Annotated in this window: 54 protein-coding genes and 1 pseudogene (2 of these 55 cut by a window edge); 25 read left to right on the plus strand and 30 right to left on the minus strand. The window is 65.6% G+C overall.

Going from position 1 to position 57435, the window contains the following annotated elements:
* The 4 genes from AB0L63_RS01520 to AB0L63_RS01535 form a co-directional block, all read left to right on the plus strand.
* Positions 1-321 carry the 3' portion of a hypothetical protein gene (locus tag AB0L63_RS01520; protein WP_364493086.1) on the plus strand. 303 nt of this gene lie to the left of the window's left edge, so 321 of the gene's 624 nt are visible here — the last part of the coding sequence; the start codon falls outside the window, past its left edge; the stop codon is at positions 319-321.
* Positions 322-714: 393 nt separating this feature from the next.
* A complete protein-coding gene (locus tag AB0L63_RS01525) occupies positions 715-2067 on the plus strand; it encodes a wax ester/triacylglycerol synthase domain-containing protein (protein ID WP_364493088.1) in 1353 nt (450 codons plus the stop codon).
* 121 nt (positions 2068-2188) lie between these two features.
* Entirely contained in the window at positions 2189-4141 is a 1953-nt protein-coding gene (locus tag AB0L63_RS01530; RefSeq protein ID WP_364493090.1) for a protein kinase, read from the plus strand.
* Positions 4142-4954: 813 nt separating this feature from the next.
* Positions 4955-5281, plus strand: coding sequence for a hypothetical protein (locus AB0L63_RS01535; RefSeq protein WP_364493092.1), 327 nt, complete (start codon positions 4955-4957; stop codon positions 5279-5281).
* A gap of 211 nt (positions 5282-5492) precedes the next feature.
* Here the strand turns inward: AB0L63_RS01535 and AB0L63_RS01540 are convergent, their stop codons facing one another.
* Positions 5493-6785: an alpha/beta hydrolase gene (locus AB0L63_RS01540; protein WP_364493095.1), complete on the minus strand. Its 1293-nt coding sequence runs from the start codon at positions 6783-6785 to the stop codon at positions 5493-5495.
* Positions 6786-7041: 256 nt separating this feature from the next.
* Between AB0L63_RS01540 and AB0L63_RS01545 the strand changes: the two genes are divergently transcribed.
* Positions 7042-7293, plus strand: a complete 252-nt coding sequence (locus tag AB0L63_RS01545) for a DUF4168 domain-containing protein (protein WP_364493098.1) — start codon at positions 7042-7044, stop codon at positions 7291-7293.
* Positions 7294-7515: 222 nt separating this feature from the next.
* On the opposite strand, the gene AB0L63_RS01550 is transcribed toward AB0L63_RS01545, so the two are convergent.
* A complete protein-coding gene (locus tag AB0L63_RS01550; RefSeq protein ID WP_364493100.1) occupies positions 7516-8712 on the minus strand; it encodes a glycosyltransferase in 1197 nt (398 codons plus the stop codon).
* A gap of 304 nt (positions 8713-9016) precedes the next feature.
* Complete coding sequence (locus tag AB0L63_RS01555; RefSeq protein WP_364493102.1) at positions 9017-9571, minus strand: TetR/AcrR family transcriptional regulator; 555 nt, start codon at positions 9569-9571, stop codon at positions 9017-9019.
* A gap of 144 nt (positions 9572-9715) precedes the next feature.
* Between AB0L63_RS01555 and AB0L63_RS01560 the strand changes: the two genes are divergently transcribed.
* Positions 9716-10582 carry a sterol desaturase family protein gene (locus AB0L63_RS01560; RefSeq protein ID WP_364493105.1) on the plus strand — a complete coding sequence of 289 codons (867 nt, stop codon included), beginning with the start codon at positions 9716-9718 and terminating at the stop codon, positions 10580-10582.
* Between the two features lie 600 nt (positions 10583-11182).
* On the opposite strand, the gene AB0L63_RS01565 is transcribed toward AB0L63_RS01560, so the two are convergent.
* From AB0L63_RS01565 to AB0L63_RS01585, 5 genes are all read right to left on the minus strand, one after another.
* Positions 11183-11872, minus strand: a complete 690-nt coding sequence (locus AB0L63_RS01565) for an alpha/beta hydrolase (RefSeq protein WP_364493107.1) — start codon at positions 11870-11872, stop codon at positions 11183-11185.
* A complete protein-coding gene (locus tag AB0L63_RS01570) occupies positions 11872-12393 on the minus strand; it encodes a pyridoxamine 5'-phosphate oxidase family protein (RefSeq protein ID WP_364493110.1) in 522 nt (173 codons plus the stop codon). The genes AB0L63_RS01565 and AB0L63_RS01570 overlap by 1 nt, the downstream gene beginning before the upstream one ends.
* Positions 12394-12481: 88 nt before the next feature.
* Complete coding sequence (locus AB0L63_RS01575; RefSeq protein ID WP_364493112.1) at positions 12482-13465, minus strand: RNA polymerase subunit sigma-70; 984 nt, start codon at positions 13463-13465, stop codon at positions 12482-12484.
* Between the two features lie 745 nt (positions 13466-14210).
* The gene (locus AB0L63_RS01580) at positions 14211-14918 is read right to left on the minus strand and encodes an alpha/beta hydrolase (RefSeq protein ID WP_364493969.1); all 708 of its coding nucleotides are present in this window, start codon (positions 14916-14918) and stop codon (positions 14211-14213) included.
* 61 nt (positions 14919-14979) lie between these two features.
* Positions 14980-15420 (minus strand): nuclear transport factor 2 family protein, encoded by a 441-nt coding sequence (locus AB0L63_RS01585; RefSeq protein WP_364493114.1) that lies wholly within the window; start codon positions 15418-15420, stop codon positions 14980-14982.
* A 118-nt stretch (positions 15421-15538) separates the two neighbouring features.
* On the opposite strand from AB0L63_RS01585, the gene AB0L63_RS01590 reads away from it, so the two are divergent.
* Positions 15539-16192 carry a GntR family transcriptional regulator gene (locus AB0L63_RS01590; RefSeq protein WP_364493116.1) on the plus strand — a complete coding sequence of 218 codons (654 nt, stop codon included), beginning with the start codon at positions 15539-15541 and terminating at the stop codon, positions 16190-16192.
* A gap of 125 nt (positions 16193-16317) precedes the next feature.
* Here the strand turns inward: AB0L63_RS01590 and ychF are convergent, their stop codons facing one another.
* Positions 16318-17397, minus strand: a complete 1080-nt coding sequence (gene ychF / locus AB0L63_RS01595; protein WP_364493118.1) for a redox-regulated ATPase YchF — start codon at positions 17395-17397, stop codon at positions 16318-16320.
* Between the two features lie 226 nt (positions 17398-17623).
* Here ychF and AB0L63_RS01600 point away from each other — a divergent pair, with 226 nt between their 5' ends.
* Together AB0L63_RS01600 and AB0L63_RS01605 are read left to right on the plus strand one after the other, a co-directional pair.
* On the plus strand, positions 17624-17926 hold the full coding sequence (locus tag AB0L63_RS01600) for a type II toxin-antitoxin system prevent-host-death family antitoxin (RefSeq protein ID WP_364493120.1): 303 nt from the start codon (positions 17624-17626) through the stop codon (positions 17924-17926).
* Positions 17923-18345: a type II toxin-antitoxin system VapC family toxin gene (locus AB0L63_RS01605; RefSeq protein WP_364493122.1), complete on the plus strand. Its 423-nt coding sequence runs from the start codon at positions 17923-17925 to the stop codon at positions 18343-18345. Before AB0L63_RS01600 ends, AB0L63_RS01605 begins: the two co-directional genes overlap by 4 nt.
* A 5-nt stretch (positions 18346-18350) precedes the next feature.
* Here AB0L63_RS01605 and AB0L63_RS01610 read toward each other — a convergent pair whose 3' ends face one another.
* On the minus strand, positions 18351-19274 hold the full coding sequence (locus AB0L63_RS01610; protein ID WP_364493124.1) for a zinc-binding dehydrogenase: 924 nt from the start codon (positions 19272-19274) through the stop codon (positions 18351-18353).
* A 225-nt stretch (positions 19275-19499) separates the two neighbouring features.
* Here AB0L63_RS01610 and AB0L63_RS01615 point away from each other — a divergent pair.
* Positions 19500-19769, plus strand: a pseudogene (locus AB0L63_RS01615) (VOC family protein); the annotation flags it as partial.
* A 37-nt stretch (positions 19770-19806) separates the two neighbouring features.
* Here AB0L63_RS01615 and AB0L63_RS01620 read toward each other — a convergent pair.
* The 3 genes from AB0L63_RS01620 to AB0L63_RS01630 are packed head-to-tail and all read right to left on the minus strand — an operon-like array spanning position 19807 to position 22933.
* A complete protein-coding gene (locus AB0L63_RS01620) occupies positions 19807-20652 on the minus strand; it encodes a carbohydrate ABC transporter permease (protein ID WP_364493972.1) in 846 nt (281 codons plus the stop codon).
* A 59-nt stretch (positions 20653-20711) separates the two neighbouring features.
* Positions 20712-21644 carry a sugar ABC transporter permease gene (locus AB0L63_RS01625; RefSeq protein WP_364493126.1) on the minus strand — a complete coding sequence of 311 codons (933 nt, stop codon included), beginning with the start codon at positions 21642-21644 and terminating at the stop codon, positions 20712-20714.
* Positions 21641-22933: a sugar ABC transporter substrate-binding protein gene (locus tag AB0L63_RS01630; RefSeq protein WP_364493128.1), complete on the minus strand. Its 1293-nt coding sequence runs from the start codon at positions 22931-22933 to the stop codon at positions 21641-21643. Before AB0L63_RS01630 ends, AB0L63_RS01625 begins: the two co-directional genes overlap by 4 nt.
* Positions 22934-23129: 196 nt before the next feature.
* Here AB0L63_RS01630 and AB0L63_RS01635 point away from each other — a divergent pair, with 196 nt between their 5' ends.
* Both AB0L63_RS01635 and AB0L63_RS01640 read left to right on the plus strand, forming a co-directional pair.
* On the plus strand, positions 23130-25439 hold the full coding sequence (locus AB0L63_RS01635) for a carbon starvation CstA family protein (RefSeq protein WP_364493130.1): 2310 nt from the start codon (positions 23130-23132) through the stop codon (positions 25437-25439).
* 62 nt (positions 25440-25501) lie between these two features.
* Complete coding sequence (locus AB0L63_RS01640; RefSeq protein ID WP_364493132.1) at positions 25502-25699, plus strand: YbdD/YjiX family protein; 198 nt, start codon at positions 25502-25504, stop codon at positions 25697-25699.
* 22 nt (positions 25700-25721) lie between these two features.
* Here AB0L63_RS01640 and AB0L63_RS01645 read toward each other — a convergent pair whose 3' ends face one another.
* The 4 genes from AB0L63_RS01645 to AB0L63_RS01660 all read right to left on the minus strand — a co-directional run bounded on the left by AB0L63_RS01645 (position 25722) and on the right by AB0L63_RS01660 (position 33067).
* Entirely contained in the window at positions 25722-26240 is a 519-nt protein-coding gene (locus AB0L63_RS01645) for a methylated-DNA--[protein]-cysteine S-methyltransferase (protein WP_364493134.1), read from the minus strand.
* Positions 26237-27865, minus strand: a complete 1629-nt coding sequence (locus tag AB0L63_RS01650) for an Ada metal-binding domain-containing protein (protein ID WP_364493136.1) — start codon at positions 27863-27865, stop codon at positions 26237-26239. The genes AB0L63_RS01645 and AB0L63_RS01650 overlap by 4 nt, the downstream gene beginning before the upstream one ends.
* 533 nt (positions 27866-28398) lie before the next feature.
* Complete coding sequence (locus AB0L63_RS01655) at positions 28399-31647, minus strand: AAA family ATPase (RefSeq protein ID WP_364493138.1); 3249 nt, start codon at positions 31645-31647, stop codon at positions 28399-28401.
* A gap of 238 nt (positions 31648-31885) precedes the next feature.
* Complete coding sequence (locus AB0L63_RS01660; protein WP_364493140.1) at positions 31886-33067, minus strand: exonuclease SbcCD subunit D; 1182 nt, start codon at positions 33065-33067, stop codon at positions 31886-31888.
* Positions 33068-33627: 560 nt separating this feature from the next.
* On the opposite strand from AB0L63_RS01660, the gene AB0L63_RS01665 reads away from it, so the two are divergent.
* On the plus strand, positions 33628-34785 hold the full coding sequence (locus AB0L63_RS01665) for a DNA recombination protein RmuC (RefSeq protein WP_364493142.1): 1158 nt from the start codon (positions 33628-33630) through the stop codon (positions 34783-34785).
* A gap of 57 nt (positions 34786-34842) precedes the next feature.
* Positions 34843-35775 carry a DUF6542 domain-containing protein gene (locus tag AB0L63_RS01670; RefSeq protein ID WP_364493144.1) on the plus strand — a complete coding sequence of 311 codons (933 nt, stop codon included), beginning with the start codon at positions 34843-34845 and terminating at the stop codon, positions 35773-35775.
* Positions 35776-35886: 111 nt separating this feature from the next.
* Here AB0L63_RS01670 and AB0L63_RS01675 read toward each other — a convergent pair whose 3' ends face one another.
* On the minus strand, positions 35887-36897 hold the full coding sequence (locus AB0L63_RS01675) for a 4-hydroxy-3-methylbut-2-enyl diphosphate reductase (RefSeq protein WP_364493146.1): 1011 nt from the start codon (positions 36895-36897) through the stop codon (positions 35887-35889).
* A 241-nt stretch (positions 36898-37138) separates the two neighbouring features.
* On the opposite strand from AB0L63_RS01675, the gene AB0L63_RS01680 reads away from it, so the two are divergent.
* The 4 genes from AB0L63_RS01680 (at position 37139) to AB0L63_RS01695 (ending at position 39661) form a co-directional block, all read left to right on the plus strand.
* The gene (locus AB0L63_RS01680) at positions 37139-37765 is read left to right on the plus strand and encodes a lipid droplet-associated protein (protein ID WP_364493148.1); all 627 of its coding nucleotides are present in this window, start codon (positions 37139-37141) and stop codon (positions 37763-37765) included.
* Between the two features lie 92 nt (positions 37766-37857).
* The gene (gene xseA, locus AB0L63_RS01685; RefSeq protein ID WP_364493150.1) at positions 37858-39075 is read left to right on the plus strand and encodes an exodeoxyribonuclease VII large subunit; all 1218 of its coding nucleotides are present in this window, start codon (positions 37858-37860) and stop codon (positions 39073-39075) included.
* Positions 39076-39077: 2 nt separating this feature from the next.
* Positions 39078-39320, plus strand: coding sequence for an exodeoxyribonuclease VII small subunit (locus tag AB0L63_RS01690; RefSeq protein ID WP_364493152.1), 243 nt, complete (start codon positions 39078-39080; stop codon positions 39318-39320).
* Positions 39317-39661, plus strand: coding sequence for a VOC family protein (locus AB0L63_RS01695; RefSeq protein WP_364493154.1), 345 nt, complete (start codon positions 39317-39319; stop codon positions 39659-39661). Before AB0L63_RS01690 ends, AB0L63_RS01695 begins: the two co-directional genes overlap by 4 nt.
* A gap of 33 nt (positions 39662-39694) precedes the next feature.
* Here the strand turns inward: AB0L63_RS01695 and AB0L63_RS01700 are convergent, their stop codons facing one another.
* Complete coding sequence (locus tag AB0L63_RS01700) at positions 39695-40261, minus strand: DUF4245 domain-containing protein (RefSeq protein ID WP_364493156.1); 567 nt, start codon at positions 40259-40261, stop codon at positions 39695-39697.
* 168 nt (positions 40262-40429) lie between these two features.
* Between AB0L63_RS01700 and glpX the strand changes: the two genes are divergently transcribed.
* Positions 40430-41473, plus strand: a complete 1044-nt coding sequence (gene glpX, locus AB0L63_RS01705; protein WP_364493158.1) for a class II fructose-bisphosphatase — start codon at positions 40430-40432, stop codon at positions 41471-41473.
* 145 nt (positions 41474-41618) lie between these two features.
* On the opposite strand, the gene AB0L63_RS01710 is transcribed toward glpX, so the two are convergent.
* From AB0L63_RS01710 to AB0L63_RS01720, 3 genes are all read right to left on the minus strand, one after another.
* Positions 41619-42038 (minus strand): DoxX family protein, encoded by a 420-nt coding sequence (locus AB0L63_RS01710; RefSeq protein ID WP_364493160.1) that lies wholly within the window; start codon positions 42036-42038, stop codon positions 41619-41621.
* 237 nt (positions 42039-42275) lie between these two features.
* A complete protein-coding gene (locus AB0L63_RS01715; protein ID WP_364493162.1) occupies positions 42276-42668 on the minus strand; it encodes a type II toxin-antitoxin system VapC family toxin in 393 nt (130 codons plus the stop codon).
* Positions 42668-42967: a hypothetical protein gene (locus tag AB0L63_RS01720; protein WP_364493164.1), complete on the minus strand. Its 300-nt coding sequence runs from the start codon at positions 42965-42967 to the stop codon at positions 42668-42670. Before AB0L63_RS01720 ends, AB0L63_RS01715 begins: the two co-directional genes overlap by 1 nt.
* A 147-nt stretch (positions 42968-43114) precedes the next feature.
* Here AB0L63_RS01720 and AB0L63_RS01725 point away from each other — a divergent pair, with 147 nt between their 5' ends.
* Positions 43115-44521, plus strand: a complete 1407-nt coding sequence (locus AB0L63_RS01725) for a class II fumarate hydratase (RefSeq protein ID WP_364493166.1) — start codon at positions 43115-43117, stop codon at positions 44519-44521.
* Between the two features lie 69 nt (positions 44522-44590).
* Here the strand turns inward: AB0L63_RS01725 and AB0L63_RS01730 are convergent, their stop codons facing one another.
* The 3 genes from AB0L63_RS01730 to AB0L63_RS01740 form a co-directional block, all read right to left on the minus strand.
* On the minus strand, positions 44591-45460 hold the full coding sequence (locus AB0L63_RS01730; protein WP_364493168.1) for an acyl-ACP desaturase: 870 nt from the start codon (positions 45458-45460) through the stop codon (positions 44591-44593).
* 149 nt (positions 45461-45609) lie between these two features.
* Entirely contained in the window at positions 45610-46146 is a 537-nt protein-coding gene (locus AB0L63_RS01735; protein WP_364493170.1) for an esterase, read from the minus strand.
* 215 nt (positions 46147-46361) lie between these two features.
* Positions 46362-47756, minus strand: a complete 1395-nt coding sequence (locus AB0L63_RS01740) for a PhoH family protein (protein ID WP_364493172.1) — start codon at positions 47754-47756, stop codon at positions 46362-46364.
* 313 nt (positions 47757-48069) lie between these two features.
* Here AB0L63_RS01740 and AB0L63_RS01745 point away from each other — a divergent pair, with 313 nt between their 5' ends.
* Positions 48070-48342 carry a hypothetical protein gene (locus AB0L63_RS01745; protein ID WP_364493174.1) on the plus strand — a complete coding sequence of 91 codons (273 nt, stop codon included), beginning with the start codon at positions 48070-48072 and terminating at the stop codon, positions 48340-48342.
* Positions 48343-48344: 2 nt separating this feature from the next.
* Here AB0L63_RS01745 and AB0L63_RS01750 read toward each other — a convergent pair whose 3' ends face one another.
* The gene (locus tag AB0L63_RS01750; protein ID WP_364493176.1) at positions 48345-48764 is read right to left on the minus strand and encodes a limonene-1,2-epoxide hydrolase family protein; all 420 of its coding nucleotides are present in this window, start codon (positions 48762-48764) and stop codon (positions 48345-48347) included.
* 97 nt (positions 48765-48861) lie between these two features.
* Complete coding sequence (locus AB0L63_RS01755; RefSeq protein WP_364493178.1) at positions 48862-49608, minus strand: TetR/AcrR family transcriptional regulator; 747 nt, start codon at positions 49606-49608, stop codon at positions 48862-48864.
* A 113-nt stretch (positions 49609-49721) separates the two neighbouring features.
* On the opposite strand from AB0L63_RS01755, the gene AB0L63_RS01760 reads away from it, so the two are divergent.
* The 3 genes from AB0L63_RS01760 (at position 49722) to AB0L63_RS01770 (ending at position 52991) form a co-directional block, all read left to right on the plus strand.
* Positions 49722-50915 (plus strand): FAD-dependent monooxygenase, encoded by a 1194-nt coding sequence (locus AB0L63_RS01760; RefSeq protein ID WP_364493180.1) that lies wholly within the window; start codon positions 49722-49724, stop codon positions 50913-50915.
* 121 nt (positions 50916-51036) lie between these two features.
* Entirely contained in the window at positions 51037-52254 is a 1218-nt protein-coding gene (locus AB0L63_RS01765) for a hypothetical protein (protein ID WP_364493182.1), read from the plus strand.
* On the plus strand, positions 52254-52991 hold the full coding sequence (locus tag AB0L63_RS01770; RefSeq protein ID WP_364493184.1) for an ESX secretion-associated protein EspG: 738 nt from the start codon (positions 52254-52256) through the stop codon (positions 52989-52991). Before AB0L63_RS01765 ends, AB0L63_RS01770 begins: the two co-directional genes overlap by 1 nt.
* Before the next feature lie 194 nt (positions 52992-53185).
* Here AB0L63_RS01770 and glyA read toward each other — a convergent pair whose 3' ends face one another.
* Positions 53186-54481 carry a serine hydroxymethyltransferase gene (gene glyA, locus AB0L63_RS01775; protein WP_364493186.1) on the minus strand — a complete coding sequence of 432 codons (1296 nt, stop codon included), beginning with the start codon at positions 54479-54481 and terminating at the stop codon, positions 53186-53188.
* A 475-nt stretch (positions 54482-54956) separates the two neighbouring features.
* On the minus strand, positions 54957-56153 hold the full coding sequence (locus AB0L63_RS01780; RefSeq protein WP_364493188.1) for a DUF885 domain-containing protein: 1197 nt from the start codon (positions 56151-56153) through the stop codon (positions 54957-54959).
* Positions 56154-56329: 176 nt separating this feature from the next.
* Here AB0L63_RS01780 and coaA point away from each other — a divergent pair, with 176 nt between their 5' ends.
* On the plus strand, positions 56330-57262 hold the full coding sequence (coaA, locus tag AB0L63_RS01785) for a type I pantothenate kinase (protein ID WP_364493189.1): 933 nt from the start codon (positions 56330-56332) through the stop codon (positions 57260-57262).
* A gap of 3 nt (positions 57263-57265) precedes the next feature.
* Here the strand turns inward: coaA and AB0L63_RS01790 are convergent, their stop codons facing one another.
* Positions 57266-57435, minus strand: partial view of a hypothetical protein gene (locus tag AB0L63_RS01790; protein WP_364493975.1) — the end only. It continues 382 nt past the right edge of the window; only the last 170 of its 552 coding nucleotides appear in the window; its start codon lies beyond the right edge, outside the window; it ends in the stop codon at positions 57266-57268.

The raw sequence follows: 57435 nt of genomic DNA on the forward strand, positions 1-57435 counted from the left end.
TACGATGTCGGCTTCTGGCTGGACACCGAACCGCGTGACACCCGGGGCGAGGCGTTGCATCCGTTCGAGAGTGCCGCGGCGTATGACATCGAACCGGGAACTCGATTGCGGCTCACCGGTTGTGGGAGTGCGGGGCGCGAATCCGACAACGCATGTGACAGATTCAGTACGGCAATCTGGACAATCGGCGACGAGTTCACGCCGGGACTCGGCGGCCCACGCCATCTGGACCTCTACATCGGCGAGGAAACCTCCGAAAGTTTCACCGAGGGACCGTATTTCGTGACTTTCACCGATGCGACGCTCGAACCTGTCGACTGACCCGCTTCTGAATACACCCCCGGCGTAATGCCATAGCAGTGCCGGAACCCAGCAGGTCAGATGGGCTTGATCGGCGAATCCGGCTTCGATCGCCGCCTCGCTGATCGATCGGCCGGCGGCGATCAATCCTCCAGCCGTGCGCAGTCGAGCAGCCGTTGGTAATCGCTCGGCGCCAGACCGCACGCAGGCGCTCGGCGCCGCACTGATGTTTGCCGGCGCCTGGCCGAATACCCACAGCGAAGCCCGACAACCCGTTGACGTGAGTTCCTGACACCCGGTGAAGCTCAATGCCCGAATCAGGCGCCCGATGACCCCCACCGCAGGGACTTTCGCCTCTGCTGCGTCCGCGCCGCATGGTGTCCCATGGACGACATGGGTTCGCGCGAATCCCACATGACCCAGACGGATCTGTTCACGTGGAGCATGGAGCAGGATCCCGCGCTCCGCTCGACGATCATCACGGTCCTGGTCTTGGACCGCGAGCCGGAGTGGAATCGCTTCTGGCATTCGATCGATCGAGGAACTCGGATGGTGCCGAAGTTCCGGCACCGACTGGCCGCCGTCCCCCTCGGTCTCGCGCCGCCGCGATGGATACCAGATGACGATTTCGACTTGCCCTGGCATGTGCGGCATGTCATTGCACCGGCACCGGCGGATCTGTCCACGGTCCTCGAGTTCGCGCGCACCGAAGCGATGACCGCCTTTGATCCGGCACGACCGCTGTGGCGCATAACCGCGATGGGTGGGCTCGATGGTGCCGAGTGCGCCTTGGTCCTCAAGGTGCACCACAGCCTGACCGACGGCATAGGCGGCATCCAAATCGCTGGTGAGATCCTCGATTTCACGCGGGCCGGCACACCGCGCGAACACGAACCATCCGGCGATACCCCGCCGAACGTCCGGAGTGGGCTGGGCGATATCGCGGCATGGAATTGGTCCGTTGGCGCCGAACTCGTGCGGACCGGACTATCGACGGTTTTGCCCGCCGCCTGGCGAACCGTCACCAATCCCATCCGCACCGTTCGCGAAGGCGTCGCTGTGGCGAACTCGGTGGTCCGGTTCGCGCGGCCGATCACCAGCACGCTGTCTCCGGTAATGACCGATCGCAGTCTCGGCCGCCAATTATCGGTGCTCGATGTGTCCGCGGAAGCACTACACCGCGCCGCGCACGCCGCAGGCTGCACGATGAACGACGCCTTTCTGGCGGCGATGCTGATCGGATTCCGCGGCTATCACGACAAGCACGGCGCGCCGGTGCAGCACTTGCGGGTGACCATGCCCATCAGCCTCCGCACCGACCGCGACGCGATCGGCGGCAACCGCATCACCCTGGCCCGGTTCACGTTACCGCTCGATATCGCCGGGACCGCCGACCTCATGCGTACGCTCGACGCACTGGTCGCGGATTGGCGGCGGGAGCCGGCGATACCACTGTCCAATGCCATCGCCGCCGCCTTCAACCGCCTACCGGTCGGTCTGCTCACCCCCATGTTCAAGCACGTCGACTTCATCGCCTCCGACGTACCCGGCTCCCCGGTCGCGCTCTACGCCGCTGGTGCGGAAGTCGAACGGATATACGCCTTCGGCCCCACCACCGGAACCGCCCTCAATGCCACCCTGATATCCCATGTCGGCACCTGCTACCTCGGCATCAACGCAGACACCGCCGCCATCCCCGATCTCCCGCTGCTGACAGACTGCCTCCGATCAGGTTTCGATACCGTGCTGACCCTTCCAGACAATTAGTTCCGTAAATAATGTCGGCGCGGATCTGCCCAAGCCGCGCCGCTCCGACCCCTGTGGCCGAGCCTGCGCCCGTCTGAAACGCGCATGTCGCGTGGGTGCGGCAATGCCATAGGCTTGCGCCGTGGTTTCGGAGCCGGCAGTGGTCGACGGGCGTTTCGAGTTGCTCGAGCCGCTCGGTAGCGGCGGAATGGGGACGGTGTGGCGTGCGTATGACCTCGCGCTGCATCGTGAGGTCGCGCTCAAGGAGGTGCGGGCGGAGGCGGATGGGAAAAGGTCACTCGAGGTGCACCGAGAGCGGGTACTACGGGAGGCCAGGGCGCTGGCGCGGATCGGTCATCCGAATGTCGTTGCCATCCACCACATCGTGGATTCACCCGAAGTAGCGCATCCGTGGATCGTCATGGAACTGGTTCGCGGGCAGAGTCTCGCCGATCACCTGGCGGGTGGACCGATGCCGCCTACCCAGGTGGCACACCTCGGCCGCGGCATTCTCGCCGCCCTCCGCGCCGCACATCAGGTGGGTGTGCTGCACCGCGACATCAAACCGGCGAATGTGCTGCTGCGCCAAGATGGTTCACCGGTTCTGACCGATTTCGGTATCGCGGCGATCGACGGTATGAACGGGTTGACCTCCACCGGCAGTGTGGTCGGCTCGCTGGATTATGTTGCGCCGGAACGGCTCAGCGGTCGCGAGGGGCAAACGGCCTCTGATCTGTGGTCGCTCGGACTGCTGCTGTATGTCGCGGTGGAGGGGTTTCACCCGATGCGGCGGGAGTCGACCGTTGCCACGCTGGCGGCCGTCATCGCCGGTGCGGTTCCGCGGCCGCAGCGGGCTGGGGTGTTGACTGCGGTTCTGACGGCACTGTTGGTACCTGATCCGAACCGTCGGCCGACTGCTGAGCAGGTGGATCTGATGCTCGCACAGGCAGTTGGGTTTGCCGGTGCGCCGACGGTGTTCGATGCGGCTCGTCCGTGGCCTCTTGGTGGGCAGGGTGGGCTTGGTACGCCGAGTGCGGTCGATGCGCCGGTCGGATTCGGTGCCCCAGGCACGGCTCATGGACCCGGCTTCGGCACACCAGGCGAAGTCTATGAACCCGGCCGATTCAGCATGCCCGGCGGATTCGATACGCCCGGCGCAGCCAGCACACTCGGCGCATTCGAAACGCCGGGCACAGGCAACACACCAGGCAGATTCAGCACGCCCGGCGTAGCGGGCGCACCCGACATATACGGCACACCGGGCGCTGTCGACACCCCCGGCGGATTCCGTACCCCGGGCGCGGGCAGTGCACCCGGTGCGTTCACAACACCCGGCGCCGCGATCACGCTGGACTCAGGCGGCGTACCCCCTGGATCCAGCGGCACCGCACCCAGCAGGACGCCCGCGCCGTACCCGTATAGCTACACGAATCCCCCTGCACGCAAGCCACTCTCGCGCGGGATCGTCATCGGCCTGGCGGCCGCCGCAGTCATCACCGCCATCGTCGCCACGATCACGATCGTGGCCCTGCGCCCCGATTCGACCGGCAACCAGGCCACCTCGAGCAATCAACCCGCGACCAATGAACTCCCCGCCACGAGCCGATCCGCAAGCCCGACATCCAGAGCACCCGTGAGCGGCAAACCTGTCGACCTGCTGACCCCGACGGGCATCCGACAGGCCATCACCGCGCTCGAAAAGGTCTCCGGCGGTAAAGAATTCAACGAAGCAACGTTCTACCCGACCTACGCCAACGTCGGCGCCCCGGTCAAGAACAAACCCGACCTATACGATCTCTTCGTCTTCCGCGACGGCACAGCCACCCGAAAGAGCGCGGGCGGCCCACTCTCGGACAAAACCACCGTGAAGCTGAGCTCGATCAACTGGGATATCCTCCCCGACCTATTCCGCACCGCCGACGAAACCCTCGGCATCCCCACGCCGACCCTGCGCTACGTAATCGTCGACCCCTCCTGGACCTTCAACAACAACCAACCAACAGTCATGGTCTATCTGACCGATGACTACGGCAGCGCTTACCTAGCCGCCAACCCCGACGGCACCGTAGTAACCAAATACCCCCGAGGCCGTTGAACCCCTCCGGCCCGGGCCCCTACGGCTCGGGTCGGTTCACTCCCGCCACGTCAAATCACTTGCACCCAACCCAAATCAGGTGCTGTAGCGGAATTCGATGAGATCAAATGTTCGTACCAGGAATAACACATCGCCCATCGAGCCCAATAGTCCCGATCACCATTCCGTCCGACAATGTGCAAACACTCCCGACGGCAACACACTCGCCATGAGTATTCACAACCATATTGTCCTCACAGGCCGTACCAGGATCACCCGGACCAGCCAACGAACTCACTGGAGACACCACCGCACCGATCACAGCGGCAGCAGTTACAACAAAAATCGAAATACGAAACATTATCGGCCCTCCGAACCCATCACGGACTCCGAGCACTTCTCTTTTCACACCATCCGATCGACGCTGGCCGGCGCCGAGAAAAATTGATCATGGCCAATATGATCTTACTCGCAGCCAGCCCCGTTGCACACCCGCGAACACCAGCGTACAAATTCAACTTTCCCAGAAATTCGCCAGTCCTATCGCCCGCGGTCACACGGACCGAGTTCGCTCGCCGCGGCGCCGCACAGTCGTGCTCATCAGCAGTGACGGCATCAACGAATCACCCCGTCAGTGGTTGATCGCCGCAGTGGTGCTCGATCAGGACCATCCTCGCGGTGTCAGTGCAGCGGCACGGCTTGGGTGCACGCGGGCAATATCGGGCGCGTCCATCGCGGCTGGCGTGCCGCCATGGACCTGTCAGTCGGATGCGGCTGGCCACCAACAGGTGTCGTGCGGCATGATCCTTGCGACTGCTCCAGAGAGGACAACGGGTGCGGATCTCCCTGCTCGCCGCTGCGCTCATCGCGCTGCCGGTACTCGCCGCCTGCGGCGGCATCAAGGAAACGGCGGCGCCGGTAACCCAGGCCGATATCGCCAAATCCCTTCAGGACAAGGGTCTGAAGGATCAAAGGCTGGCCGACTGTGCGGCGAAAGTGTTCGTGGAACAAGGTATTTCGCAGGATGGTCTGCGAACCATGATCGGCGACAACTCCGGCAAGCCGATCGACCCGGAGACTCTCGGACTGGACAAGGCCGACGGCGACAAGGCCCGCGCCGCCCAGACCAAGATCGCCACGGAGTGCGTGTTGGCGCACTGATCGGTGTCGGTGCGCTGTCGCCTACCGAACGTCGTCGATGGCGTGGGTCGTGTTGATCGACACCACCCACGCGATCGCCGAGCCCACGACCCACCGCATGCGCGCGCTGCCGAGGTCACTTCGCCCTGGCAGTTGAGCACGTGCTCCCCGACGGTTGGGCGGAATACCTGTCGATCCGGCCGGGTGAGACGGGACGGCGCGGTTGCTGTCGTCAGGTGGCCGGACAGCTGACGGGTGCTGGAATCGTGCCGTCGATGAGGTAGCGGTCGGTCGCGTTGGTGGTGCACGGGGTGCGGTCGTAGATGCCGTGGCCCCAGCCCGCATAGGTCAGCAGGGTTGCTCGATGAGTCTGCGCGGCGACCTGGCGGGCCCATTCGTTCGGCGTCGCCGGGTCGTGTCGGGAGGTGAGGATCAGGATCGGTGGTCCCGATTGGTTCGCCGGCGGATGCGGCGGGTTGGCCGGTTCCGACGGCCATCCTGAGCAGATACTGCCTGCGCCCCAAGCGAAGTGGGCACGCAGCGTGGGCGCGTTGTCGTTCTGTTCGCGCCACAGCCGCAGCCAGTCACGCTGATCGTGGATGTCGAAATTCCAATCGAAGCACACGATGAGCTCGGCCATGGGCGTCGGTTCGCCACGCAATGTCGGCGGCGGCGGTTGGATCGGCGTACCGGTCGGCTGGTCCAGGAGAGCGTGCAGTTCGGTTGCCAGCCTTGACCATTCGGGTCGATACAGTCGGTGCGTGACCTTCATGCTCAACTCCAGCGGTCCCAACGGCTTGTCCGGCGCGATCGGATCGCGCAGTTCGCCGCGCGCCGCCCTGTCGTAGAGCTCGCCGTAGGTTCCGCGCACGTCCGCGTCGTGCAGGACGCACTGTTCGTCGCGCGCACACCAGGAAGCGAATTCGGTGAAGGTGTCCTCACCCGCACGAGCTTCGCTCGCCATGAAGGCCGCGCCGTCGAGGCTGTGATCGTCGACGCTGTCCAAGACCGAGGCGCGCAACCGCTGGGGAAACGACTCCGCGTACGCCTGCGCCGCCAGCGTCCCATACGACCTGCTGTACACGCTGATCTGATCGACGCCCAGCGCGGCGCGTATCGCTTCGATATCCCGGGCAACGCTCATACTGTCGAGATGATCGATCAGCGGTCCGGTGTACCGGCGGCAGGTGTCGGCGAGTTTCCTTGTGTAGGAACGCACTTCATCGAGTTTCGCCCCGGTATCGGGCACCATGCCGGGCCGTGTCATGGCGAGTCCGGCATCGCACTGTAGTGGATGACTGCGCCGCACACCGCGCGGATCGAAGCCGACGATGTCGAATCGAGCCCGCAGCTCCGCCGAAAACTTGTCGCCACGCATTATTTCGTCGACGCCCGAGGTGCCCGGTCCGCCCGCGAGTGAGATCAACGTCCCGACCTTGTGCGCCGGTTCGTCGGCCTGATCTCGCACAACGGCCACGTCGATCGACGCTCCCTCCGGCCGCGACCAGTCGATCGGCACACTCACGCTGGCACAGTCATATTCCGCGTTCTCCGAACATGGTTGCCAGTCAATCGATTTCACCGACCGGTCCGAGCATCCAGCGACCGCACCCGATAACAGCGCGGCAGCCAAGACCACTCGGACGACATTGCGACGTAGCAGCATGCCACCGATCGTCGCCACCGTCACCACACCACCGCATCACCCTGCCGAGCGACCCTCCTCACCCCGCAGTACTACCGCTGCGCGCAGGCCGCTAACCACGCTAGTGTCTGCTCGCATGACAGACGCGTTTTCCGAAGACCAACTGCAACAGTTCGCCAAGGCCACCCGCGACATCCAAGCCCTGAGCGAACACTACGACCCCGCCCGCCCCGAGGCCCCCGCCGAATTCGCTGACCAGTCCAGGGCGATCATCGAGAGCGTCGGCCTCGACCTCGAAACCTACGACGCCATCGGCGTCGAAACCCAACGCAGCGGCGCGCTGTGGGAGCGAGTGCAGAACATGATCGACCAGCCCGCCGGAGCGTAGTGGCAGCGTGGCGCGGCGGAAGTAGTGACGCCTGATCGTGGCGCTATTGGCGTGCCCGCGCTGGGCGGCTGCCTTGTCGATGTCCTGTTGTCCGATCGTGGTCCGACGGTCCCGTGGTAGGTGTGCGGGTTCGCGCGCAGCTCTATCAGGCCCACGCGCTTGCGCGTATCGCCGATCTGGGTCCGCACGTTGTTGGGCGGATAGTGCATTCCGGCAGCATCTCTACCTGATCGCGTCGATCAGCAGCTTCGCCGCCACCGTTGCACCGTCAGCGCGGATCGTGTCGGCCACTACGCTCGCACGTGCTCGGGTGGTGGACGTCAATGCCGTGTCGAGAGCGGCGGACAATGACGCTAGATCGGGATCAGCGTCCTCGCACGCCGTGCCGATGCCGAGATCGGCCACTCGGCGCGCCCAGTACGGCTGGTCGGTTATCTGGGGTACCACCACTTGAGGCGCGCCAGCTCGGGCGGCGGTCGTTGTCGTGCCCGCGCCGCCGTGGTGGATGACGGCAGCGACCCGGGTGAAAAGCGCCTGATGATTGACCTCGCCAACGGCCATGCAGTCGGAGAGGTCGTCGATCAAGGCCAACTCGGCCCAGCCACGAGAGAGGAGCACACGGCGGTTGTGCGCGCGGACTGCTTCGATGGCGACCCGGGCGATGCGGTTGCGCACCCGCATGCTGCCGAAGCCGATATACACCGGGGGTGTACCCGCGTCCAAGAACGCCTCCAACTCGGCGGGGAGGGGGCGTTCGTCGGGAACGATCCAGGCACCGGTCTGTACGACATTCAGACCGGGTGATTCTGGCCATGGCCCCAGAACCGGGTCCGCTGCCAACCACGGGCGGTCGGTGACGACATGATCGCGCACATTGCCCACTGGTGGCAGCCCGAGCGCCGCCCGGCGGGTATTCAGCGCCTCGCCGAACTGCGCGTTCCAACCGTCGGCGTCGATCTCCCACAGCAGTTGGTTGCCGATCGCCTCCGGCGCGGGCCGCTCGCCTGGCATCATCGGCATCGGCGGATGATGCGGCGAGGGCAGGCTGGTCGGCTGGTAGCTCGCGTACTGGTAGTGGATTCCCAGCTTCTCAGCGGCTGACCGGGCGGCGATCTCCGAAATGCCGGTTGCTATTACCGCATCGCATCCTGCGGCTGCTGCGGGGATCGTGTCGAACTGAACTGCGGGCCACTGGTCTACGTAGTCCACCATGTCCGCCATTGAGGCTTTTGCACCATGCGAACCTGGTATCGGCGGCCCCAACGGCACCAGCGGCACGCCCAGCTCGGTGAAGCGCGTCTCGAAGTTCGGTGGCGCGCATACGCGCACCTCGGCTCCGAGCTCCTGCAGCCGCAGCGCTAGCCCCAAAGCTGGCTCGACATCGCCGCGTGTCCCGCTCGCCGACAAAAGCACCCGCACGCCGTCACTCCTTATTCGTTTGTTCCGGCGTGAACCGTAGCCAGCCATAGGAAGTCCAGCGATCAAAGTGTCCCCACCGGTGACGATGGCTTCGATGTGCTGACTCATCCAGGCTTGCTGCGGTTGTGACGAGCGGCTTCGCTCGGCCTGAATGTGCCTGGAACCGCGAGCAGATGCTGCAAACTGCGCACCTCGTCCACCACCCGAGTGCGGTTGCAGTATGTGGACCGGTGAATATCCCGAAGGGCGGGATGCGGTGGCATTCTTGCCGGGTAGGGCTCGGTACGCCGGTGACAAGTGAGCGTCATCGGATCGGCCCGACGGTGAAGACGGCGTTCATGAGGCGGGTGAAGCGTTCGGTGAGGTCATTGGCGGACTCTGCGGGGTGGTCGCGGGCGTAGGTCATGATCGAGTCCACGGCCGAGGTCCAGATCCCGATGAGCGCGTCGATGTCACCGTGGTCGGTGTCGCCGAGGTTCGCGAGGAAGCGAGTGACGCCGTCGGTGGCAAAGCGGTCGATCTGCGCGCGGTAGCGGTGCACGATCGGGCCGGCGGCTCCGGCGTCGGGCGCGGTGGGGTCATGCAGGATGCGCCATGCCGTGCGGTCGGGGCCGAGGGTTTCGAAGATGCCGCGCAGTGCGTGGATCGGCATGCTGGAAGGGTTCGCGCCGCTGGCCATTTCGGCTTCCAGACGGGTGAGCAGCGGCTCGCCGACCTCGATCGCGCATGCGGCGTACAGCTGATCCTTCGACGAGAAGTGCTGGAACACCAGCGCTTTGGAGATCCCCGCCCGCGCCGCGACCGAGGCGACCGAGGCCGCGCTGAAGCCGCGGTCGGCGAACTCACGCAGCGCGGCCATCAGGATCCTTTGCCGACGATCGTCCGACGGCATGCCCTTGGTTCCCAGACCCGCGGCCGTTGACATGAAACGCGAACTTACCTTACGGTCACTTCCATTCGATATGACCATTCGGTCATATCACTAAGTGGAGGCGATGACGCCGTGACCCTGTGGGATCAGATCAATCAACCGGTGACCTACGCAGTCCCGTTTTTTCTGCTCGCGATCGCGATCGAAGCCTGGTCGCTGCGCACCGATCGGCAGGAACGCGTGGGGTACGACCGCACCGACGCCCGCAACAGCCTGATCATGGGCTCGGTGTCGGTGCTGATCAACGGCGCGGCGAAATGCGTGGCGATCCTCGGCTACGCCGTGCTGTACGTGCACGCGCCCTGGCACCTGAACCCGCACAACCCCCTCTCGTGGATCGCGGTCATGGTCGCTGTGGATCTCCTCTGGTACATCTACCACCGCATGTCACATCGAATCCGGCTGATCTGGGCCGCGCATCAGGTGCATCACAACAGCCGCTATTTCAACTACGCCACCGCTCTGCGGCAGAAATGGAACCCCTGGTTCGAACTGCTCATCTGGACACCGCTACCGGCGCTCGGCGTGCCGCCATGGATGCTGTTCACCGCGTGGTCGGCCAACCTGATCTACCAGTTCTGGGTGCACACCGAAACCATCGCCCGACTACCCGGCTGGTTCGAATTCGTCTTCAACACGCCCTCCCACCACCGGGTCCACCACGCGAGCGACGAGGAGTACCTGGACAAGAACTACGGCGGCATCTTCATCCTCTGGGACCGCATATTCGGCACCTTTCGCGCCGAAACCTTCCGCCCCACCTACGGCCTGACCAAGGACATCGACAGCACGAACGTCTTCACATTGCAGTACTACGAATTCGGCGCACTCTGGCGAGACCTGCGCTCCACCAAGCGAATCCGCGACTGGCTCGGCTACACTTTCGGCCCACCCGGATGGGAACCGCAATGCTTCCGCGAACCGACCGAAGCGCGATAATCGAAGACTCTGCGCTATCGCCCGTTGCCCGCCCCAGCCGACCCCGAAAGGCAGAACTGATCGACGGCCAGCTGTTCGCCGAGATCAAGGTGGAGGCCGAAGCCAACATCGCAAATTGGAAGCTGAACGAATCGGCCTCACCGCGGATACTGCGGCATCCGCCATCTTGCCGGCTCCTTCGCCTACGGATGCCTTCAATGACGCTGCTCGAGCCGCAGATCTCTTGTGCGAGGTTCACGTGTATTCAGTCCCGCGCGGTAAGAAGACACTCGACCCGACGACGATTCCGGGTCACTCCGAAAATAGGCCACACGTCGACTGCGCCTGACCATCAGCCCTGGCTGCCGATAGGTGACCTGAACCGCTTCCTCGTCACCGGATCAAGTGTCGTCATCACAGCACCTTTTCGCTGAACTTCGTTCAGCGAATCGGGCCGGAACCACCGTTAGATCCCCAGTCCCCAAACAACATCCTGTCATGCCGATGTGGGTATCAATCGCTGGTCGATAGCGGTGTTGCTGGCCGGACAGCAAAGCGTCCGACCGGCAACAGACAGGGGTTGATTGGAACGTCGAGGATCTCGATCGCACCCCGTGATCGTCACAATGGTGTGGAGTTCGTGGGGGTATATGCCTCCAGTTGATCCGCGAGTTGTCGGGGACGGGCGAGGGCGATCATGTGGCCGCCGTCGATCTCGTCGGGAACCGCGCCGAGGCGTTCGGCGACGATCCGGCGCATGAACGCGGCGGGTAGGAGGCGGTCATGACGGCAGAGCAGGAAAGTCGTCGGTGTCGCTGGCCACGCGGGCAGGGGCCAGGGTTCGGTGAATGGGGTGGTGGATTGGCGGCGGCTGTGTTCCCTGGCCTGGGCGGCCAACTCGGGCGGGACATCGTGGAAGAACAGCGCGTCCTCGTCGTCGGGGTGTCGGCCGTCGCGTTCGTCCTGCTGGCGGCGGGCGTGCTCATAACCGGTGTTGAGCCACCAGTCGGCGGGGGCTTCACCTGGCAGCGGGATCATCGCGGACAGCAGCACCAGCCGCTGGACCGCGACACGCTGGCAGACCAGCGGCGCGGTGAACCCGCCGAAAGAGTGTGCGACCAGCACGGTACGGGTGGGATCGCTGATGGTTGCGGCCACGGCGTCGGCGTATTCGGGCAGCCCGGCGGCGTCGTCGTCGCAGGGTAGGTCGGGGGTGGCCACGCGGTGGCCTCTTGCGCGTAGTTCTCCCGCAAGCGGGTGCAGATACCAGGAATCGGACCCGGCCCCTGGGACGAATACGTACTCGGTCATCACGCCCGCCCCCGCCGCGCGAACTCCGCTGCCGTGGCGCCACCAGGGAATCGGGTCTGGAAGTCGAGGACCCCCACCCAGGCCGGGTTCACCGCGATCCGGGCCATCCGTACCCCGGGGCCGTTGACGGACGCAACGATGGCTGCGCCTTGCTCCGCACCGGCGTAGCGGCGCATGGCCAGCGCGTACTCCGGCACGATCCCGTCGATCTCGGTGACCTGGGCGCGACCGCGCAGCAGCAACGCCCGAGGTGGGGTTTCGGCGGCGTCGATCGTGATCGCCACTTCGGGTCTGGTTCGCAGTGCCTCGATCTTGCGGGCGGGGACGAATGTGGACAGGACCACCTCATGCCCGGTCCAGTGGAACAGCATCGGGAATACGCGCGGTGTGCCGTCCGCAGCCACATACGCCATGCGCGCCAGTTCGGTCGAGGTCAGCAGGCCCTGCGCGAGATCGCTGTTCAGCAGGCGGACATCGCCCTGCGGCAGCTCCGCCAGTTCCGCACGTGTCAGTGTGTGCACACACAGCTCCTTGGGGTCATCGAACGCGTCGGTCGCGGTCGTGCCCCTGTGAGACCGGCGGAGTGCGGCAAAGGAATCGGAGAGCCGATCAGGACAGGGTCGCAGGCAGGCCGAACGCCTCGAACACCTCAGGCCGGAACGCGGTGATCTCGCTGATCCGACCGTGCTCGACACGCACCACGTTGAGCACCTGCGCTTGATAGGAAGGGTCTCCCGGTCGCCGGATGTAGCCGGCCATGGCCGGCTGCCGATTCGCCGAGACCGGCACGCCTCGCCACTGCCCCCGATGCAGCGCCGACCCCGGCCCCAGTGCCTGCTCGGCGAACGCGGCGACCTCCGCCCGGCCGACGAAGGAGTACGGCAACGGCGGCATGGACAGCCGCACATCCGCGCTCAACAGCTCCGCGAACGTCGCGATATCGGCGCGCTCGTGGGCGGTCATGAAACGCCGCAGCAGCTCCCGCTCTTGCGTAGTCGGGACCATAGCCTGCCCGGAGCCGCGTTGCGGCAGATGCGCCCGCAGCACAGGCCGGGCCCGCTGCAACGCGCTCTTCACTGCGGCCACGCTCATCCCCAACAACTCACCAGTCTCCGCCGCTGACCAGCCCAGTACGTCGCGCAGGATCAACACCGCGCGCTGCCGAGCCGGCAAGTGCTGGATCGCCACCAGGAACGCCAGCTCGATGGTCTCCCGGGCGACCACCGCGGTCTCCGGCTCCGCCTCCCGGTCGGCCACCGGCTCCAGCAACCGATCCGGAAACGGCTGCAACCATTCCACCTCCGCGGGTCCGCCGGCCGCACCCGCCGCCGGCTGCCGTGGGTGCCGGTCAAGGAAGTCCAGGCACACATTCGTCGCGATCCGATACAGCCACGCCCGAAACGTGGAACGGCCCTGGAAACTCCCTCGATAGCGCCACGCCCGCAGCAACGTCTCCTGCACCAAGTCCTCGGCCTCGTCGAACGAGCCCAACATCCGATAGCAGTGCACCCGCAACTCCCAGCGGTACCGCTCAGCCAACCCCGCGAACGCCGCCTCGTCCCCGTGCGCAGCCGCGACGCTCTCAGTCTCCACAACCCCGACCGTACCCATAGAGAGCTCAACAACCGCCCCCAGCCACACGCTCATGCCGCTGACCGCGCTGTCCGGAACGCCCGAGGCGAGCTTGATGTGCGGAGGAAACGACTGAGCCCCACCCGGATTCGGATAGGGCTCAGCGGAGTCTCTACCAGCCGACACCGATGACCGAACCGCGGAAACGAAACGCTATACGTTGAAACGGAATTCGACCCCATCGACACCGAACCTCGACTATGTCCCGCATACCTCCCTACGCAAAGCGAAGTCATCAAATGCGCTGTCGCACAACACAATTTAGATCACAAGCAACCACACAACACCCACCGCTCGGGAGCCGAACAACCTCTGACGAGGGGCGCCACGCCTCCGAACATGCCGTTGTGCCAGCGGGTCGACGTCCCGACAGGAAGGGGGCACACTTCATTGCAGGGACGTCGACTGTCCGAGATGGTCGTCCAGGATCGTTGCAGGCGTCCCTCGACGACCGGGAGCCATCCATGACGGGGTGGGCGCTGGCTGTACTCGTCGAAGGCTGAGTAGCCGACGCCCCACAGCTCGGGCATAACCAGCAGATCGGCCCTCAAGAGCTCTGATTCGCGATCGATCGCTTCACCGACCCGCCGTAGCCGAGTCGCCACGGGCTCGCGACCTGAAACAGCGCTGCACGCAAGGCGATCCACCCTTTCTCGATGACGACTCCGACGGCACACGAGTCGCTTGCGTGCCGCGGTCGCGTCGGTCAGGTCGACTGAGATGTTTCCGCGTTCTGCAGGTGCGCGACGAGTTCGTCGTTGAACTTCTGCCCGATACGCTGGACTGCGTGCGGACTGCCCTCGAACAGAACGCGTTTCGCCGACAACCCCTCTGCCAGAGCGTCGGCGACATCTTCGAATCCCGGAGTGCCACCACCGGTGACCACCAGCTTGGGGAATGCGGTCCGCGCCAGCGCCTCCAGCGGAACGCCTGTCTCCCAGGGCTTTTCGGTAGTCAGATTGCGGATGGCCTCCGCGAGCGGGGGCGGCAGCGGTGACGGTAGTCGCATGTCGATGCTGAGGACCTCGAGGAAGCCGGTCGCGAAGGACTCGAGATCGGCGGGGTCGGTCGCTGCCCAGTAGTCGCGCAGCGCCGCCGCGAGCCGGTCCGCGGCAGGCCGGCCGGCGCCGTTGGGCAGCGCGGGCGGCTCGATCACCGTGAGTGACCAGACCTTCTCGGGGGCCAGCGCCGCGGCACGCATTGCGATGACGCCACCCATCGACGTTCCGACGAGATGGGCACCATCGCCCAGCAGTTCGGCGATCTCGGCCGCATCCCGATCCGGATCGATGCGCGGTGTGCTCGGACTCGGGCTGTAGCCGCGACGGTACGGCGCAGTGATCTGGTACCGGTCTGCCAATATCCGCTGCTCACCGAAGGCTGCTGCGGCCGAGCTCAAGCTGCCGTGCACCATGACCACGCGAGGACCTGCTGTTCCCCATCTTTCTGCGGCAATTTCGGTCATCGGACCCGCCCTACTGCTGCGGGGCCGCGGCGGCCGCGGCCTCGGCCCGCGCGAATACGCCGGGATCGATGTCCAACCGGCGCGACTGGAACTTCCAGCCGTCCTCGGTACGCACCAGCGCATCGGTGTAGATGCCCGTGGCGATGATGAAAGGCGGCTCCACGACCTGGAGTTTGGTGACCGTACACGTCGCGGTCGCCGTATCGCCGTCGCCGGCGATGATGTAGTTCGTCATCAGATGACGCGCACCGTCCTCCTTGCCGGCCGCGATGTGGCCGTTGATGAACTCCCTGATGGCGTCGTGTCCGACGAACGTGCCGTAAGTCGCGACGAACCTTCCGTCGGGAACCCATGCCCCGAGCCAGGAATCGACATCGTGGTTGTCGAGTGACCGCATCTGCAGGTTCGACAGCTCGATGATCGCCAATTTGTCTGAAGCGGACAAAGACATCCGCGTGCTCCTTTGCCAACCGAATGCGTTATGACACAGCACACACTACGACACTAGTATTCGGTATACAAGTGTGTAGTGCACCGAATCTCGCATACAATTCTGGTAACCTCGAGGCATGGCGAAGCTGAGTGGGATCACGGCAGTTGAACGACCCCCGACGCTGGGTCGGCGCGCTTATCTGCAGATTCAGCAGGCGATCAGAGATGGCTCGCTCACCCACGGTGAGCAGTACTCGGAGAACGAACTGGCCGAGTCTCTCGGCATGTCCCGAACGCCTGTCCGTGAAGCCCTTCTCACGCTCAGCCGCGAGGGAATCATCGTCGTCGAATCCCAACGCGGGTTCCGTCTGCGGGAGCTGTCGACAGCGGAGCGGCAGGAGATCTTCGATCTGCGTTCGCTGCTCGAAGGCTTTGTGGCAAGCCGTCTGGCGCTCAATGCCACGGCCGAGGACATCGCACGGCTACGTGCGATTGTTGACGCGCAGGAAAGCCTCAGCAGCGGCCAAGAGTCGGAATTCCTGGCGCTGGACGAGCAGTTCCACCTGCTTCAGTCCGAAATCCTCGGCCTCGAGCGTACCCACGCAACCATGGTCAGCCTGCGCGGGGCGATGTGGCTCATCGGTTTCGAGGCACTCAAACTCCCCCACCGCCTCGAAGCGGTCGTCGCCGAACACCGCGCCATCATCGACGCCATCGAACAGGGCGACCCCGAGGTCGCAGCCAGCGCAGCACGCAAACACCTCGCGAACACCGACGCCGTCGCACTCTGAGTAGCCCGCTACGGATTCGCACTACGTCTCGCCGCTGAAACGACCTGAGCCCCACCCGGATTCAGATGGGGCTCAGCGGAGTCTCTACCAGCCGACCCCGATGACCGAACCGCAGAAACGAAACGCTATACGTTGAAACGGAATTCGACTACGTCGCCATCTGCCATGACGTAGTCCTTGCCTTCCATGCGGACCTTGCCTGCGGCCTTGGCCGCGGCCATCGAGCCTGCTGCGACGAGGTCATTGTAGGCGACTACTTCGGCCTTGATGAATCCGCGTTCGAAGTCGGTGTGAATTACGCCGGCTGCCTTGGGGGCGGTGTCGCCCTGGTGGATTGTCCAGGCGCGGGCCTCTTTTGGACCGGCGGTGAGGTAGGTCTGCAGGCCCAGGGTATGGAAGCCGGTGCGGGCCAAGGCATGCAGGCCCGGCTCGGATTGGCCGATGGATTCGAGCAGCTCCAGGGCGGATTCGTCGTCGAGTTCGAGGAGTTCGGCTTCGACCTTGGCGTCGAGGAAGACCGAATCGGCCGGCGCGACAGCGGCTTTCAGTTCGGCGATCTTGGCCTCGTCGGTGAGCACCGACTCGTCGGCATTGAAGACGTAGAGGAACGGCTTGGTGGTGAGCAGCGAAAGTTCCTTCAGCAGTTCGCCATCCAATTGGCCGCGCGCGGAGAAGAGGGTCTTGCCGCTGTCGAGAACTTCCTGGGCGGCCTTGGCCGCGTCGAGCAGCGGCTTGCGGTCCTTTTTGACCTTGGCTTCCTTCTCCAGCCGCGGGATCGCCTTTTCCAACGTCTGCATATCGGCGATGATCAGCTCGGTTTCGATCACCTCGATATCGGCAAGCGGGTCGACGCGCCCGTCGACGTGCACCACATCATCGTCGGCGAAGACTCGCACCACCTGGCAGATGGCATCCGCTTCGCGGATATTGGCGAGGAATTTATTGCCGAGTCCGGCGCCCTCGGACGCGCCCTTCACAATGCCCGCGATGTCGACGAACGATACGACGGCGGGCAGGGTGCGCTGAGAGCCGAAGATCTCGGCCAGCTTGTCCAGTCGCGGGTCGGGCAGCGGAACCACCCCGACGTTCGGCTCGATGGTCGCGAACGGATAGTTCGCGGCCAGCACGTCGTTCTTGGTCAGCGCATTGAACAGTGTCGACTTTCCGACATTGGGCAGGCCGACAATTCCGAGGGTGAGACTCACGCGGCTACCTCGCTTCGCTCGGCAGCCTCGTACGTCTCAGACGCTGTGTTGGATGGTTCGCTCGCACGCTCGCTCACGAGGTAGGGAGTCTACGCGGCCTGACGTCGGCCTTCCGCACCGGCCGAGGGAGCAGGACGACAGCTCGGTAATCACACTCCATGCGGTCGTCGAGATTGCCGTAGCGCAGCCGTAGCGCAACCGTAGCCACTGCCGGTACAATGTGAAAATGGGCATTCCCGCCGAGTTGCCGGAGATCCCGCAGCGCGAACTCCGTAACGACGCCAGCCGAATCCTGCGCGAGGTCCGAGCCGGACAGTCGTACACCGTTACAGTCGATGGCACCGCAGTTGCCGATCTGATACCTCACCGTCCCATGCGGCGGCGTACGGCGGTGCCTCGCGAAGAAGCGATCGCCGCTTTCGCCGGGCTGTCAGGCAGCGACGACTACGACTTCGTCGATGACTCGTTGTACGACCCCTATGACCGCGCCTACCGCCGTGGGGAATTCGCGCCCGGAAGCGACTCGTGACTACCGTCCCGGAGCGAGGCTTGGTCGATACCAATGTCGTGATCCTCATCGATACTCTCGACCCGGGTGAACTGCCTGCCGAGATTGTCATCAGCTCGATGACGATGGCCGAGCTCGCCGCCGGGCCGCACTTCACGACCGATCCGGCCGAGCGCGCCCGCCGAATTGAACGAGTTCAAAACGCAGAGGCATTGTTCGAGCCGCTGCCGTTCGATACTCGCGCAGCACGCCGCTATGGCCATGTCGTCGCGGCGGTGCTCGCCGCCGGGCGAAATCCGAAGCCGCGCAGGATCGATCTGATGATCGCGGCGATAGCGTCTGCGCATGGGCTGCCGCTGTTCACCGTCAACTCGTCGGACTTCGTGGGACTCGATGATCTGCTGACCCTCTCGCCCGTTACGCATCCCGACGCACGCTGACTGCTTCAGGGAATCAGGATGACCTTGCCGAGGTTCGACCGGGCTTCGATGACAGCGTGGGCCGCGGCGGCGTCTGCCAACGGGAATTCCGCGTGGACGACCGGGCGGAGTAGGCCGGAGGCGAAGTACTGCCAGAGTTCTTGGCGCCAGTGTTCGTACAGGTCCGGAGCGTGGCGGGCGATGCGGGCCATCTGGAAGCCGATGACCGATTTCGCGCCGACGAGCAGGTCGTAGGCCTGGATGGTGCCGCCGCCGGAGCTGTAGGCGACGAGTCGGCCGCCAGGGGCCACGGCCGCGATGGCCGGGGTGAGGAGGTCGCCGCCGACGGCGTCGAGAACGTAGTCGACGGGCTCGCCCCAGGATGCCTGGTCGTAGGCGAGGACCTCGTCGGCGCCGAGATCGCGGAGGAAGTCGGCCTTGGCGAGGTCCGAGACGGCCGCCACCACGCGCGCAGCGCCGCGCACCCGCGCCAATTGCAGAGCGAGGTGGCCGACACCGCTGGCAGCGGCCGTGATCAGGGCGGACTCATCCGGCTTGGGATTCGCGGCATCGAGGGCACCGAGTGCGACCAAACCGCTGCGGACCAGCGCGACCGCGTCGACCGCCGAAGCGCCGTCGGGAATCGGCGAGGCCATCGCGGCGGAGAGCAGCGCGTAGTCGGCATAGCCGTGACCGAAGACCAGACCGGTGACGCGGTAGCCGGGCATACAGCTGGTGACGCCCTCCCCGACCGCGACCACCTCGCCCGCGACCTCGCCACCCAGTGCGATCGGCTCCCGCGGCTCGCGCACCTTGCGAACCACCGGCAGGGTCACACCAATCGCCTCGACCCGCACCAACAGTTCCCCGGGGCCCGGCGCCGGCACCTCGGCCGACACCACCTCGAGTACCTCCGGACCACCGCTGCGCTGGTATTGCACCCGCCGCATCACACCTCCAAAAATCCTTAGGAGCGGTAACGGTAGCCGACGCCGCGACAACCCCGACCGATTTACGGCGCCGAGTGCGAAATCTCACCGCCGCGGCCGTCGGGATGAGATGCGCTCGATCCAAGGCCACGCAAAGCGTCCTGGCCAGGCTGTCGGCGAGTTCGTCCGGGGCGGCAGTCGCCTCCGGGCCGTCCTCGTTACGCGAGGGCGGACGACCCGTCGTTCATCGAGCACGGTGAGCTGCGCTGGCCGCTCGGCGGCGGAATCATGTTCAGTTCCATCGGTAAGGGCGATAACCCGTTCTGCGAGCGCGGGCCGGGCACCGATTCGATCTACCTCGTCTGCGAGGAGCCCGATGCCCTGCACGACCGTGCGGTCGCCGCCGGCGCGGAGGTGGTGCGCGGGCTGCGCGATGAGGACTACGGTTCGCGCGGCTTCACCGTCCGCGATCCGAACGGCAATCTCTGGAGCTTCGGCACCTACTGGGGCGAGTAATTCGCGGGGCAGACGACAGCCGCCAGCAGCGCGGCCGTCACCGACCACCGAGCCCCGATGCCGCGATACCACGGACGAACGCCCGCTGCGCGAGCGCGTAGACCACCACCAGCGGCAGCAGAACGACCATCGCCGCGGCCATGAGAATCGGCCATTGCGTGTAGTACTGGCCCTGCAACCGCACCAAACCCAAGGTGGCGGTAGCAATATCGTTGCGCTGGATGATGATCAGCGGCCACAGGAAGTCGTTCCAGACGGTGATCCAGGTGAGCACCCCGAGCACCATGAGCGCGGGACGGGTGTGCGGCAACAGTACTCGCCAGAACACCTGCCAGGTGGTACACCCGTCGACGATCGCCGCCTCCTCGAGTTCGGCGGGCAACGTCCGGAAGAACTGGCGCATCAGATAGGTGCCGAAGGCGCTGCCGAACAGGCCAGGGACGATCATCGCCCATGGTGTGTCCACCCAACCGAAGGCCCGCATGATCAGGAATTGCGGGATCACGGTAACCGTCAAGGGCACCATCAGCGTGCCGAGGTAGCCGACGAAGAGTACGTCGCGTCCGCGAAATCGCAAGCGCGCGAAGGCATATCCGGCCAATGAGCAGAAGAACACCTGACCGGCGGTGACAAATAACGCGTAGCACGCGGTGTTGACCAGCATCCGCCCCAGCGGGATCAGGTCGAAGACCTTCCCGTAGTTGGACCACTGCGGATGCGCGGGAACCAGCGTCGGCTCGGTGATCTCGCCATCGCGCTTCAACGAACCCGACAATGCCCACAGAATCGGGAACAACGCGCACCAGGCGATACCGATGAGTGCCACATAGATCAGCACGCCACGCAGCGTCCGGCGCAGAATGGCCCGCTCCACCCGGCCGATACCGCATGCCCACACACCGATCCGCACCGGCAGCGACCGCCGAACCATCTCGTAGGTATTCACAACTCCACCTCCGCCCGGCGCGCGAACCGCAGTTGCAAGAGCGTCAACACCAGCAGCATTGCGAAGATGACCCAGGCCAGCGCCGCCGCATAGCCGACCTCGTAGAACCCGAAGGCGTTCTGGAACAACATGATTCCGAGCAGATAGGTCCCGGTCTCCGGCCCGCCGTTGCCGCCGGTCAACGCATAGGCCTGGTCGAAGGCCTGCACCGAGTTGATGATGGTGATGACGAAAACAAAAGACAGCGGCCCACGGATCAACGGCAGCGTCACCGACCGGAACCGCCGCAGCGCCCCTGCCCCATCGATGCGCGCCGCCTCGTACAGCGTCTCGGGTACTCCTTGCATCGCGGCCAGCAGGATGGCCGTCGCGAAAGGCACGTTCTTCCATACGGTCACGATGCTCAGCGAGACCAGCGCCCAATCCGGGTCGGTCAGCCACGGAACCGGATCGATGCCGACCCAGCCGAGCATGATGTTGAGCAGCCCGTCATCGGTGGTGAAGATGAAGCGCCACACCACGGCCATGGCCACGGTCGAGGCGACCAGCGGCAGGAAGGCAATGGTCCGAAAGATGCCGATACCGGCCAGCTTCCGATTGAGCACGGCGGCGACGGCCAATCCGATCACCACCGTCGGCACCAGCGTCAACACCGTGAACACCGCGGTATTGCGTAAGGCGATGAGAAATAACGGATCCGACGCGAACAGCCGCCGATAGTTCGCCATCCCCACGAACCGCGGCGGACTGAACAAGTCCCACGAGTGCAGACTCAGATACAACGAAAGGCCCAGTGGAAACAGTAAGAACACCAGCACGGCGGCCAGATTCGGCGTCACGAAAACCCAGCCCGCACGCGCACGCCGCCGCGCCAGTCGCCCCTGCTCGTGTGGCGTACCACTCGCGGTTTGCCGATACCAGATCGTCATGAGGATTCCAGAACTGTATTGATATCGGCAGTCAGGGACGCGCTTATCGACTCAGCGGTCGCGGCACCGCGCAGTACCCGGTTGCCACCCCGCTCCAGCAACGCGGAAACCTTGCCCCACACCGGAGTAACCGGCAGCGCTCGCGAATTCTGCGGCCCCTCCGTGAACACTTTGAGGTTGTTTATCTCGCGATGCGCGTCCGCGAAGCCCGGCGAGCCCATCGCCGATTCCAGCACGGGCACGAACAATCCGGAGGACGCGATAATGGCCTGCCCCACGGGTCCGGTCGCGAATTTGACGAATTCCCAAGCCTTTTCGATGCGCGGACTATCCGCGGCAATCGATAACCCGGTGCTGCCGACACCGGTAATCGCCCCCGGGCCACCGTGCGGCCCGACCGGCAACACAGTGACATCAATGGGCAGATCATCGTGTCCGGCGAACTCGGAATACAACCAATGCCCACCCATCGCCATCGCCGCCCGCCCGCTACGGAACAGATCGGGTGCCGAAACCGATTGCTGTTCGGCAACTTTCGGCGCAACCCGATGTCGAACCGCGAGATCGGCGTAGAACTGGAACCCCTCGGCGAACCGAAAATCACCGAGATCGGTCCTGGTCGGATTCACCGGCGGCGAGAACCACTGCGCCCCATTGTTCATACCGAAACACGCGGCCGAGAGATACGGCACCCAGGCGTCGGCGAACCCCCACTGCCGGGTCCGCCCAGATGACTCGCGCCGCGTGAGTGCCTGTGCGGCATCGAGGAATTCGGCGAAGGACCAGGCAGCATGCCACCGGGTCGGCGCGGTCACTCCGGCTTCGGCGAACAATTTCCGGTTGTAGTAGATAAACACCCCCGACCACTGTTCCGGCAGCGCGTACTGCCCACCGCGGTAGGTGAAGGTGTCATACAGCGCCGGATAGCTGTCGGCACGCAGTGCGGCAGCGTATTCGGGCTCCCGATCGAGCAGCGTGCGCAGATCCAGCAGCACCCCACGCTCGGCTAGTCCGGCATAAAGCAACTCCCACGCCATCATGACGTCGGGACATTTGCCACCCGCGCAGTAGGTAAGCATCTGCTGTAGCGGATCCGGCCCGGACATGATCGTGCGAATACGGATCTCCGGATGCCGCCGCTGGAACTCGTCGATGATCTTCAGCCGGACCCGCGCCTCCTCCGGCCTGGCCTGAAAGAAGAAAGTCAGCGCGTCGTCAGCGGACCCGCAGCCGGTGCCGGCGAGCAGCGGCGCGGCCAGCACCGAGCCGAGCAGCGTGCGCCTGCGCAACGAGGCCCTCCTCCAGGCGGGTGTGGAGTTTGGCGGAATCGCATGGCAGCATACGTTCGGCAACACCGAGGTGATGGCCGACACACGAACAAAACTTAACGTTGTCCAAAGCCGACGGGAAACGAGCCCGATCGACATCACCAATCGGATACGTTGTCACGTGTTAAGCCTGCGCGTTTTACAGGAGAGTAATCGGATGGCGACAATCGAATATTTGCGGACGGATCCCGATCTGCCGCCCGTCGGGGTGGTCGATCACTCCCCGATCACGCCACGGAAGAAGGCGATATTCGGGGCCATCGCGGTCGTCGGGGCCATCGCCTGGGCCATCCTCGCCATCTCGCGCGGTGAGAACGTCAACGCCGTCTGGATCGTGATCGCGGCGATCTGTACCTATGTGACCGCGTACCAGTTCTACGCCAGGCTGATCGAATACCGGATCACCAAGCCGCGCGACGATGTGGCCACGCCCGCCGAGGAATTGGAGAACGGCAAGGACTACATGCCGATGGACCGGCGGGTGCTCTTCGGACACCACTTCGCCGCCATCGCGGGTGCCGGTCCGCTGGTCGGACCGGTGCTGGCCGCGCAGATGGGTTATCTGCCCGGCACCATCTGGATCATTGTCGGCGTTGTCCTCGCGGGCGCGGTGCAGGACTACCTGGTGCTGTGGGCCTCGTCGAAGCGCCGTGGGCGCAGCCTCGGGCAGATGGCCCGCGACGAGCTCGGGCCGATCGGCGGCGTGGCCGCGATCATCGCGGTGCTGGTGATCATGATGATCCTGCTGGCGGTGCTCGGCATCGTGGTGGTGCAGGCATTGGCCGCGGTCAAGGGCCCGGATGGCGCGCTGCACGGCGGCAGCCCGTGGGGTGTGTTCTCCATCGGCATGACCATTCCGATCGCCCTGTTCATGGGCCTGTACCTGCGTTATGTCCGGCCGGGCCGGGTCGGCGAGGTATCGGTTATCGGCTTCGCGCTGCTGCTGTTCGTCATCATCTCCGGCCGGTGGGTTTCCGAATCCGGTTGGGGCCGTGACCTGTTCACCCTGTCCGGCACCACCATCGCCTGGCTGCTGATCATCTACGGTTTCATCGCCTCGGTACTGCCGGTGTGGCTGCTGCTCGCACCGCGCGATTACCTGTCGACGTTCATGAAGATCGGCACCATCGGCCTGCTCGCGCTCGGCATCGTGTTCACCATGCCGGTGCTGAAGGCGCCCGCGGTGTCGCAGTTCGCGCACAACAGCAACGGTCCCTCCTTCGCGGGCAGCCTGTTCCCGTTCCTGTTCATCACCATCGCGTGTGGTGCGCTGTCGGGATTCCACGCCCTGGTGTCCTCCGGTACCACGCCCAAACTGCTGGAGAAGCAGTCGCACGCGCGGATGATCGGCTACGGCGGCATGCTGATGGAGTCGTTCGTCGCGATCATGGCGATGATCACCGCCAGCATTATCGACCAGCACCTGTACTTCGCCATGAACGCGGGCGCCGGACTCACCGGCGGCACCGCCGAGAAGGCCGCCGCCTACACCAATTCCCTTGGTCTGAGCGGCGATCCGATCACCGCGGGTGAGTTGACCCAGACCGCAAAGGATGTCGGCGAGACCAGCATCATCTCGCGCACCGGTGGTGCGCCGACGCTGGCGGTCGGCATGTCCCAGGTGATGTCCGGATTCCTCGGCGGCTCCGGGCTCAAGGCGTTTTGGTACCACTTCGCGATCATGTTCGAGGCGCTGTTCATCCTCACCACCATCGACGCCGGTACCCGGGTCGCGCGCTTCATGCTTTCGGATTCGCTCGGCAATCTGGGTGGTCCGGCGAAGAAGTTCAAGGATCCGTCGTGGCGGCCCGGCGCGTGGCTGTGCTCGGCCATTGTGGTCGCGGCCTGGGGTTCGGTGCTGCTGATGGGTGTCACCGATCCACTCGGCGGCATCTACACGCTCTACCCGCTGTTCGGCATCTCCAACCAGTTGCTTGCCGCGATCGCGCTCACCGTGGTACTGACCATTCTGATCAAGAAGGGCCTGGTGAAGTGGGCGTGGATTCCCGCGCTGCCGCTGATCTGGGATCTGACGGTGACCATGACCGCGTCCTGGCAGAAGATCTTCTCCGCCGATCCGAAGCTCGGCTACTGGAAGCAGCACAGTAACTACAGTGCTGCCCGCGATGCCGGAAAGTTGTTGGCACCGGCCAAGAATGTCGACGATATGGACAAGATCGTGCGTAACACGTTCATCCAGGGCACCTTGTCGATCATCTTCGCGGTGCTGGTGTTGGTCGTCGCGGTGGTCGGCGCCGTGGTCTGCTACCGCACCTGGCGCGCGGGCGGCGGACCGAGCAGCGAAACGCCGGACATACCGTCGAAGATCTTCGCACCGCGCGGCTTCATCGCCACCGCGGAAGAGAAGGCGGTGCGCAAGGAATGGGATGCCCTCATCTCATCCGGACAGGTCCGAGCACCGGGTGCAGCACATGCCAAGGACATGACGGTGGAAACAACAGGATGACCGCAGCAGCACAGCCGAATGACGACCGATCGCCTCGACCGGCCGTCATTCGGCGTCTGCGAGTGGCGGGAAGTGTCTGTGCCGCAAGGGTTCGCGCCGTGGGTTCATGGTTCAATGCGGTGCTGGGCGGGCAGGATTACCAACGCTATGTGGACCATCTGCACCGCAATCATCCCGGTTGCGAGATTCCGTCGGAGCGCGAGTATTGGCGGCGGCGCCATGCGGACGCGGATACCAATCCACAGAATCGCTGCTGCTGAACGGTCCCGTTCCGGCGCGCGACTATGCGATGGTCAACTGCGCTTCACCGCGCTCGTGATCCAACAGCCAACGCTTCACCGGCAACCCCCACCGGAACCCGCCGAGCCCGCCCCCGATGCGCAGGACCCGGTGGCACGGCACGAATAGCGCCGCGGCATTGCGGGCGCAGGCATTGGCGGCGGCGCGGGTGGCATCGGGACGCCCGGAAATGGCGGCGTATTCGGTGTAGGTGACCGGATCGCCGGCGGGAATCTTGCGCAGCACTTCCCATGCGTGCATGAGGAATTCGCCGGATTGCTGACGCACCTCGATCGCATCGATCGCGGTCAGCTCGCCGCGATGGTAGGCGGTGATCGCGCGGGTCACCGCCCCGAGATCATCGCGTTTGCATAGCTCGCTCGGCCGCAGACTCGGGTGGATCAACTGCCGCAGGTTCTCGGCGTCGACAGTCCAACCGGAGGCCAGTACGGCGCCATCGGCATCGACAAGTGCGGTGAACGGGCCGATCGGAGTGTCGGATGTCGCGAAATCGGTGGTCACAATCGGGTCTTCGCTTTCGGTGCGGCGACAGACTTCGTCGCGGATGCTTTCGGTGGTGCGGCCTTGCGTCCGGCGAGCGCGGCCTTCCATAGATGCATGGATAGATACGAACGCCACGGCGCCCAGCGCGCGGTGTCGGTGAGATCGACGCCGAGCAGGGTGGTGCCTTGGCGGACAACGAGATCGGTGTCGAGCAGAACATCCGGATCGGCCAGCAGCCGCATGGTCACATAATCGGCGGTCCACGGTCCGACACCATCCAGAGCCAGCAGGTCGCGGCGCAGATCGGTGGCGGTGCGTCCCTGGTGCAGCAGCAGATCGCCGGAGGCGAGCGCCGAGGCGGCACCGATAATCGAGCGGATCCGCCGCGCCGGGCCGGTCAATACCTCGGCTCCGCGTTCCGCGATCGCGGCCGGTGTCGGGAACAGACGCGCGACCGGCCCGTCGATCGACTCGCCGAGCGCCTCGACCAGCCGCGCGGTGTGGGTGGCGGCGGCGGATACCGAAATCTGCTGACCGATCATCGTGCGCAACAACAACTCCGGGCCATCGATGGAGCCGGGCACCCGGATACCGGGAGTGAACGGCGGGTGAGCTCTGGCACGGCGCCCGATGGCCGCACCGACATTGGCGGGGTGCTCGGCCGGCGCCGCACCGACATCGGGAAGATCGCGTCCGGACGTCTCGACGACATCGGTATCAGCGGGCCCCACGCCGAGCGCCTCATCGATACCGACCGGGTCCGCGTCCAGGTCCAGCAGATGCCGCAGCCGTGCGACGGTCGGCGCGAGATCGCGCATATCGTGCAGCGACAGTTCGGCGCGCACATGGTCGCGCTGGAAACTCAGCCGCGTCGTCGCATGTCCGTGTGGGGTGCGCAGGCTGCGGACGTAGGCGCGGTCCTCCCACAGTTCCATGCCAGCCACGACATGCGAGGAGAGGAACCACTCGAGCCAGCCCCGGTCCAGCGGCTCCCGGAACGGCAGCCGCAGCGTCAACGAGCCGTTGGTGGCGGGCACGAGACGGCTTCCCGAGCGGGTCATTCGCTGCGCCTCGGTGCGCATGGTAGTCGGACTAACCGCGAATACCTCGCGGACCGTATCGTTGAACTGGCGGATGCTGGCGAATCCGGCCGCGAAGGCGATATCCGACATCGGCATATTCGTGGTCTGGATCAGCAGCCGCGCGGTGTGCGCACGATGCGCCCTGGCCAGCGCCAGCGGACCGGCCCCCAATTCGGTGGTGAGCACCCGGGTCAGCTGACGCTGCGAATAGCCAAGTGTGGCGGCCAGCGCGGGCACGCCGCCGCGTTCGATGACGCCGTCGCCGATCAGTCGCATGGCCCGCGCGGCCAGATCGGCGCGGGTATTCCACAGCGGTGAGCCGGGTGCGGCATCGGGCAGACAGCGGCGGCAGGCCCGGTATCCGGCCTGCTGCGCCGCGGCGGCCGTCGGCACGAAGGTCACATTGGACGGTTTCGGCGTGATCGCCGGGCAGGAAGGGCGGCAATAGATTCCGGTAGTTCGCACCGCGGTGAAGAACTGGCCGTCGAATCGGGAGTCCCGAGTCGACACCGCTCGATAGCAGCGTTCGAAATCCAAAGCCGTGATCGTCACCCAATCCACAATGGCAGCAACCCACACCGGATGCTAGCGGAAATCAGCCACAAACCCCCTATAACAGGTGTGGAGAACCGAAAAGGTGAGCAGCCGTGACTATCCGAATTATCGAGCAGCACAACGGAATGTGACCACGAGCACAATGCTGCGTTCGCGAGGTTTGGGCCGGAATGTCGGGATAAGGAACGAGGGCGCGCATGGTTGGCGTCGGCGATCGCATCGCGGACCGATACACACTGTGGGAGCGGTTCACGCTGCGCTGCGAGGGTATGGCCTGGCGAGCGACGGATATGGACCTCGCCGCGACATCGACTTCGGCAGCTCACTCGACCTGCACAATGCGGGCACCGACGACACCCCGGATATCGACTCCGCGGTAAATGGCGGTATCTGGTGCCCGAGTCGCGGCGGGCGGTCCCGCGAGCCCAAGAGTTCGGCCGCTAGGGCAATCGGACCATAGCGGTGAGCTGGACCTCCACCGGTCCGACCAGCGCACTGGTCACGCTTGCCACGCAATGACCGGCGCGTACTCAGTCGGCTCAGGCGACGGTGGTGCGGAGTTGGGAGCCCGCTCGCCCGCGGATGACGTGCAGGCGGCTCGGAATACGCTGGCGCATCTCGTCGACGTGGCTGACCACACCGACCACGCGCCCGCCCGCACGGAGTTCGTCGAGCACCCCCATGACCGCGTCGAGAGTATCGGCATCGAGTCCGCCGAAACCCTCATCGATGAAGATGGTGTCGAGTACAACGCCGCCGGATTCGGCCGCCACGGTGTCGGCGAGGCCGAGGGCCAATGACAGTGCGGCCATGAAGGATTCGCCGCCAGAGAGGGTTTTGGCGGGGCGGACGGTGCCGGTGTAGTCGTCGCGGATATCGAGGCCGAGGCCGCCGCGACGCCCGCGCGGGCCCGCCTTGTCCGAGTGCACGAATTCGTAGCGGCCGCCCGACATTCGGCGCAGGCGGACCGAACCCGCCAATGCCACCTCTTCCAACCGCGCGGCAAGGACATAGGAGCGCAGCGACATTCGACGATTGTTCTCGCCTCGCCCCGCGACCACCTCCGCGAGCGCCGCCAACTCCTCGTGGGCGCGCTGGACCGGTGCGATCCGATCGACCGCGGCCCACAGCTGACCGCCCAAATCCTCCAGGAGGTGCACCCGCCGGGTGGCCTCCGCGTGGGCGGCGACGGCTACGTTCAGTTGGGTCTGCGCAGCGGTCACAGCGGACTCCAACGCCGCGAGATCGCCGGGTTCGGTCGCTGCGGCCGCCTGGATCTCCGGCTCGGCCAACACGGCCTCGGCAGCTGCGCGCGCTCGATCGGCCGCAACCAATTCCGCCTCGATCTCGTTGTGCCGCTGCGGGGTTCGTGCGGCGGCGGTGACCACACCCGCGTATGCCTTCAGCAAAGCCACATCATCGCGTGGTTGCGCACCGGCTTCGGCGGACGTCGAACCGACGGTCTCGGTCGACCGGGACACCGCACCAGCGCCAGCAGCGAAGCCGCCATCGGTGACCGGATCACGATTGGTTGCGCCCTCAGGATCAGTGACCCGCGAAGCATTCGAACCCGGCATTGTCTCCGGACCGATCGCGACGGAGTTGTCGGCTCGCGCGATGACGAAACCCGCTGCCAGCGCGAGGCTTTCGACTCGATCGGTGATCACGGCGACCTGCTCGACCGCGGCCGACTCGTCGTTGCGGGCATCACGGAGGGCGGTGGCGTCGCCGATCAGGGTGTCGAGGCGGGCACGGCGGCGGTCGATGGTTTCGTCGGCGCCCGCCGCGGCACGCAGGCGGTCGGTGAGTTCGGTGAGGCGCGTGGTGGCGACGGCGATTCGGGTGGTGACGGTGCTGCGGCGGGTATCGGATTCGCGCAGTTCGTCGTGCAGGCGCGATTCGTCGGTGCGCAGACGGGACAGTTCGGCGGTGAGGCCCTCGGCGAGGGCGGCGAGTTCGGTGGCGTCTTCGTAGCGGCCGGTGGCGGCGCGCAGGGCGGCGGCCAGTTCCACGCGATCGGCATCGCCGCCGCGGGCAATGAGCGCATCGATTTCGCGTTCCAGATCCGTGATTCGGGCCTGCACGCGGTCGCGGGAGTCCTCGGCCGCACGCTCGGCGGTGGCCGCCGCATCCTCGGCGTCTTTCGATACCGCGCTGGCTCCGGCGCGCGCCGGTGCGGGGTGGTCGGCGGAACCGCATACTGTGCACGGCTCGCCGTCGATCAGCTGACCGGCGAGTTCGGCGGCCATGCCGGCCAACCTGCGCTCGCGCAGGTCGAGTACGCGTTCCTTGGCATCGAGATGTGCAGCGCGGGCCGACTCCAACTCGATCCGCGCGTGATCGAGAGTTGTGCTGCGACCTGCGAGTTCGACCGCCGCCGTCGCCGCGGCCTGCAGGCGTTCGCATTCGGCGGTCAGGGCGGGCAGTTCGGCTGCGGCCTCGGTGGCTTCGCGCAGCCGGGTCTCGATGGTCGCGATCGATTCGGGCAGCTGCTGACGCATTCGAGTCAGTTTGTCCACCCGGCCGGTGAGTGCGGTGTCTTCCTCGCGCAGCGTGGCGAGTTCGGAGGTGAGCCGGGTCGCGGTGGTCGCGTCGGCCCGCACCTCGTCGAGCGCGCCGATCTGGGCGCTCCATCGTCGAATGGCCGCATCGACGTCCGTATCGGCGACGACGATCGGCGTCCCGTCCGAGTCAGGCTCGACCGTGATCAGCGTATTGCCCGTGACATCCGCGCCAGCGGGTTCGGCGAGCAGTGCGGCCAATCGAGCTGCGATGCGGTGGGTTTCGTCCGACATTCGCCTGGCGTGCATTACCGCGGTGCGGGCCGTATCGATGGCCTCGGCGACCGGCGCGGCCCGCCGGGCCGAATCGAGTTCGGCTTGCAGGTCGGCGCGATGGTCGGCGGTAGCCGCGTATGCGTCGAGCCGCTCGCGGGCTGCGGCCATCCTGCGGCGCAGTTCGTGCAGGCGACGCTGTTCCTCGGCGCAGGACCTGATGTGCGCCGACTCCTGTTGGCACCGTTCGGCTTCCGCTGCGGTCGTGGTCAGTTCGGTACGCGCGGCGGCGAGCAGATCTTGCGACCAGCCGACCGCCTCGAGCGGCCCGACGGATTCGGCCGCCGTCGCCCCCGCCGCCACCGCGACCTGCGCGATCAACCGATCGATGCCCTGCTTGCGCGAGTCCACATCCGCCGCCGAGGCTCTGCGCTTATCCGCCAGCCACTGCTCGGCACTACCGAAACGCTCGGTGTCGAAGAGCTTTTCCAGCAGCTTCTCGCGTTCCTCGTTCTCCGCGCGCAGGAATCGCGCGAAATCACCCTGGGGCAGCAGCACGACTTGGCAGAACTGGTCCGCACTCATGCCGAGCAGCCGGACGATCTCGTCGCCGATATCGGTCAGGCGAGCGAGGTTCGCGCCACGTCCGTCCAACCATTCCAGCGTCGCGGCGGCATTCTCCTTGACCCAACCGCTTTTGGCCCGCTTGCTCGGCCGCTGGAATTCCGGCGAGCGAGTCAACCGCACTCGTCGGCCACCCAGCGTCGCCTCCAACACCACCCGCGGCGGTGTCTGCTCGTCGGCATGGTCGGAATGCAGCCGCTTACTCTCGCCACGTGCGCCCGGCACACTGCCGTACAGCGCGAATGCGATCGCATCCAGCACCGTCGTCTTTCCGGCCCCGGTCTGCCCGTGTAGCAGGAACAGCCCATCCGCGCCGAGCGCGTCGAAGTCGACGACCGCGGTTTCGGCAAACGGGCCGAAGGCGGTCATCTCCAGCCGGTGCAGTCTCATGCAACGCTCCCGGCAACCACCATCGGCCGCGTCGTCCGGCCAGTCACGAATTGCGCCGTCGCTGTGCCGACCCGCGTGGCCCCGCCATGGTGGCCGATGCCGCTGTTCGGCTCCAGGGGCCCGGCGAGGCGATCAACTCGAGAGCCTGCGCGCCACGCCGTCGCACCGGCAATGTCCGGCCCGGATCGTCCGAAGCAAGGCGCTTGCTTGACTACGTTGTCTGTCGACCGATCGCCGCTCATGCGGACAGTTCCCCGGCAAGCGTGACCGCGGCGGGCACCACCCGGTCGGGTTCGGCGACAGCGGCGGCGAGAGCCCGCTCCAGCCAAACCATTTCACCCGGGGTGGGTTCGCCCCGGACATCGCTGAGGAAGCTCTGTGCGACTTCGGTATCGCGGCGGCCGTGCACGCGCTCACGGTAGCGCAGTTCCGGGTTGCCTTCCGGGCGTGACCATTCCACGTGCACCGCGTGCGGGAAGCGTTCGCGCAGTTTGCGCATGGCGTCGACGGGGCGGGCGTAGTCGGTCAGTGTTGCCGAGACGTAGTGTTGCTCGACTTCGGAATATGCTGCGGCAGTAAGCAATTCGTCCAGCGTGCCGGTGAGACGGCTCAGGCCGCGCACGAGTGGCAGATCACGGCGTTGCACCGAGCGCAGGCCGGTGGCATCCAGATCTACCAGCCATACCGCCTTGCGGTGCGAGGTTTCGGCGAATGAATACGGCAGCGGGGAACCGGAATAGCGCACCGATGCCGAGAGCGTCTGTGGTGAATGCAGATGTCCGAGCGCCACATAGTCGATGCCGTCGAATGCCGACAGCGGCACGGTCTCCACGCCGCCGACCGAGATCGAACGCTCGGAACCGGTCGCCTCGCCACCGACCACGAAGGCGTGGGCGAGCACTACCGTACGAGTGCCGGGGCGCTCGGCGATATCGGCTCGAATCCGGCTCATCGCCGCATCCAGGATCTCCGCATGCGAACGTGCTTGCGGCACACCGAGTTCGGCGCGAGTGATCTCCGGCTCCAAATACGGGATGCCGTAGCACGCGATCGCACCGTGCTCGTCGGACATCAGCACCGGTCGATCGGCGGCGGCGACCGTCGTGCGCAGATGCAGCCCGCCCGCCGCCGCGAAACTCGCCCCGGCGCCGAGCCGTGTCGGTGAATCGTGATTGCCGGACGTCGCGATGATCTGCGCCCCGGCCGCGCGGATGGCCTCGAATCCCTCGATACACACCGCGATCGCGTCGGCGCTCGGGATGGATCGGTCGTATACATCGCCCGGCAGTACGACGACGTCAACGGATTCCGCTGCCACCAATTCGGCAATGGCCGCGAGCGCGGCGGCCTGATCGGTGAGCAGATCGACGCCATGGAATGTACGCCCGATGTGCCAGTCCGAGGTGTGCAGCATCCGCATGCCGCGCAACCGTAGGCGATCGCACCGACACACTCAACAATGTGGCTGTATTTGATTTGCAGCGCCTGCGGCGCTGCGTGTTCGCGGCCCCTTGCTGTCTCGCGTCCGAGTCGTCGAGACTCGCTCCGTTGTGGTCGCGAATGGCGGGGCGTTCGGCACCGGATGTGCACGTGCCGGGCGGTCGAGTTCGGTGCCTGCGGCGCATGTGCTTCATCAACTCGGACGCGAGACTGGCACGAACGGGGTCGCAGGTAAGACTCGCTCCGTGATGGTCGGTGATGGCGGATCGTTCGGCGCCTGGTACGCGCGTCGAGACCAGCGCCTGGGGCGCATGCGCTTCGACGGCTCGTACGCGAGACGGGCGCGAACGGGTCACTCGTAAACTCGTTCCGTCGTGGTCGCCGGTGCAGAACGCGCGATCCGACCGCCCTGTTTGCTGCGCGCGGCCGTGCGATCAGCTGTCCGGTATGAATCCGCGGCTCCCAGGTATTTGTCGACGCGCTGCTGATCGATAGCTCACGGGTTCCAACTTGTCGGTGCCATGCGGCACTATCTGCGCTATGACCGCACCGATGCTCGTCGCACTGATGCTGGTGTTCGCCGCCGGGGTAGGGCTCGGCTGGCTCGGGCATGCCGCGCGCGCCGGGCAGCGCGCGACGGCCGCGGAGGCTAGATTGGCCGCCGCCACCGATAACGAGCGGCTACTGCGGCAGTCGCTCACCGCCGCGAATGAGGATGCGGCACGGCGACATTCGCATGCCATCGGTGCCATGGTCGATCCGCTGCGCGAGGCCGTCGGCGCGCTGAACCAGCACATCCAGCAGGTCGAACATCACCGCATCAACGCCTATTCGAGTCTGCGCGAACAGGTCGCGGGCATGCAGCGCACGTCACATCAGCTCACCAGCCAGACCAGTCAGCTCGTCGCGGCGCTGCGCGCGCCGCAGGTGCGTGGGCGCTGGGGCGAGATCCAATTGGAGCGGGTGGTGGAGCTGGCGGGCATGACCCGTCACTGCGATTTCGATACCCAGGTGAGCCGGGCCGCGCGCAGCGACGGCACGACCGAACGCACCGGCACGGTGCGGCCGGACCTCGTGGTCAAGCTGGCGGGCGGCAGGCAGCTCGTGGTGGACGCCAAGGTGCCGTTCACCGCCTATCTCGATGCCACCATGACCGACGACCCCCACGAGCGCGCCGAACTGCTCGGCCGCCATGCCAAACATCTGCGTGCCCATATCGATCAGCTGGCCGATAAGGCGTATTGGCTGGCCTTCGATCCGGCGCCGGAGTTCGTGGTGCTGTTCGTACCGGGCGATCCGTTCCTCGATGCCGCACTGACCACCGATTCCGGCTTGCTCGAATACGCCTTCGGCCGCAACGTGATCCTCGCTACCCCGACGACTCTGATCGCGTTGCTGCGCACGGTCGCCTTCGGTTGGCGGCAGGAGGCGCTGTCCCGCGATATGGCGACCGTTCAGCAATTGGGTCGTGAGCTCTACAACCGGCTCGGCATGACCGGTCGACATCTGGACCGCCTCGGCGCGCAACTCGGCAAGGCGGTGGACGCTTTCAACTACACCGTCGCCTCGGTGGAGTCACGGGTAATGGTTACCGCACGCAAACTCCACGACCTGGAAATAGCCGAACAGGAGGTGCCGGCAATCCATCGCGTGGATTCATTGCCGCGGGCGGTCGGCTTCGCTGAGTCCGACGATTAGCCGCCGCGATCGCCGTGCCGTAACACCGCCGAACGCGGCGGCGGTTAGTGTCATGGTGTGGCTGCTTCCCAACGTGTGCGAACCCGGGTGCCCGCGCCGCATCGTTCGATCCTGCCCTCGGTGCCGGGTATTCCGGCCGGGGCGGCTGTTCTGATCGCGGTGGCGTGCACGTTTCTGGGGTTCCTGATCGATGCCCGCGGCGAGAACGACGAACTGACCGGGACGTTCAACACGTTATACGTCCTCGGCTGCGTCGCGGCGGTGCTCGCCGTCCGCTATCGCGGAATCTTCACCACGATGGTGCTGCCACCGCTATTGCTGTTCGTCGCAGTGCCGCTGGCTTATCAGCAGCTCACCGGTCACGCCTCGACCGGTCTCAAGGACATCCTGCTGAATCTGGCGATCCCGCTGGTGAATCGGTTCCCGATCATGGCGCTGGCCACCGTGCTCGTGCTGGCGATCGGTGCCGCGCGGATCGCGCTGCACCGGCGTGAGGAGGCCGCGGGGCGCGCCGACGAACCCCGTCGCGGCACCAGTTGGGGCCGCAGCAACGCACCCAAACGCACCAGGTCGGGGCGCGACAGCGGCTCGCTCGCCGAGGCCGCGCGCCGCCGCACCCGCCGCCCCCAGGCCGATTCCGCCGACCCCGAAACCGAGTATCTGCCGCGCCCGAGCCGTCGTGGGAGTTCGGAAGTAGCCGACACTCCGCCGCGCGTCGGCGGCGCCGCAAGGGGCGCCCGGGGTGACGAACGCCCGAGCCGCGAGCGCCGATCGAGCACCCGCACCGCCACGGCAGCGGCCCGCGGTGAGAGCGAACCGAGCCGAACCGGACGCCCCGCCGCGGCAACCCCTCGGGCCGAGGGTGATTCCAGCCGCGCCGCCGCGGCCAGGCGCCGCGGTGACGTCCCACCACCGCACCCGCAGCCCAATGTCCGCTACCGCGAACGGGATTCGAGCCGCACCGAGCGACGACGCCCAGAAAACCTCTAGCGGGACAGCGCTGCACCCGAGGCGGCCGTCACACAGCACCATGTCCCATGCGCGCAGCCTCGAAAGCCGTTGGCGCAATTCACCTCACGTGCTGAGAATCCATGGTTCAGTTCAGCGACGTGACGTGCGCAACTCCCGAGGCAGTGCGAATACCAATGTCTCGTTGGCCGTCGTGACCGGCTGCACTTCGCCGAATCCGTGCTCCGCCAACATATCCAGGACGCCGCGCACCAGGATGTCGGGCACGGACGCACCGGAGGTGATGCCGACCGTGCGCACACCCGCCAGCCATGCCGAATCGACCTCGCGGGCGTAGTCCACCAGGTAAGCGGCTTTCGCGCCCGCGCCGCGCGCAACCTCGACCAGTCGCACCGAATTCGAGGAATTGCGTGAGCCGACCACGATAACCAGATCGCATTCCGGCGCCATCGCCTTGACTGCTACCTGACGGTTCTGGGTGGCGTAGCAGATGTCATCGCTCGGCGGATCCTGCAGTGCCGGGAACCGCTGCCGCAGCCGCTGCACCGTCTCCATGGTCTCGTCGACGCTGAGCGTGGTTTGGGAGAGCCAGATCACCTTGGACTCGTCGCGCACGGTGACCCGGTCGACCGCATCCGGACCGTCGACGAGCTGCACATGTTCGGGCGCTTCTCCCGCGGTGCCCTCGACCTCCTCATGCCCCTCATGACCGATCAGCAGAATGTCGTAGTCGTCGCGGGCGAAGCGCTTGGCCTCCTGATGCACCTTGGTCACCAGCGGGCAGGTCGCATCGATTGTGCGCAGATTGCGTGCCGCCGCCGACTCGTGCACCGCGGGTGCGACACCATGCGCGGAGAACACGACCAACGCACCCTCGGGCACCTCGTCGGTCTCGTCGACGAAGATCACGCCCCGCTCCCGCAGCGTCTCCACCACGTGGCGGTTGTGCACGATCTCCTTGCGCACGTAGATCGGCGCACCGTGCTTCTCCAGCGCCTTCTCCACCGTCTCGACCGCGCGGTCCACACCCGCGCAGTAACCGCGCGGCTCGGCTAGCAGCACGCGTTTACCACCGTCGGCATCGGCGGATCCGGAACCGGGCGAGCGGGCGATTCCGACGTTCAAGGAGATGGCCGAAGACATGTCCCTCAGCTTACGTGCGGCCGAGGAATGCCGGGCGGCCGGTCACCGCCTCGGCCGAGTTGTTCTCGACACACCGCACCGGGCGAAAATGCGGTCTAATCATGCAGAACCCGGCGCGTATGGTTCAGACCAGGAAGAGGCAGCCCGTGTAACCACGGAGGGCCCCGCGTGCGCCAAAGTAGATTCCGTGTCTGTGACACCAGTGCTTTGCATAACATCCCGTATCGGGCAGGCTAGGAGCATGTTCCGACCACCATTCCTGGCTCGGGTCGCCGCCGGCGCCGCCGTATACGCCATCGAAGAAACCCGTCGGCTACCAACTGCCGCAATGAATTTCCCGATCACCGCGATCAGCCAGATGCTGCAGACCACCATGCACGTCCAGCAGTTCGTCACCAGCCTCGCACTCAAAGGCGATGGCGTATTCGAGCGTCTCACGAACACCCCCGTCGAACAGCCCGACTGGGCCACCTTCGATGAGGACAGCGAGCCGGAGTTCACGGCCCCCGCCCGCACCAGCCGTTTCGACCTGTACGCCGACGACGAACCGACCGACTTCGTCGCCGATGCCGCCCGCGCAGGTGAGAGCAATGGTCACGCTACGTCGGTACAGACCATCGCCGTGCCGGAGACCGAGGTCGCCGCGGCACCGGATGCCGAACCCGAACCTCAGCCCGAGATCATCGAGCCCGAGGTGGCCACCCGCTACGACTACGCCAATATGACCCTGGCCCAGCTGCGCGCCCGCCTGCGCATGCTGACCGTCGAGGACCTGGACGCCCTGCTCGATTACGAACAGCAGACGCGCGCCAGGGCGCCGTTCGTGACCATGCTGACGAACCGGATCGCCACCGTGCGGGCTCAGTGAACGAACCCCCAACGTCGCCGACGGTTGGCCGGGAATCCGCCGGCCGACCAGACCGAGCGGCTCCCGCCAACTCCGCCGATCACCCGTGGCCGGTGCGTTCGGTGGCCATCAAGGTCGCGCAGTGGATCGATCGGCTGGGCAGCATCTGGGTGGAGGGCCAGATCACCCAGATCAATCTGCGTCCCAGCACCAGCACCGCATTCCTGGTGCTGCGTGATACCGCCGCCGATATGTCGCTGTCGGTGACCTGTCATCCGGATCTCATCCGCCACTCCGCCATCCCACTGCAGGAGGGCAGCCGGGTAGTGGTGTACGGCAAACTCGCGTACTTCACCGGTCGCGGCACGATTTCGTTGCGCGCCATAGAGATTCGCCCGGTCGGTATCGGTGAACTGCTGGCCCGCATCGAACGGTTGAAGGCACTGCTCGCCGCGGAGGGACTATTCGATTCCGAGCTGAAGCGGCCGATCCCGTTCCTGCCCAAGACAATCGGCCTGATCACCGGCCGTGCAAGCGCCGCCGAGCGCGACGTGCTGACCGTGGCCCGAAACCGTTGGCCCGCAGTGCGTTTCGAAATTCGCAATACCGCGGTGCAGGGCCCGACCGCGGTACCGCAGATAGTGCAGGCACTGGCCGGACTCGACCGCGATCCGGCCGTCGAGGTCATCGTGCTCGCCCGCGGCGGCGGCAGCGTCGAGGATCTGCTGCCGTTTTCCGATGAGACGCTGTGCCGCGCGATCGTTGCGGCCACCACGCCGATCGTCAGCGCGATCGGGCACGAACCCGATACCCCGCTGTGCGATCTTGTCGCCGATCTGCGCGCCGCCACCCCCACTGATGCCGCCAAGCGGATCGTGCCCGACGCGGCCGCCGAACTGGCCGGGGTCCACGATATGCGCGCTCGTGCCGCCGCCGCATTGCGCGGCTGGGTCGACCGCGAGACCAGGGCATTGGCCCAGCTCCGTTCCCGACCGGTGCTCGCCAACCCGCTGCACGAGCTCGACCGTCGCTCCGACGAGATCGAACGCCTGCGTACCGCCGCCCGCCGCACCGCAGAACATCTGATCAGCACCGAAACCACCGCAACCCGCCACCTGCGCGAAAAACTCACCGCGGTGGGTCCGGCCGCGACGCTGGCCCGTGGCTACGCTGTCGTGCAGCGCGTCAGCGGTAAGGAGCGGCGTGTGGTCCGCTCGATCGAGGACGCGCCCGCAGGCAGTCAGCTGCGGATCCGGGTCGCCGACGGTGCCATCAGCGCCGCCGCGCTGGGCACCCAAGAGTTGGGCAGAACCGATACAGGGAGGAACTGACCTTGGCCGACCCCACCAAGGACGACGAACTGGCCGAGATCTCCACCTTCGGCTACGAACGTGCCCGCGACGAACTGGTCAACGTCATCAAAATGCTCGAACAGGGCGGCCTCGACCTGGACGAATCCCTGGCGCTGTGGGAACGCGGCGAAGCACTGGCCACCCGCTGCGAGGAGCATCTGGCAGGTGCACGTCAACGAGTCGAGAACGCCCTCTCCCGCACCGACCTCGAATCCGACGAATGACCATCCGCCGCGCCACCCCGGACATACGTACCGAGGACATGGCGGCCAGCCGCGAGTTCTATCGGCGACTCGGCTTCGAAGAGGCCATGGACCTCGGCTGGGTGGTGACGATGGCATCGCCGACCAACCCGACCGCGCAGGTCCTACTGGTCGGCCCGGAAGCCGAGCAGCCACAACCGGATATCAGCGTTGAGGTCGACGATGTGGACGCCGTGTACGCCGAGTTGGTCGCCGCGAATGCGGACATCATCTACCCGCTCCGCAACGAGCAATGGGGCGTGCGCCGATTCTTCGTCCGCGATCCCAGCGGCACTATCGTCAACGTGGTCAGCCACCACTGACCTGAACACGGCTGACCCGGGCTGGACGAGGCGCTAGCGATGTAGCGGCTGAGCTGCGTCCATAGCCGCAGCCAACGTGGTGAAGGCGGCGTGGTTGCCCGCGCCGGTGATGAGCACTCGGGACTGGCCGAGGTCGGCGATCCAGGCCGTTTCGGAGCCTTGTTCGGCGTAGACGACCCACTTTTGGTCGCCGACCTGCTCGGTGCCGGTGCCGTAGCGGGAGCCGAGTACGAAGCGCGACAGTGCTTCCTCGGTCGCGTTGCTCTGGCTCATTCGCATGTAGGTGCCCTGCGGTGTGATGTAACCGACAGTGCTGACCGGGCCGCCGCCGGTGGTGGTGATCGTGTCGCGACTACCGGAGTTCGGCGTCCAGTGTTCGGGCAGGCTCGGATTGCGAATCGGGAAGGGCATGGTCTTCGCGTCGTTGGCGAGCGCGGCCGTCACGTCGAAGTTCGGAATATGGCCCTGGGTCGGCCCCTTCGCGGCGAAGCTGCACTGGCTGGCGAGCCCCGCGAAGACCACGGCGATCAGCACCAACGGGATCAGTGACCAGAACAGATCCCGGTAGTCGTGCAGAATGCGTGGTTTTTGGTACGACACGCTCCCAGTATCCACGCCCGTTCGGGTCCGCTCCCGTAGAGGTGGTCCGAGATCTGGAGCCCACCTTTCGAGCGACCTGCAAGCAATCACTACGGGTAGTACCTGATCGAGAACGGTCGCGCTTCTGCGAGAATCAGCGATAGCAACGACCGTAGGAGGCACACCGTAATGACGGCATCTTCGCCCGCACCCAGCCGCCGCGAGGCGCCGGACCGCAACCTCGCGCTCGAACTGGTCCGGGTGACCGAGGCCGGTGCGATGGCCGCGGGCCGCTGGGTCGGCCGCGGTGATAAGGAAGGTGGCGACGGTGCGGCCGTCGACGCCATGCGGCAGCTGGTCAGCTCCGTTTCCATGCGTGGCATCGTGGTCATCGGTGAGGGCGAGAAAGACGAAGCGCCCATGCTCTACAACGGTGAGCTGGTCGGCGACGGCACCGGTCCCGAGGTGGACTTCGCGGTCGACCCGATCGACGGCACCACCTTGATGTCGAAGGGTTCGCCGGGTGCCATCGCGGTGCTCGCGGTCGCCGAGCGCGGCGCGATGTTCGACCCGTCCGCGGTGTTCTATATGCACAAGATCGCGGTCGGTCCCGATGCAGCGGGTGTGATCGATATCTCCGCCCCGATCGGCGAGAACATCAGCCGGGTGGCCAAGGCCAAGAGCCTGTCGAAGTCCGATCTCACCGTCTGCATCCTGGACCGGCCGCGCCACGCCGAGCTGATCCAGCAGGTCCGCAACTCAGGCGCCCGAATCCGCCTGATCTCCGACGGCGATGTCGCGGGCGCCATCGCCTGCGCCCGTCCCGACTCCGGCACCGACATCCTGGTCGGCATCGGCGGCACCCCCGAGGGCATCATCGCCGCCGCCGCCATGCGCTGTATGGGCGGCGAACTGCAGGCGATGCTCGCCCCCAAGGACGACGACGAGCGTCAGAAGGCCATCGACGCGGGCCACGACCTGAGCCGTGTCCTCACCACCGAAGACCTTGTCGCCGGCGACAACGTCTTCTTCAGCGCGACCGGCGTAACCGACGGTGACCTGCTGCGCGGCGTCCGCTACTTCCCCGGCGGCGCCTCCACCCAATCCATCGTCATGCGCTCCAAATCCGGCACGGTCCGGATGATCGACGCCTATCACCGCCTCACCAAGCTCCATGAATACTCCTCGGTCGATTTCATCGGCGATGAGGATGCGGTGCCGCCGCTGCCCTGATTTCTCGAATGCGTCGAGCCCGGTCCGCTTCGGATCGGGCTCGATCTTCTTCCGGGCGCGCCGACACCGGTAACCAACGAAATCCCCGACCCCGCGACGTCTCCTCCGCCGCAAAGGCAGTTGCCTGTGGGCGAATCGATGGATTCTACGAACGGCCGTGAACGAGTAGGCGGGCCAAGCGGCGGTCCGGAGGTCGCAGCGCCCAGGAGGCGATCGTCAACGCGGTCAACCCGAGCAGCACAGTCACCTCGCCTCGCTCGTAACCAGTAGTCACGTGCGACACGATGGCTCCGGTGTACACGAAGAACGCACCCGCATACGCCCATTCTTTGCCGAGGCCGGTTCGCGGGGCAAGCAGTGTCACCGCGGCCAGAATCTTCCAAACACCCAGCAACACAAGGAAATACGTGGGATAGCCCAGATTTACGACAAGGTCGCGGACATACGGGATGCGCACGATATCCCAGATGCCGCCAACCCCCAGCTCCGCCGCTACCAGCACGGTCACCACCCAATAGGCAACGCCCCGGTAGTGCCTCACCGGCATCGACGTGAAGACACTCATATCAATACTGACGAATCGCGGGAGCCGGACATGCCACCGATCATTGATCAAGATCAGGTGGAACTGATGGAGGGCTACTCGGGCGATGCCGATAGATTCAACCTGATCTTGATCGCTGCTCACCACCCGCCCCGCCCACGCCGGGCACAAGCCGAATAACCAGCGAAATCGCCTCCAGGAGCTGATAATCGGCCGTTCGCCGATGCTATCGCCACTTCCAATCGACCAGTCCGGCGATCATGAGGGCGCCGCCCATTCCAGCCCCGCGGCCTCCGCCGCTTCGCCGAGTCGTTTGTCATACGCCACCAGCGCGGTCAGATCGGCCGCAAGTTCCAGCGCCGTGGCCAGATGGATCGAGTCGAGGCCCCGTACCGTCGCGGGCGATATCGCTGCCGCATTCGCGCGCACGATCCCATCCATTTCCAGTCTGTCCACGCGCGCGAGGACCGCGGGCACGTGGATCAGGTCAGCAGGCTCGGCGACACGCACCGCACGGACCAACTCGACCTCAACCAGGACGGAGGCAACCCAAGGCGTATCCGGGTGCTCATCCAGCCAGCGCACCAGCGCTTCGGACTCGGCTTCCAGGTGCACCAGTTTCACCAGCGCACTGGTGTGGAGGTACAGCATCAGTAGCGCTCATCGTCGCGCAGCGCCTGCACAGCCGCACTTGCGCGGCCTTCGTTATCGACCGGTTCCGCGCTCAGCCGGCGGCGAACCTCGGCGAGTAGGTCCGCGCGCCCCCTGCTCGCCGGGCGCATCCTTCCCTCGGTGATCATCCGCGCCCGGATATCTCGCTCAGGATCCACCGGTACGATGCGGCCGATGATCCGGCCGCGCTCGGTGATGTCGACCGTTTCGCCCGCCTTGACCAACGCCAGGCATCGGGCCGTGTGGTGCGAGAGCTCACGGATGGGGATGGCAGTCATGCCTGAAGCGTGTCACAAATATGTGCCACAAGGACAGAGCCGGCGTCGACCGCATCCCCTATTCCCGCAGCGGCACCGCGTGGGGTGTGCCAATCCCCTCAGGCGTGGCAGCCCCATGGCGGTCGTCTGCGGCATAGGGTCGGGATTATGACGACCGAGGAGACGCAGTACCGCATCGAGCACGACACCATGGGGGAAGTTCGGGTTCCCGTGCACGCGTTGTGGCGGGCACAGACCCAGCGGGCCGTGGAGAACTTTCCGATCAGCGGGCGTGGGTTGGAGCGGGCGCAGATCCGCGCCCTCGGCCTGCTCAAGGCGGCGTGTGCCAAGGTGAACAAGGATCTGGGACTGCTCGATCCGACCAAGGCGGATGCGATTATCGCCGCCGCCAACGAGATCGCCGACGGTCTGCACGACGACCAGTTCCCGATCGATGTCTTCCAGACCGGCTCGGGCACCAGCTCGAATATGAACGCCAACGAGGTGATCGCCTCGATCGCGAACGCCAACGGCGTGACGGTGCACCCGAACGACGACGTGAATATGTCGCAGTCGTCGAACGACACCTTCCCCACCGCCACCCATCTGGCCGCCACCGAGGCCGCGATCAAGGATCTGATCCCGGCGCTGGACCACCTGCGCCTGGCGCTGCTGGACAAGTCGACCGAATGGCGCACGATGGTGAAGTCCGGCCGCACTCACCTCATGGACGCCGTACCGGTGACTCTCGGCCAGGAGTTCGGCGGCTATACCCGCCAGGTAGCGGCGGGCATCGAACGCATTACAGCGGTACTGCCGCGGCTCGGCGAGCTGCCCATCGGCGGCACCGCGGTCGGCACGGGACTCAACGCGCCCGCGGGTTTCGGCGCGAAGGTCGTTGCCGAGCTCGTGCTGGCGACCGATATCGATGCACTCTCCGAGGCACAGGATCACTTCGAGGCGCAGGCTGCCCGTGACGGTCTGGTCGAGGCGTCCGGTGCACTGCGCACCATCGCGGTGAGCCTCACCAAGATCGCCAACGATATTCGTTGGATGGGTTCGGGCCCGCTGACCGGTCTCGGCGAACTCCAGCTGCCCGATCTGCAGCCCGGCAGTTCGATCATGCCGGGCAAGGTGAATCCGGTACTGCCCGAGGCGGTTACGCAGGTCGCCGCGCAGGTGATCGGCAATGACGCGACCGTCGCGTTCTCCGGTGCGAGCGGCGCGTTCGAGTTGAATGTCTACATCCCGGTGATGGCGCGCAATCTGCTCGAGTCGATTCGGCTGCTCGCCAATGTGTCCCGGCTGTTCGCCGATAAGTGCGTTCGCGGACTGGTCGCGAACGAGGATCATCTGCGCACTCTCGCGGAATCGTCACCGTCGATTGTGACGCCGCTGAATTCCGCTATCGGTTACGAAGAGGCGGCCGCGGTCGCGAAAGAGGCGCTGCGGCAAAAGAAGACCATCCGCCAGACCGTTATCGATCGCGGTCTGCTCGACGAGCAGCTCACCCTGGAAGAACTCGATCGCCGTTTGGATGTGCTGTCGATGGCCAAGGCCGAGGATGGAAAGTAGCCGGAATCGAGAAACCGGTCGGCGCACAAACCGTGCGCCGACCGGCATCAATGACCACGAGGGCCCGAATCAGGCCAACGATCCGGTCCGCAGCTGCGCGAGTTCCGCGCGTGCCTTCTCGCCCTCTGCACCGATATCGGTGCGGGTGAAGAACTCCCAGCGCTTCAGCAGCGGACCGAAAACCAATTCCCCCTCCTTGGCGCGGTCGTAGATGCCCGCCTCGGCCAGCGCATCGTCGCTGCTGCGCCCATCGGGCAACGTCACCGTCGGCACCTGGAATCGCAGCACGCTGTCGGTGATGGCGCGCATGGTCTGATCCGGTGCGATACCGAACGCCGCGCCGACCAGGTCGGCGAAGAAGATCGACTGCAGTTCATCGTCGGTTGCGATGCGCTCGGCGATGGCCGTGACCATCTCGTTCTCCCCGAGAGCCGCGGTGTTGCGATGCCGGATAGCGGCCGCCGCCTCCTCGAACGCACAGGTGGCGAGCACGTCGAGCAGGTGCAGGGCGGGACGCCGGAAGCCCTTGGTCATCTGGTCCATCCGCAACCGCTCCAACTGCACCGGGTCGACCGACCGGGTGACCATGAGGTAGTTGCGAATCAGGATCTCGTGTCGGTTCTCCTCGGCCGTCCACCGGCCGACCCAGCGCCACCACGATCCGGTGCGCAGGTATTTGCCGACCTCACGGTGGTACGAGGGCAGGTTGTCGGCTATGAGCACACTGACCGTCAACGCCAGCTTGGCGGTCTCGCTCAACTCGGATTGCTCAGGCTCCCAATCGATTCCGCCGAGGAACCCGAAATTGCGGCCATCGTCCCACGGCACATATTCGTGCGGCTGCCACCCGTCGGCGGCGGCGACATGGCGGCGCAAATTCAGCTCCACCTCGTCGGCGAGGGACGCGAGTAGTTCGCGATCGGTCAACAGAGTTTGCACTAGCACAACCTAGCGGCTGGGCCCGCGATGCGGGGATCTACGAATAGGGATCGGTACCGGCGTCCGAGCGTACAAGCACCAGGTCTTTCGAGCGAACCGCGAGTACTCACCAATGGTGACACGCGAACGCTCGGACGCCGGGGCCGGGATCAGGACTTCGGCGTGACGGTCGTATTGCCGTCCACCCAGGTGATAGTGCCGTCGACGAAGTCGCTCTGCTTGCCGCCGGGGATGTCCTTCTCGTCGCTGATCGGGTAGCCGAGCGTGCCGTCTGGACCGCCGATGTCCTCCCATGCCTTGCGGATTTCGCCCCAGACGATGTGCGCGCCGTTGTCCTTGCTCCAGACGATTGCGCCGCCGGTGAAGTCCTGCCACTTGCCGTCGTTGGGGGCATCCTCCTGTGTCTTCAGCGGCGCGCCGAGTGGACCGGCCGGACCGCCGGACTGCACGTACTTGTCGAAGATGATGCCGGATACGGTGATATCGCCGCCCTGGGTGGCGATCTTGGTCTCCTCCGCGGCGCCCGACATATGCTCCTCGCCGTGGGCCGCCGCTGTGGTGGTCGTCATGGATGCGGCGCTGCTCTTGTCCTTGTCGTCGTCCTTGCTGCAGCCGGCGGACAGCAGCAGTGCCGCGGCCGCGGTGACCGCGATGAATCCAGCCGTTCGTCGAGCGAAGTGGTGCATTTCCATCCTCTCGAAAGTGGCTACCGCAGACGCGGTGACGTCGCGGCTGTGTTGTTTCGAGCGACCTGCAAGCAGTCGCTACGGCTAGGTCGATGCCCGGCAACGGCCCGGCGAATCCAGGTAAGACTCGCCGGGCCGTTGATGAACAGGTATCACGCGAATACTACCCGCTCAATTGTGACTGGAAACACACACTGGATGGTTGCTGCTACCCGCTATGCGCTCGGGCCATACTCCTCCAACATCTCGGTCACCAGCGCCGCGATCGGCGACCGTTCGCTACGGGTCAGCGTGATGTGCGCGAAAAGCGGGTGCCCCTTGAGCTTTTCGATCACCGCGGCGACACCGTCGTGCCGGCCGACCCGCAGATTGTCGCGCTGGGCCACATCGTGGGTGAGCACGACGCGCGATCCGGTGCCCAGTCGGCTGAGCACCGTCAGCAGGACATTGCGCTCCAGCGACTGCGCCTCATCCACGATCACGAACGAATCGTGCAGCGAGCGACCGCGAATGTGGGTGAGCGGCAAGACTTCCAACATATCGCGGCTGAGCACCTCCTCCATCACCTCGCGACTGGCCAGCCCGTCGAGGGTGTCGAAGACCGCCTGTGCCCACGGGCCCATCTTCTCGCTCTCCGATCCCGGCAGATAGCCGAGATCCTGCCCACCGACCGCGTACAGCGGACGGAACACCACCACCTTGCGTTGTGTGCGCCGCTCGAGCACCGCCTCCAAACCGGCCGTCAAGGCCAGCGCCGACTTGCCGGTACCGGCCCGGCCGCCGAGCGAGACGATGCCGACGCTCTCGTCCAACAGCAGATCCAGCGCGATGCGCTGTTCGGCCGAACGACCGTGCAGTCCGAACGCCTCACGTTCACGTACCAACTGCACCCGCTTGTCCGGCGTGACCCGGCCCAGGGCACTGGAGCTTGCGCTGAGCAACCGGATTCCGGTGTGGCACGGCAGTTCCCGCGCCTCGTCCAGATCGATCACAGCGTCGCTGTAGAGCTGATCGATCAGTGTTTTGGCGACATCGATCTCCGCCATTCCGGACCAGCCGGAGGTCACCACGTCCTGGGCGTGGTATTCGTCGGCGTGCAAACCCACCGCACTCGCCTTGACGCGCAAGGGAATATCCTTGGATACCAGCACCACCTGACGGCCCTCGGCCGCCAGATTGAGCGCACAGGCCAGGATGCGGGAGTCATTGGTGTCGGTGCGGAATCCGACCGGGAGTACCGCGGGGTCGGTGTGGTTGAGTTCCACCTGCAGCGTTCCGCCCTCGGTGCCGATCGGCACCTGCTGATCCAGCCTGCCGTGCCGCAGACGCAGATCGTCGAGGTTGCGCAGGGCTTCCCGCGCGAACCAGCCCAGTTCGTGATGATGGCGTTTGCCTTCGAGTTCGCTGATCACGACCAGCGGTAATACGACATCGTGTTCGCCGAACCTGGTAAAAGCCCAGGGATCCGACAGGAGAACCGAGGTGTCGATGACGAAGGATTTCGCACCGGAATTCTGGGAATGCGAGGGGCGGGCCCCCTTCGCGGCGGCTTCGCCTTTCGCGGAGCTGGAGTGCGCCGAGGGAGCGGGAACGGAGCGTGCAGCAGTCACGGTGGGCTCCTTTATGTTCGCGCGGCACCCGCACGAACGATCTCGCTGGACCGGTCCGTCCTGATGGGATCCGACTTGCGTCAGATGCCACAAGGGCCGGGTGCCGGCCCCCTCGTACTGATCAGCTCAGTCACGGTTCAGGACCTCCCGTACGAGCCACACCTACGCGGCCCGCACCAACGACGCTACCGCCGACTGCACGGTCCGCGCTCGGGCACCGGTAGGCGTGTCCGTGAATTTGTCGTTAACCGCACGACCGCAATTGCCTGCCGGTCACTCGAAAGGCCAGGGTACGAGGGATAGAGTCGCAGGTATGGCCGGTAACGAGGAGTTGGAAAAGCTGTCGTCCAAGGAACTGCACGACCGTGCGGTCCGGCTTGCGGCGCGGCGCGGCGACATCAAATATCTGTGGCGGCTACTGAAGTCGATCCCCGCCGCCGAGGCGGCCGCGGGCGATCTCGGCGAGAGCGAGGCCGATATCAAATATGTATTGCCGATGATCGACGACTACATCCACGCGGGCGACGGCCGGATCGCCGAAGTCCTGCGCCCCTACTACCTCGATTACCTCACCAAACACACCTGAGTTCAGCGCTGAGGCAATGCGGCGCGGACGAGGCCGACGGCAGTGCCGCGCAGGAAGTTCTCCCAGCTGAAGTGGTCGTGCCACAGGATGATTCGGCCGTCGCACAGTTCGAAGGTGCCGCAGACCCAGAATGCGATCCGTAGCGGGCCGACGCGCAGGATATCGGTGCGGTCGGTCAGTACGAAGTCGCCGTCGGCGGCGATGTGATGCATCTCGGCGGCGAAGCCGATGGTGTCGCGGTTCAGCCCGCGCAGGATCTTGCGAGTGAGGCCGCCGCCGACTGTCGGCAATGAGGTGTTCTTCCAGACGACATCGGGGTGCAGGAGCTCCAGCGCCTCCTCCACCGCACCGATCTCGAGTGCGGCGAAGAACTCTCGCACCGTCGTGATCGCGTCCTGCTCGAGTTCGAGTTCGTCGCTCATGCCGGCACCTCGCTGACGCTCGGCTCCGGCATGACCGACCTCGTCGGCTGTGTTGATGTTCGCTCGCTGCGCTCACTCATGCACTGAGCCTATGCCGCTACGGTCGGCGGCGGTCGGCGATAAGGACACCCAGACCATCGAGAATTCGGTCGATGCCGAAGCTCAACGCATCCCCCGGGCCCTCGCCATCGGGTGGTTCGCCGGTGGCGGCGGCCTCCTCGGCGAAGGCTGCGGAGACCAGGGGAAACCGGTCACCGGCGGCGGCCATCATCGCGACGAACTGGCCCGCGATCTGCTGCGCCGTCTCCTGCCGGTCCGCGGTCGTCACCTGCTGCACCAGACTGCGGATGTGCCCGTTGAGCAGCACGATGGTGTCCAGTTGCTCGGGGCCGGTCAACCCGGTGCCGTCGAGCGCCGTCAGCGCGGCATTCATCCAGCCCATCTCATGCGGGCCGATCGCACGCGCGCCAATGGTCAGACCGATCGACCAGGGGTGCGCGCGGTAGCGCTCGAAGAGCGTCTCGGCCCAGCGGCGCAGTCCGGCCCGCCACTGCTGCTCATCCGAATCCTGGTGCGTCGCAATGATATCCGGCGGATCCCCGATCGCGGTATCCACCATCAGCGCGGTGAGCTGCTCCTTGCCCGGCACATACCGATACAGCGACATCTTGGTGAAGCCGAGGCGTTCGGCCAGCCGCTGCATGGACAGGTTCGCCAGCCCTTCGGCATCGGCCAGGGCGATGGCCTCCGCGACGATCCCCTCCAGTGACAGCGCGGGCTTGGGGCCGCGCTTGGGCCGCTGCGTGGCGCCCCAGAGCAGTTCGATGGTGGTCGGTGCAGGCATTTCCACATCCTTACGCATTGCGCGTTGACAAGTAACTGTGTCCACCATACGCTAATTTGCGTGTCCTTCGGATACAGATTCCATCGGACACAGATACCGACCTTGGAGACATCATGCGCAACAAGACCGTTCTCATCTCCGGCGCGAGCATCGCCGGCCCCGCACTCGCCTATTGGCTCAGCCGCTACGGCTTCGAGGTCACCGTGGTCGAGCGCGCACCGCGGTTGCGTTCCGGCGGCCAAGCCGTCGACTTCACCGGCGAAACGCACCACAAGGTGCTCGAGCGGATGGGCATCCTGGACCAGATCTACGCACACCGGACTGGCACCACCGACACCGTGTTCGTCGATGAGGACGGCGCCCAGTTGGCCGTCGTGTCCGGCGATTTCGCCGGCGGCGACGTGGAGATCCTGCGCGGGGACCTGGCGCGGATCATGTACGAAAAGACCTACCAGAACTGCGAATACGTATTCGGCGACTCGATCAGCGCGCTGACCGAGACCGACGACGGTGTGTGGGTCGAATTCGACAAGGGCGCGCCGGGCGGCTTCGATCTGGTCTTCGGCGCCGATGGAATCCATTCGCGGGTACGGCGTCTGGCGTTCGGACCGGAAAAGGAATTCGTCAAGCACCTCGGCCACTACTACTGCGTCGCGGGCGCGAGCCCATGGGCGACCAAGTCCGAAGGTACCCCCGAGCGGATGACGGCCTACGGCTACAACGAGCCGGGCAGATGCGTTATCACCGGCGGCTCGAAGACACAGCAGCTCTACATCTTCGCCTCGTCCGAACTCGACTATGCCCGTGACGACATCGAGGCGCAGCGACACATCATCGAGGAGACCTTCGCCGACGTCGGCTGGGAGGCGCCACGCATGCTCGCCGAAATGGCGGAGTTCGACAACTTCTTCCTGGACTCGATCAGCATGGTGCGCAAGATGAAGAGTTACAGCCGGGGCCGGGTCGCGCTGGTCGGCGATTCGGGTTACGGAAATACCCTGGGCGGCTTCGGAACCGGCCTCGCGGTGCAGGGCGCCTACATCATGGCCGGGGAACTCGCGCTCGCCGACGGCGACTACCGGACGGCCTTCGCGCGCTACGACGAGCTCATGCACTCGCTCGGCAAACTCGCGGACTACAGCAATGCGGGCCGCTTCTTCGCGCCGAAGACCGCGCTCGGCATCAAGTTCCGCAACTGGTTCCTGCACTCGTGGATGTTCGACAAGATGGTGAAAATGACCGAGAACGTCAAGACCATCGAGCTGCCGGACTACCCTGCGCTGGTCGCGGCCGCCAAGGCGAACTGACACCGGCACCCTTCGGCCGACCGCATGGTCTGGCGGAATCGGCTCTGTTTCGATGGAACCGGGGTGGGGTCGAGTGCGTCTAAAGAGTCAGACGGCACTGACGGAAGGGGCTGCCTCGGCCATGACAGCACAGATGGACGGCCGCGCGATCACCAATCCCGAGAACGCGCAGAACTTTTCGCACGCGGAGATCAAACAGGCGGCCGACCGGATGAATCCGGACGAACTGGACGGCGCGTTCGATGCCTGGGCCGCCATCGCGGCAGCGGTGACCAAGGCCGGGCAGCAGTTCGAAACCGCGATTCAGCAAGCGGTGGACCAACATTGGGAGGGCGCGGCGGCCGATCGGGCGGTGCGTGGCATTCGGGAGTATGCCGCGCGCGTCGGTGAGCTGGGTGAGTCGCTGGATCAGCAGTCGACGCCGCTATCGGCGGCGGCGAGTGCCGCGGGGCGGTTCAAGGTGGCGGTGCCGCCGGTGGTGGATACCTCGGATAACCCGCGGGGGACGGAGTTGCGGAATTCGCAGGAGGAGCAGGCTCGGGATGATATGAGCACGCTGTATATCCAGCCGTATGGGAATACAGCGCCGTCGATTCCGACGTTGCCGCCGCCGGTTGATCCGATTTCCGTGCGGCCGGGGGTGGTTCCAAGGATTTCGCCCGGTGGGACCGAGGATTCGGCTAAGGCTGGGAATCCGGGTAACGCGGAGGGCACCAGTGGGAGCGAAGGAACGGGTGTGGCCGAGCAGACCGGCGCGGCCGAGCAGACCGGCAAGGCGGAAGAAACCGGTCAGGCCGAGGACACCGGCAAGGTGGAAGGCAACGGGGCTCTGGAAGGGACGGGTAGACACGAAGCTGTTGCCCCGCAATCTATTGTGTCAACTCAGAACAATGGCTCGTCGACCGCGCCAGCCTCGACGGCGTATACGTCCACGAGTTCGACCATCCCCTCGGCGGTCGGTCCGCCGATGCCACCGACCACCAGCACGTCCGCCGGGATCGCGCCGGGGATCTCGAACGTGGCGGGCGCCTCCACCAGTCCCGGCAATCCGCCCAGTCCAGGTGGTACGCCCGATACCGGCGGGACTCCGAGTCCTGGCAAGTCGGTGCCAGGCACCACACCGGGAGCCACGGCGGCTCATCCCGCCACCAGTACGCCGAGTCGGGTGAGCGCCACGGGTACCGCCGGATACTCCGGGATGTATCCGCCGAGCGCGCGTGGCCGACGGGGCGAGGACGGTGAGCACAAGTCGGCGACGTACCTGCGCACCGAAGAGCACGGCGAGCAGCTGATCGGCGAGGTCGAGAAGACCGTGCCGCCCGTCCTGGGGGCGCAATGATGACGCAGTGGACCTTGTCCGCCGAGCAGTTCGCGGCGGCCTGGTTCGGCACCGGCCTCGATCGCATGCCCTTTCCGTTTCGCTTCACCAGCCGCTTTCCCGGACTCCACGAATATCGCGCCTACCAGCGACAATTCCGCACGGAGCTGGCCCGCGAGGACAATGCTTCGCTACAGCGCGCCATCGGGGTGCTCGCCAGACCCGAGTGGCGCATCGAACTCTTCGGCATCGACAACACCCGCGGCGGGCTCGAACTGCGCGCCATCGGCTGCGCCACCCGCACCGGACCGGGCGTCATCGCGCTGCAAGCACCGGCACCGGATGGCGGCAAGGTGCGGCTGCGCCGGGTCCGCGTCGACCAACTCGCCACCGAACTGATCCGCCTGCTCCCCGATCCGCCATCCGGCACCGCGGCCGAAAAGAGTTATCTCCTGGACGATCTCAACGACGACCGCCCCGACCCCTTCGGCAACTCCCCGTCCTGCGCCATCCAGGATCGCTACCGCCGCTTCTGGCGCCAACCCTGCGATACCAGCGGCACCGCCACAGTCCTGGTCGGCCCGCGCAATGCCGACCCCCTGTGCACCGGGAAACTCCGCTGGATCGACACGAAGGCGGGGCGCTACTGCGAAGTTCCCGCCAACCACGCACTCATGATCCGCCCCGGTACCAGCGCCGATATCGCCCGGTACCTCGACGAGTCCATCGTCCGAGCGAAAGTCCGCATGGACCAGTAGCCCACCCCAGCGCCACGCGGGGGTGATCGCACCGCAGAGCAATCGAAGTGATCAAGATCAGGTGGCGCTGGTGGCGGGCCTTCTCGGGCAATGCCGCCATGGATTCCACTTGATCTTGGTTGCTAGGGGGACCGCCGCGTGCGAACGGGGGCCGTTGGTGCGCGGCTGGATTCCCAGGCGGATCGAAGCCGGGCTCAGCCGAGCAGGTGCCAGTCCTCGAGGCCGTTGTAGAGGGGTAGGTCCCGGGCCAGTTTGGTGACGCGGGCGCGCAGGGTGTCGACATCGGAGCCGCCGGCGAGTGCGGTGGCGATGATGTCGGCGACCTCGGTGAATTCGGCATCGCCGAAGCCGCGGGTGGCAAGCGCGGCGGTGCCGATACGCAGGCCGGAGGTCACCATCGGCGGGCGCGGGTCGAATGGAACTGCATTGCGGTTGACGGTGATTCCGATTTCGTGCAGCAGATCCTCACCCTGCTGACCGTCGATCTCGGAGTTGCGCAGGTCGACCAGCACGAGGTGCACATCGGTCCCGCCGGTGAGCACGCTGATGCCCTTGTCCTTGACATCCGCGCCGCCGAGCCGCTCGGCCAGGATCTTGGCACCCGACAGGGTGCGCTCCTGACGTTCCTTGAATTCGGCGCTCGCGGCGATCTTGAACGCGACCGCCTTGGCGGCGATCACATGCATGAGCGGACCGCCCTGCTGACCAGGGAACACCGAGCTGTTGAGCTTCTTGGCGTACTCCTGCTTGGCCAGGATCAGCCCGGAACGCGGACCGCCCAGGGTCTTGTGCACGGTGGAGGACACCACATCGGCGTAAGGCACCGGCGAGGGGTGCAGACCGGCCGCGACCAGACCGGCGAAGTGCGCCATATCGACCCACAGCTTCGCGCCGACCTCATCGGCGATCTCCCGGAATGCGGCGAAATCCTGGTGCCGCGGGTAGGCCGACCAACCGGCGACGATCACCTTCGGACGCGAGCTGAGCGCGGTCTTGCGCAGCTCCTCCATATCGATGCGGTGGTCTTCCTTGCTGACCCCGTACGAGTGCACCTCGTAGAGCTTGCCGGAGAAGTTCAGCCGCATGCCGTGGGTGAGGTGACCGCCGTGCGCGAGGTCGAGGCCGAGCAGCCGGTCGCCGGGCTCCATCAGCGCCATCAGTACCGCGGCATTCGCCTGCGCGCCGGAATGCGGCTGCACATTGGCGAATTCGGCGCCGAAGAGTTCCTTGGCGCGATCGCGGGCGAGGGTTTCGACGACATCGACGTGCTCGCAGCCGCCGTAGTAGCGACGGCCCGGGTAGCCCTCGGCGTACTTGTTGGTGAGCACGCTGCCCTGCGCCTGCAGCACCGCGCGCGGCACGAAGTTCTCCGAGGCGATCATCTCGAGGGTGTCGCGTTCGCGGGCGAGTTCGCCTGCCATCGCGGCAGCGAGCTCCGGATCGAGCTCACCGAGGGATTGGGAATTGACAGAGGCGGTCGTCTGCGTCACCCGGTCGAGTCTATTGGCCGTCCGCGCCGCGCCGATCAGGGGGCTCTGTGTCTCGGTGTGCATCGCAACCTCCGTAGTCCGGATGCTTCGGGATGCGCACCCCGAAGCCCATGGGCCCGGCACCCAGGCGCGCGGTGCGGGGCGAGGGTGCTTCCCGGTGGTTGCTTCCACCTCGAGTGCGCCAGTCGCGTGGCCTCATCTTATCCGGCGGCACACGGCGGGCCGAGCCCTGTCGAGCCCCGGGTACACCGGACCGCAACAAGGGGGTGAGGTGGACTTGCGCATCGTCGAGCGGCCGAGCGGATTTCAGCGCTCGGGCATACCCGCTATAGCGACCAAGATTGTCCACACCCCGAGGAGACGCCATGCTGAACCTGGTCTCGATCCCGACGTCCCACTCGATGCCTACTGCGTCGCCCTGTCCCAGTTGAACTGCACCATCTCCAGGAGTGGCGGCAGCGCCGTCATCCGGTAATCACATGGCGCGGAGCGCCCCTGGGGTGAGGGGTTCGTCGAGGAGGCGGCAGAAGCGGTCGGCGCGGTCGTCGGCGTCGACGGCGCGATCCAGCCAGCTACCGAGCAGGCGGTAGCCCTCGACGTAGGTACTGATGTAGGCGCGCCAGAGGGGCGAGGACAGGAAGCGCAGGGACTGACGGGCGCGTTCCTGGGTGGTCAGGCCCCAGCGCTGCAGGAATCCGACGACCTCATCGACATCGCGGTGCTGATCGTGCAGCAGTAGCGCGGCATCCTGCCGGACCCCGAGCAATGCGGCCGAGGCATTCGAAAGCTGTTCGGCGCGTTCCCCTTCGAAACGCAGACCAAGATCGGCGTAGATCTCCTGCGCCCACTTGCCCCAACCGGGTCCGACGATCGAGCGCAGCGCCAGATCCGCCAGCCCCTCCGCCATCAGGCACTGCGGGGTATTCACGAGGAACAGCGTTTGCTCGGCCTGTCCGTTCGCGACCAGGCCGGCCTCCTTGCGGCAGTGCTCGGTGTGATGTCCCGGATAGGACTCGTGCGCGACGAGGCCGGGCAGATTCGCCAAATGCTGTTTGAGATCGGAGTTGATCGCCACCCTGGAGTGGTAATTGCCCAGATAGTAATTGAAGCCGGACCAGGGCTTATCCCCCACCACCTCATACGTGACGTGCTCGTGGTCGGGCAGTGGAAAACGCTCGCGCACCCGTTCCCGCAGCGCACTCGAGAACGCCTCGACGCACACACTCAACCGCTCCGGCGGAATCTCATCGGCCTTGTGGAATGCGGTCACCCGCTCGGCGAGCGGGCCGTCACCGAGTAGCACATCGTCCATCTGCCGGTGCGCGTCGCGGTAGTCCTCGACATTGCCGGGTGCGATATCGACATCGAAGTAGGCGCGCACCTCATCGACGAACCCGATGTCGTCCCCGGCGAACTTGCGACCGGAGCATTCCAGCGCACGCAGGTGCGCATCGAGGAATTCGGTCCGCTGTCGCGACAGTCCGGCCGCGGGCAGTTCCGCACGCAATGCCCCCGCCCGCCGAGCCAAATCGCGCGGTTCGGGCACTGGCGCGTTCTCGACCTCGCGACGCAGCGCGGGATCACCGGTATAGACGTCGACGAAACCGTCCTCCAGCCGGTCGAATGCCAAGCCGAGACGCAGGTACTCGGTCACGAGGGGATGCGCTTCCATGCCCGCCGACATTAGCCGCTGACGGCCTCGTCATCGACCGTTACCACCCGGTATCGACACCCCGCGTTTCACACGATGCTGACGCAGAGCAGAATTCGGCTATGCAAGAGCTGGACCGAATCTCATACAGCCGGCGCGCGACGTATGCGTGTTTGTCTGAACGGAGTGTCGGGTAAGTGGCACGAATGAGCGAGCCGAGTCCGTATGTGGAATTCGACCGGAAACAGTGGCGGACCCTGCGTAAATCGACTCCCCTGGTGCTCACCGAGGAAGAACTGATCGGTCTTCGCGGCCTCGGCGAACAGATCGATCTGGAAGAGGTCGCCGAGGTCTACCTCCCGCTCGCTCGCCTCATTCATCTGCAAGTCGCCGCACGTCAGCGGCTGTTCGCGGCGACCGCAACCTTTCTCGGGGAGACCCATCCCGATCAGCAGGTGCCATTCGTGATCGGTGTCGCCGGCAGTGTCGCGGTCGGAAAATCCACCACCGCCCGTGTGCTTCAGGCCCTGCTCGCGCGATGGGATCACCATCCGCGTGTGGATTTGGTCACAACCGACGGATTCCTATATCCCACCGCGGAACTGACGCGGCGCGGCATCATGCACCGCAAGGGTTTTCCGGAAAGCTACGACCGCCGCAAACTACTGCGCTTCGTCACCGAGGTGAAATCCGGTGCGGCCGAAGTATGTGCACCGGTGTATTCACATATCTCCTACGACATCGTGCCGGGCAATTTCCACTGCGTGACTCAGCCCGACATTCTCATCGTGGAAGGTCTCAACGTGTTGCAGACCGGTCCACGGTTGATGGTCTCGGATCTGTTCGACTTCTCGATCTACGTCGATGCGCGCATCGAGGACATCGAGAACTGGTATGTGCAACGGTTTCTCACCCTGCGCGAGACCGCCTTCGCCGATCCGAACGCACATTTTCACCACTACGCGGGCTTCACCGACGACCAGGCGACAGCCGCCGCGAAGGAAATCTGGAACTCCACCAATCGGCCCAATCTGGTGGACAACATCCTGCCCACCCGTCCGCGCGCGACGCTGGTGCTGCGCAAGGACGCCGACCACAGCATCAACCGGCTGCGGCTGCGCAAGCTCTGAGCGTCATAACTTCCAAGCCGCGTCCAACCGGGCGGCGACATCGATATCACGCACCGCGGCGATATGCGGTTTGCGGATTTCGGTGGCGATGTAGCGCGCGACGAAGCGTCGGATCTCATGGTCGACGCTGGCCAGGATGCGCAGCAGCTGGCCACGTCTGGTGGCGGTGGCCA

Source organism: Nocardia sp. NPDC051990 (genome assembly GCF_040680755.1).
Classification (GTDB): domain Bacteria; phylum Actinomycetota; class Actinomycetes; order Mycobacteriales; family Mycobacteriaceae; genus Nocardia.

What these genes read in the sequence shown, in the direction of transcription:
- AB0L63_RS01585 (WP_364493114.1), bottom strand. Translation starts at nt 15,420, where the DNA reads ATGTCTTTGTCCGCTTCAGACAAATTGGCGATCATCGAGCTGTCGAAC.
- AB0L63_RS01565 (WP_364493107.1), bottom strand. Translation starts at nt 11,872, where the DNA reads ATGACCGAGTACGTATTCGTCCCAGGGGCCGGGTCCGATTCCTGGTAT.
- AB0L63_RS01710 (WP_364493160.1), bottom strand. Translation starts at nt 42,038, where the DNA reads ATGAGTGTCTTCACGTCGATGCCGGTGAGGCACTACCGGGGCGTTGCC.
- AB0L63_RS01745 (WP_364493174.1), top strand. Translation starts at nt 48,070, where the DNA reads ATGGCCGGTAACGAGGAGTTGGAAAAGCTGTCGTCCAAGGAACTGCAC.
- AB0L63_RS01735 (WP_364493170.1), bottom strand. Translation starts at nt 46,146, where the DNA reads ATGCACCACTTCGCTCGACGAACGGCTGGATTCATCGCGGTCACCGCG.
- AB0L63_RS01755 (WP_364493178.1), bottom strand. Translation starts at nt 49,608, where the DNA reads ATGCCTGCACCGACCACCATCGAACTGCTCTGGGGCGCCACGCAGCGG.
- AB0L63_RS01590 (WP_364493116.1), top strand. Translation starts at nt 15,539, where the DNA reads ATGGCGAAGCTGAGTGGGATCACGGCAGTTGAACGACCCCCGACGCTG.
- glpX (WP_364493158.1), top strand. Translation starts at nt 40,430, where the DNA reads ATGACGGCATCTTCGCCCGCACCCAGCCGCCGCGAGGCGCCGGACCGC.
- AB0L63_RS01665 (WP_364493142.1), top strand. Translation starts at nt 33,628, where the DNA reads ATGACCGCACCGATGCTCGTCGCACTGATGCTGGTGTTCGCCGCCGGG.
- AB0L63_RS01545 (WP_364493098.1), top strand. Translation starts at nt 7,042, where the DNA reads ATGACAGACGCGTTTTCCGAAGACCAACTGCAACAGTTCGCCAAGGCC.
- AB0L63_RS01695 (WP_364493154.1), top strand. Translation starts at nt 39,317, where the DNA reads ATGACCATCCGCCGCGCCACCCCGGACATACGTACCGAGGACATGGCG.
- AB0L63_RS01525 (WP_364493088.1), top strand. Translation starts at nt 715, where the DNA reads ATGACCCAGACGGATCTGTTCACGTGGAGCATGGAGCAGGATCCCGCG.
- AB0L63_RS01720 (WP_364493164.1), bottom strand. Translation starts at nt 42,967, where the DNA reads ATGACTGCCATCCCCATCCGTGAGCTCTCGCACCACACGGCCCGATGC.
- AB0L63_RS01680 (WP_364493148.1), top strand. Translation starts at nt 37,139, where the DNA reads ATGTTCCGACCACCATTCCTGGCTCGGGTCGCCGCCGGCGCCGCCGTA.
- AB0L63_RS01760 (WP_364493180.1), top strand. Translation starts at nt 49,722, where the DNA reads ATGCGCAACAAGACCGTTCTCATCTCCGGCGCGAGCATCGCCGGCCCC.
- AB0L63_RS01750 (WP_364493176.1), bottom strand. Translation starts at nt 48,764, where the DNA reads ATGAGCGACGAACTCGAACTCGAGCAGGACGCGATCACGACGGTGCGA.
- AB0L63_RS01725 (WP_364493166.1), top strand. Translation starts at nt 43,115, where the DNA reads ATGACGACCGAGGAGACGCAGTACCGCATCGAGCACGACACCATGGGG.
- AB0L63_RS01555 (WP_364493102.1), bottom strand. Translation starts at nt 9,571, where the DNA reads ATGGCCGCGCTGCGTGAGTTCGCCGACCGCGGCTTCAGCGCGGCCTCG.
- AB0L63_RS01580 (WP_364493969.1), bottom strand. Translation starts at nt 14,918, where the DNA reads ATGGTGCACGGCAGCTTGAGCTCGGCCGCAGCAGCCTTCGGTGAGCAG.
- AB0L63_RS01780 (WP_364493188.1), bottom strand. Translation starts at nt 56,153, where the DNA reads ATGGAAGCGCATCCCCTCGTGACCGAGTACCTGCGTCTCGGCTTGGCA.
- AB0L63_RS01625 (WP_364493126.1), bottom strand. Translation starts at nt 21,644, where the DNA reads ATGACGATCTGGTATCGGCAAACCGCGAGTGGTACGCCACACGAGCAG.
- AB0L63_RS01610 (WP_364493124.1), bottom strand. Translation starts at nt 19,274, where the DNA reads ATGCGGCGGGTGCAATACCAGCGCAGCGGTGGTCCGGAGGTACTCGAG.
- AB0L63_RS01675 (WP_364493146.1), bottom strand. Translation starts at nt 36,897, where the DNA reads ATGTCTTCGGCCATCTCCTTGAACGTCGGAATCGCCCGCTCGCCCGGT.
- AB0L63_RS01770 (WP_364493184.1), top strand. Translation starts at nt 52,254, where the DNA reads ATGACGCAGTGGACCTTGTCCGCCGAGCAGTTCGCGGCGGCCTGGTTC.
- AB0L63_RS01660 (WP_364493140.1), bottom strand. Translation starts at nt 33,067, where the DNA reads ATGCGGATGCTGCACACCTCGGACTGGCACATCGGGCGTACATTCCAT.
- AB0L63_RS01635 (WP_364493130.1), top strand. Translation starts at nt 23,130, where the DNA reads ATGGCGACAATCGAATATTTGCGGACGGATCCCGATCTGCCGCCCGTC.
- AB0L63_RS01765 (WP_364493182.1), top strand. Translation starts at nt 51,037, where the DNA reads ATGACAGCACAGATGGACGGCCGCGCGATCACCAATCCCGAGAACGCG.
- AB0L63_RS01655 (WP_364493138.1), bottom strand. Translation starts at nt 31,647, where the DNA reads ATGAGACTGCACCGGCTGGAGATGACCGCCTTCGGCCCGTTTGCCGAA.
- AB0L63_RS01600 (WP_364493120.1), top strand. Translation starts at nt 17,624, where the DNA reads ATGGGCATTCCCGCCGAGTTGCCGGAGATCCCGCAGCGCGAACTCCGT.
- AB0L63_RS01715 (WP_364493162.1), bottom strand. Translation starts at nt 42,668, where the DNA reads ATGCTGTACCTCCACACCAGTGCGCTGGTGAAACTGGTGCACCTGGAA.